The sequence below is a fragment of the Streptomyces sp. NPDC029169 genome (assembly GCF_055563935.1).
The window spans coordinates 57,672-113,564 of sequence record NZ_JBVHXA010000015.1; the positions used below are offsets into that span (position 1 = coordinate 57,672).

At 72.2% G+C, this 55,893-nt stretch carries 54 protein-coding genes (2 of these 54 running past the window's edge); 35 read left to right on the forward strand and 19 right to left on the reverse strand.

The window, feature by feature from the left end; genetic code table 11:
• Both ACZ4VI_RS25375 and paaK read right to left on the reverse strand, forming a co-directional pair.
• A protein-coding gene (locus ACZ4VI_RS25375) for a VOC family protein (protein ID WP_468002700.1) crosses the window boundary here: on the reverse strand, positions 1–279 show its 5' portion. It extends 102 nt beyond the left edge of the window; only the first 279 of its 381 coding nucleotides appear in the window; it begins with the start codon at positions 277–279; its stop codon lies off the left edge, out of view.
• 115 nt (positions 280–394) lie between these two features.
• The gene (gene paaK, locus ACZ4VI_RS25380) at positions 395–1,678 is read right to left on the reverse strand and encodes a phenylacetate--CoA ligase PaaK (RefSeq protein ID WP_468002702.1); all 1,284 of its coding nucleotides are present in this window, start codon (positions 1,676–1,678) and stop codon (positions 395–397) included.
• 140 nt (positions 1,679–1,818) lie between these two features.
• On the opposite strand from paaK, the gene ACZ4VI_RS25385 reads away from it, so the two are divergent.
• The 9 genes from ACZ4VI_RS25385 to ACZ4VI_RS25425 all read left to right on the forward strand — a co-directional run bounded on the left by ACZ4VI_RS25385 (position 1,819) and on the right by ACZ4VI_RS25425 (position 12,148).
• On the forward strand, positions 1,819–2,634 hold the full coding sequence (locus ACZ4VI_RS25385; RefSeq protein WP_468002704.1) for a bestrophin-like domain: 816 nt from the start codon (positions 1,819–1,821) through the stop codon (positions 2,632–2,634).
• A gap of 209 nt (positions 2,635–2,843) precedes the next feature.
• Positions 2,844–4,277, forward strand: a complete 1,434-nt coding sequence (locus ACZ4VI_RS25390) for a family 2B encapsulin nanocompartment shell protein (protein ID WP_468002705.1) — start codon at positions 2,844–2,846, stop codon at positions 4,275–4,277.
• 46 nt (positions 4,278–4,323) lie between these two features.
• Positions 4,324–5,547: a family 2 encapsulin nanocompartment cargo protein terpene cyclase gene (locus tag ACZ4VI_RS25395; RefSeq protein WP_468002707.1), complete on the forward strand. Its 1,224-nt coding sequence runs from the start codon at positions 4,324–4,326 to the stop codon at positions 5,545–5,547.
• Between the two features lie 66 nt (positions 5,548–5,613).
• A complete protein-coding gene (locus ACZ4VI_RS25400; RefSeq protein ID WP_468002709.1) occupies positions 5,614–6,471 on the forward strand; it encodes a geranyl diphosphate 2-C-methyltransferase in 858 nt (285 codons plus the stop codon).
• A 223-nt stretch (positions 6,472–6,694) separates the two neighbouring features.
• On the forward strand, positions 6,695–7,918 hold the full coding sequence (locus ACZ4VI_RS25405) for a cytochrome P450 (protein WP_468002711.1): 1,224 nt from the start codon (positions 6,695–6,697) through the stop codon (positions 7,916–7,918).
• 16 nt (positions 7,919–7,934) lie between these two features.
• On the forward strand, positions 7,935–8,471 hold the full coding sequence (locus ACZ4VI_RS25410) for a cupin domain-containing protein (protein WP_468002713.1): 537 nt from the start codon (positions 7,935–7,937) through the stop codon (positions 8,469–8,471).
• 79 nt (positions 8,472–8,550) lie between these two features.
• The gene (locus tag ACZ4VI_RS25415; protein ID WP_468002715.1) at positions 8,551–9,345 is read left to right on the forward strand and encodes a GNAT family N-acetyltransferase; all 795 of its coding nucleotides are present in this window, start codon (positions 8,551–8,553) and stop codon (positions 9,343–9,345) included.
• A 77-nt stretch (positions 9,346–9,422) separates the two neighbouring features.
• Entirely contained in the window at positions 9,423–10,604 is a 1,182-nt protein-coding gene (locus ACZ4VI_RS25420; RefSeq protein WP_468002718.1) for an FAD-dependent monooxygenase, read from the forward strand.
• Positions 10,604–12,148: a hypothetical protein gene (locus ACZ4VI_RS25425; RefSeq protein WP_468002721.1), complete on the forward strand. Its 1,545-nt coding sequence runs from the start codon at positions 10,604–10,606 to the stop codon at positions 12,146–12,148. The genes ACZ4VI_RS25420 and ACZ4VI_RS25425 overlap by 1 nt, the downstream gene beginning before the upstream one ends.
• Here the strand turns inward: ACZ4VI_RS25425 and ACZ4VI_RS25430 are convergent.
• The gene (locus ACZ4VI_RS25430; protein WP_468002723.1) at positions 12,145–12,957 is read right to left on the reverse strand and encodes a pentapeptide repeat-containing protein; all 813 of its coding nucleotides are present in this window, start codon (positions 12,955–12,957) and stop codon (positions 12,145–12,147) included. The two genes, ACZ4VI_RS25425 and ACZ4VI_RS25430, sit on opposite strands and share 4 nt — an antisense overlap.
• Before the next feature lie 100 nt (positions 12,958–13,057).
• Between ACZ4VI_RS25430 and ACZ4VI_RS25435 the strand changes: the two genes are divergently transcribed.
• Positions 13,058–14,578, forward strand: coding sequence for an alpha/beta fold hydrolase (locus ACZ4VI_RS25435; RefSeq protein WP_468002725.1), 1,521 nt, complete (start codon positions 13,058–13,060; stop codon positions 14,576–14,578).
• Here the strand turns inward: ACZ4VI_RS25435 and ACZ4VI_RS25440 are convergent.
• On the reverse strand, positions 14,575–16,200 hold the full coding sequence (locus ACZ4VI_RS25440; RefSeq protein ID WP_468002727.1) for an acyl-CoA synthetase: 1,626 nt from the start codon (positions 16,198–16,200) through the stop codon (positions 14,575–14,577). The two genes, ACZ4VI_RS25435 and ACZ4VI_RS25440, sit on opposite strands and share 4 nt — an antisense overlap.
• 177 nt (positions 16,201–16,377) lie before the next feature.
• On the opposite strand from ACZ4VI_RS25440, the gene ACZ4VI_RS25445 reads away from it, so the two are divergent.
• The 8 genes from ACZ4VI_RS25445 (at position 16,378) to ACZ4VI_RS25480 (ending at position 23,045) form a co-directional block, all read left to right on the forward strand.
• Positions 16,378–17,178, forward strand: a complete 801-nt coding sequence (locus ACZ4VI_RS25445) for a crotonase/enoyl-CoA hydratase family protein (RefSeq protein ID WP_468002729.1) — start codon at positions 16,378–16,380, stop codon at positions 17,176–17,178.
• A gap of 404 nt (positions 17,179–17,582) precedes the next feature.
• Entirely contained in the window at positions 17,583–18,542 is a 960-nt protein-coding gene (locus ACZ4VI_RS25450; RefSeq protein ID WP_468002731.1) for a Zn-ribbon domain-containing OB-fold protein, read from the forward strand.
• A complete protein-coding gene (locus ACZ4VI_RS25455) occupies positions 18,539–19,606 on the forward strand; it encodes a thiolase domain-containing protein (protein WP_468002733.1) in 1,068 nt (355 codons plus the stop codon). The genes ACZ4VI_RS25450 and ACZ4VI_RS25455 overlap by 4 nt, the downstream gene beginning before the upstream one ends.
• Positions 19,599–20,765 carry a thiolase domain-containing protein gene (locus ACZ4VI_RS25460; protein WP_468002735.1) on the forward strand — a complete coding sequence of 389 codons (1,167 nt, stop codon included), beginning with the start codon at positions 19,599–19,601 and terminating at the stop codon, positions 20,763–20,765. The genes ACZ4VI_RS25455 and ACZ4VI_RS25460 overlap by 8 nt, the downstream gene beginning before the upstream one ends.
• Positions 20,766–20,854: 89 nt before the next feature.
• Positions 20,855–21,097, forward strand: coding sequence for a DUF397 domain-containing protein (locus tag ACZ4VI_RS25465; protein WP_362356209.1), 243 nt, complete (start codon positions 20,855–20,857; stop codon positions 21,095–21,097).
• 28 nt (positions 21,098–21,125) lie between these two features.
• The gene (locus tag ACZ4VI_RS25470; RefSeq protein WP_468002737.1) at positions 21,126–21,536 is read left to right on the forward strand and encodes an ACT domain-containing protein; all 411 of its coding nucleotides are present in this window, start codon (positions 21,126–21,128) and stop codon (positions 21,534–21,536) included.
• A 625-nt stretch (positions 21,537–22,161) separates the two neighbouring features.
• Positions 22,162–22,662 carry a hypothetical protein gene (locus ACZ4VI_RS25475; RefSeq protein WP_362014223.1) on the forward strand — a complete coding sequence of 167 codons (501 nt, stop codon included), beginning with the start codon at positions 22,162–22,164 and terminating at the stop codon, positions 22,660–22,662.
• A gap of 17 nt (positions 22,663–22,679) precedes the next feature.
• Positions 22,680–23,045: an RNA-binding S4 domain-containing protein gene (locus tag ACZ4VI_RS25480; protein ID WP_468002739.1), complete on the forward strand. Its 366-nt coding sequence runs from the start codon at positions 22,680–22,682 to the stop codon at positions 23,043–23,045.
• 21 nt (positions 23,046–23,066) lie between these two features.
• On the opposite strand, the gene ACZ4VI_RS25485 is transcribed toward ACZ4VI_RS25480, so the two are convergent.
• The 3 genes from ACZ4VI_RS25485 to ACZ4VI_RS25495 all read right to left on the reverse strand — a co-directional run bounded on the left by ACZ4VI_RS25485 (position 23,067) and on the right by ACZ4VI_RS25495 (position 28,777).
• Positions 23,067–25,256, reverse strand: coding sequence for a terpene synthase family protein (locus tag ACZ4VI_RS25485; protein WP_468002741.1), 2,190 nt, complete (start codon positions 25,254–25,256; stop codon positions 23,067–23,069).
• A gap of 158 nt (positions 25,257–25,414) precedes the next feature.
• Positions 25,415–27,337: an N-acetylmuramoyl-L-alanine amidase gene (locus tag ACZ4VI_RS25490; protein WP_468002980.1), complete on the reverse strand. Its 1,923-nt coding sequence runs from the start codon at positions 27,335–27,337 to the stop codon at positions 25,415–25,417.
• Between the two features lie 315 nt (positions 27,338–27,652).
• Positions 27,653–28,777, reverse strand: coding sequence for an aminoglycoside phosphotransferase family protein (locus tag ACZ4VI_RS25495; RefSeq protein ID WP_468002743.1), 1,125 nt, complete (start codon positions 28,775–28,777; stop codon positions 27,653–27,655).
• Between the two features lie 233 nt (positions 28,778–29,010).
• Between ACZ4VI_RS25495 and ACZ4VI_RS25500 the strand changes: the two genes are divergently transcribed.
• Positions 29,011–30,504 carry a DNA-binding protein NsdB gene (locus ACZ4VI_RS25500; protein ID WP_468002745.1) on the forward strand — a complete coding sequence of 498 codons (1,494 nt, stop codon included), beginning with the start codon at positions 29,011–29,013 and terminating at the stop codon, positions 30,502–30,504.
• A gap of 101 nt (positions 30,505–30,605) precedes the next feature.
• On the opposite strand, the gene ACZ4VI_RS25505 is transcribed toward ACZ4VI_RS25500, so the two are convergent.
• Positions 30,606–32,075 (reverse strand): PP2C family protein-serine/threonine phosphatase, encoded by a 1,470-nt coding sequence (locus tag ACZ4VI_RS25505; protein ID WP_468002746.1) that lies wholly within the window; start codon positions 32,073–32,075, stop codon positions 30,606–30,608.
• A gap of 198 nt (positions 32,076–32,273) precedes the next feature.
• Here ACZ4VI_RS25505 and ACZ4VI_RS25510 point away from each other — a divergent pair, with 198 nt between their 5' ends.
• On the forward strand, positions 32,274–33,644 hold the full coding sequence (locus ACZ4VI_RS25510) for a hypothetical protein (RefSeq protein ID WP_468002748.1): 1,371 nt from the start codon (positions 32,274–32,276) through the stop codon (positions 33,642–33,644).
• 35 nt (positions 33,645–33,679) lie between these two features.
• On the opposite strand, the gene ACZ4VI_RS25515 is transcribed toward ACZ4VI_RS25510, so the two are convergent.
• Positions 33,680–34,330, reverse strand: coding sequence for an NADPH-dependent F420 reductase (locus tag ACZ4VI_RS25515; RefSeq protein ID WP_468002750.1), 651 nt, complete (start codon positions 34,328–34,330; stop codon positions 33,680–33,682).
• A 224-nt stretch (positions 34,331–34,554) separates the two neighbouring features.
• On the opposite strand from ACZ4VI_RS25515, the gene ACZ4VI_RS25520 reads away from it, so the two are divergent.
• Positions 34,555–35,055 carry a GNAT family N-acetyltransferase gene (locus tag ACZ4VI_RS25520; protein ID WP_468002752.1) on the forward strand — a complete coding sequence of 167 codons (501 nt, stop codon included), beginning with the start codon at positions 34,555–34,557 and terminating at the stop codon, positions 35,053–35,055.
• 18 nt (positions 35,056–35,073) lie between these two features.
• Here ACZ4VI_RS25520 and ACZ4VI_RS25525 read toward each other — a convergent pair whose 3' ends face one another.
• The 5 genes from ACZ4VI_RS25525 to ACZ4VI_RS25545 form a co-directional block, all read right to left on the reverse strand.
• Positions 35,074–35,652: a YdeI/OmpD-associated family protein gene (locus ACZ4VI_RS25525; RefSeq protein ID WP_468002753.1), complete on the reverse strand. Its 579-nt coding sequence runs from the start codon at positions 35,650–35,652 to the stop codon at positions 35,074–35,076.
• A gap of 128 nt (positions 35,653–35,780) precedes the next feature.
• Positions 35,781–37,073, reverse strand: coding sequence for an ATP-binding protein (locus ACZ4VI_RS25530; protein WP_468002755.1), 1,293 nt, complete (start codon positions 37,071–37,073; stop codon positions 35,781–35,783).
• Positions 37,074–37,263: 190 nt separating this feature from the next.
• Entirely contained in the window at positions 37,264–37,620 is a 357-nt protein-coding gene (locus ACZ4VI_RS25535) for a DUF805 domain-containing protein (RefSeq protein WP_468002757.1), read from the reverse strand.
• Positions 37,621–37,836: 216 nt separating this feature from the next.
• The gene (locus tag ACZ4VI_RS25540; protein WP_468002759.1) at positions 37,837–38,223 is read right to left on the reverse strand and encodes an SPW repeat protein; all 387 of its coding nucleotides are present in this window, start codon (positions 38,221–38,223) and stop codon (positions 37,837–37,839) included.
• A 284-nt stretch (positions 38,224–38,507) separates the two neighbouring features.
• Positions 38,508–38,891 carry a VOC family protein gene (locus ACZ4VI_RS25545; RefSeq protein ID WP_468002760.1) on the reverse strand — a complete coding sequence of 128 codons (384 nt, stop codon included), beginning with the start codon at positions 38,889–38,891 and terminating at the stop codon, positions 38,508–38,510.
• A 339-nt stretch (positions 38,892–39,230) separates the two neighbouring features.
• Between ACZ4VI_RS25545 and ACZ4VI_RS25550 the strand changes: the two genes are divergently transcribed.
• From ACZ4VI_RS25550 to ACZ4VI_RS25560, 3 genes are all read left to right on the forward strand, one after another.
• Positions 39,231–39,602 carry a cupin domain-containing protein gene (locus ACZ4VI_RS25550; protein WP_468002762.1) on the forward strand — a complete coding sequence of 124 codons (372 nt, stop codon included), beginning with the start codon at positions 39,231–39,233 and terminating at the stop codon, positions 39,600–39,602.
• A 72-nt stretch (positions 39,603–39,674) separates the two neighbouring features.
• Complete coding sequence (locus tag ACZ4VI_RS25555; protein ID WP_468002764.1) at positions 39,675–40,205, forward strand: GNAT family N-acetyltransferase; 531 nt, start codon at positions 39,675–39,677, stop codon at positions 40,203–40,205.
• Entirely contained in the window at positions 40,202–40,591 is a 390-nt protein-coding gene (locus ACZ4VI_RS25560; protein WP_468002766.1) for a nuclear transport factor 2 family protein, read from the forward strand. Before ACZ4VI_RS25555 ends, ACZ4VI_RS25560 begins: the two co-directional genes overlap by 4 nt.
• Positions 40,592–41,424: 833 nt before the next feature.
• Here the strand turns inward: ACZ4VI_RS25560 and ACZ4VI_RS25565 are convergent.
• Complete coding sequence (locus ACZ4VI_RS25565; protein ID WP_468002768.1) at positions 41,425–41,793, reverse strand: hypothetical protein; 369 nt, start codon at positions 41,791–41,793, stop codon at positions 41,425–41,427.
• A 142-nt stretch (positions 41,794–41,935) separates the two neighbouring features.
• Between ACZ4VI_RS25565 and ACZ4VI_RS25570 the strand changes: the two genes are divergently transcribed.
• Positions 41,936–43,381 carry a carboxylesterase/lipase family protein gene (locus ACZ4VI_RS25570; RefSeq protein ID WP_468002770.1) on the forward strand — a complete coding sequence of 482 codons (1,446 nt, stop codon included), beginning with the start codon at positions 41,936–41,938 and terminating at the stop codon, positions 43,379–43,381.
• A gap of 28 nt (positions 43,382–43,409) precedes the next feature.
• Here ACZ4VI_RS25570 and ACZ4VI_RS25575 read toward each other — a convergent pair whose 3' ends face one another.
• The 3 genes from ACZ4VI_RS25575 to ACZ4VI_RS25585 all read right to left on the reverse strand — a co-directional run bounded on the left by ACZ4VI_RS25575 (position 43,410) and on the right by ACZ4VI_RS25585 (position 45,422).
• Positions 43,410–43,970, reverse strand: coding sequence for a DJ-1/PfpI/YhbO family deglycase/protease (locus ACZ4VI_RS25575; protein ID WP_468002772.1), 561 nt, complete (start codon positions 43,968–43,970; stop codon positions 43,410–43,412).
• 63 nt (positions 43,971–44,033) lie between these two features.
• A complete protein-coding gene (locus ACZ4VI_RS25580; protein ID WP_468002773.1) occupies positions 44,034–44,798 on the reverse strand; it encodes a metallophosphoesterase in 765 nt (254 codons plus the stop codon).
• Positions 44,799–44,981: 183 nt separating this feature from the next.
• Positions 44,982–45,422, reverse strand: coding sequence for an OsmC family protein (locus ACZ4VI_RS25585; RefSeq protein ID WP_468002775.1), 441 nt, complete (start codon positions 45,420–45,422; stop codon positions 44,982–44,984).
• 115 nt (positions 45,423–45,537) lie between these two features.
• Between ACZ4VI_RS25585 and ACZ4VI_RS25590 the strand changes: the two genes are divergently transcribed.
• From ACZ4VI_RS25590 to ACZ4VI_RS25600, 3 genes are all read left to right on the forward strand, one after another.
• Entirely contained in the window at positions 45,538–45,828 is a 291-nt protein-coding gene (locus ACZ4VI_RS25590) for a hypothetical protein (RefSeq protein WP_468002777.1), read from the forward strand.
• Positions 45,829–46,003: 175 nt separating this feature from the next.
• Positions 46,004–46,537, forward strand: coding sequence for a DUF6232 family protein (locus ACZ4VI_RS25595; RefSeq protein WP_468002779.1), 534 nt, complete (start codon positions 46,004–46,006; stop codon positions 46,535–46,537).
• A complete protein-coding gene (locus tag ACZ4VI_RS25600) occupies positions 46,534–46,881 on the forward strand; it encodes a hypothetical protein (RefSeq protein ID WP_468002781.1) in 348 nt (115 codons plus the stop codon). Before ACZ4VI_RS25595 ends, ACZ4VI_RS25600 begins: the two co-directional genes overlap by 4 nt.
• Positions 46,882–46,951: 70 nt before the next feature.
• Here the strand turns inward: ACZ4VI_RS25600 and ACZ4VI_RS25605 are convergent, their stop codons facing one another.
• Positions 46,952–47,878, reverse strand: coding sequence for an NADPH-dependent F420 reductase (locus ACZ4VI_RS25605; protein WP_468002783.1), 927 nt, complete (start codon positions 47,876–47,878; stop codon positions 46,952–46,954).
• Between ACZ4VI_RS25605 and ACZ4VI_RS25610 the strand changes: the two genes are divergently transcribed.
• The 7 genes from ACZ4VI_RS25610 to ACZ4VI_RS25640 all read left to right on the forward strand — a co-directional run.
• Positions 47,814–50,177 carry a molybdopterin cofactor-binding domain-containing protein gene (locus ACZ4VI_RS25610; protein ID WP_468002786.1) on the forward strand — a complete coding sequence of 788 codons (2,364 nt, stop codon included), beginning with the start codon at positions 47,814–47,816 and terminating at the stop codon, positions 50,175–50,177. The two genes, ACZ4VI_RS25605 and ACZ4VI_RS25610, sit on opposite strands and share 65 nt — an antisense overlap.
• Positions 50,178–50,192: 15 nt before the next feature.
• Positions 50,193–50,672, forward strand: coding sequence for a (2Fe-2S)-binding protein (locus tag ACZ4VI_RS25615; protein ID WP_468002788.1), 480 nt, complete (start codon positions 50,193–50,195; stop codon positions 50,670–50,672).
• 44 nt (positions 50,673–50,716) lie between these two features.
• The gene (locus ACZ4VI_RS25620) at positions 50,717–51,283 is read left to right on the forward strand and encodes a dihydrofolate reductase family protein (RefSeq protein ID WP_468002789.1); all 567 of its coding nucleotides are present in this window, start codon (positions 50,717–50,719) and stop codon (positions 51,281–51,283) included.
• A gap of 114 nt (positions 51,284–51,397) precedes the next feature.
• Positions 51,398–52,675, forward strand: a complete 1,278-nt coding sequence (locus ACZ4VI_RS25625; RefSeq protein ID WP_468002791.1) for a YncE family protein — start codon at positions 51,398–51,400, stop codon at positions 52,673–52,675.
• Positions 52,676–52,847: 172 nt separating this feature from the next.
• Positions 52,848–53,801 (forward strand): alpha/beta hydrolase, encoded by a 954-nt coding sequence (locus ACZ4VI_RS25630; RefSeq protein ID WP_468002792.1) that lies wholly within the window; start codon positions 52,848–52,850, stop codon positions 53,799–53,801.
• The gene (locus ACZ4VI_RS25635; RefSeq protein ID WP_468002794.1) at positions 53,794–54,957 is read left to right on the forward strand and encodes an acyltransferase family protein; all 1,164 of its coding nucleotides are present in this window, start codon (positions 53,794–53,796) and stop codon (positions 54,955–54,957) included. Before ACZ4VI_RS25630 ends, ACZ4VI_RS25635 begins: the two co-directional genes overlap by 8 nt.
• 28 nt (positions 54,958–54,985) lie before the next feature.
• Positions 54,986–55,893, forward strand: the 5' portion of a protein-coding gene (locus tag ACZ4VI_RS25640) for a sensor histidine kinase (RefSeq protein ID WP_468002795.1). The gene runs 391 nt beyond the window's last position; the window shows 908 of its 1,299 coding nt (coding positions 1–908); the start codon lies at positions 54,986–54,988; its stop codon lies beyond the right edge, outside the window.

Genomic DNA, 55,893 nt, shown 5'->3' on the forward strand with positions numbered 1-55,893 from the left:
GAGGCCGGGCAGGTCGTAGTCCTCGAACGTCACGCCCTTGGACCGCAGCTCCTTCATCTCCGCGTCGAGGTCGGCGACCGTCCAGCACGCAATGGTGTGCGCGGCCTGGCCGCCGTAGGGCGTCTCATAGAGAGCGAAGACCTGACCACCGGATTCGAACCTGGTGTCCTCGGGCGCCTCCCTGGTCAGCGTGAGGCCGAGGGTCTCGGTGTAGAAGCGCTTTGCCCGGGCCATGTCGTTAACCGGAATGATCGCGAGTATGGGTGCGTCCGCCAGCATCGCTACCACCTCCTCCTTCCAGGCTACGCAGCCACCCGCCGGGCCACAGTCCGAGCGGGCCGGGCCCGCCCGGTGGGTGACCGGGCCGCGACCCGGGGTGACCGCGCCGAAGCGCCTAGTCCCGCAGGTCCACGATCCGCTTGATCTTGCCCACCGACCGCTCCAGCGTCTCGGGATCGACGACCTCGACACCGACCGAGACGCCGATGCCGTCCTTGCACGCCGCCGCGATCGAACGGGCCGCCTCCGCGCGCTGATCGGGGGTGGCGTCCGGGCGGGCCTCGGCGCGGATCGTCAGGGCGTCCAGGCGGCCCTCCCGGGTCAGCCTCAGCTGGAAGTGCGGGGCCACCCCCGCCGTACGGAGCACGATCTCCTCGATCTGAGTGGGGAAGAGGTTCACCCCGCGCAGGATCACCATGTCGTCACTGCGGCCCGTGACCTTCTCCATCCGCCGGAACACCCGCGCCGTTCCCAGCAGCAGTCGGGTCAGGTCCCGCGTGCGGTACCGGATGACCGGCATGGCCTCCTTCGTGAGGGAGGTGAACACCAGCTCGCCCTCCTCCCCGTCCGGCAGCACCTCGCCCGTAAACGGATCCACGATCTCGGGGTAGAAGTGGTCCTCCCAGATGTGCAGACCGTCCTTCGTCTCCACGCACTCCTGGGCGACCCCCGGGCCCATCACCTCCGAAAGCCCGTATATGTCGACGGCGTCGATGGCGAAACGCTCCTCGATCTCCCGCCGCATCGCCTCCGTCCACGGCTCGGCGCCGAAGATGCCCACCTTGAGGGAGGTCGACCGCGGATCCACGCCCTGGCGCTCGAACTCGTCGAGCAGCGTGAGCATGTAAGACGGCGTCACCATGATGATCTCGGGCCGGAAGTCCTGGATCAGCTGGACCTGACGGGCCGTCATGCCGCCCGAGGCAGGAATGACCGTACAGCCGAGCCGCTCCGCCCCGTAGTGCGCGCCGAGTCCGCCGGTGAACAGCCCGTAGCCGTACGCCACATGGACCTTGTGGCCCGGCCTGCCGCCCGCCGCCCTGATGGAGCGGGCGACCACGTCGGCCCAGGTGTCCAGATCGCGCTCGGTGTAACCCACGACGGTCGGCCGGCCCGTGGTCCCGCTGGAGGCGTGGATGCGCCGGATCTCCGACTGGTCGACCGCGAACATCCCGAAGGGATAGTGGTCCCGCAGATCGGTCTTGGCGGTGAACGGGAAGCGGGCGAGATCGGCCAGGGAACGGCAGTCGTCGGGGTGCAGCCCCGCCTTGTCGAAGGACTGCCGGTAGAAGCCCACGTTCTCGTACGCGTGACGCAGTGTGGCGCGCAGTCGCTCCAGCTGGAGGACCTCCAGCTCCTCGCGCCCGAGCCGTTCGCCGCCGTCCAGCAGATCCGTCATGCCGCGCCCACTCCCGTCCCATCGCCCTACCGATCATTCGGTAGATCCTCCGGAGTCAGTAAATCCGTCGGGGCGCGGTCCCTGGAAGGGGGTGGCATCGATTTTTCGATTCCGTAAGCAGGTGATTACCCTCGGTCACCGTGACTCTCTGGCTGCTCAACCACCTCAGCACCCTCGCCCTCGGCGTCCTGATCGTCGGCGGCACCGTCCTCGTCTCCCTGACCGGGAGCGTGCTGCTGCGCCGCAGACATCCCAAGCTCGCCGACGGCGAACACAACGACATGGTCGGGGTCGTCCTCGGGATGTTCGGCGCCATCTACGGCATCATCCTCGCCTTCGTCATCGTCACCCTGTGGACCCAGATGGAGAACACCCAGAACGTGGTCGCCGCCGAGGCCACTGGCGTCGCCCTGATCGTGCGCGACGCCCGCGCCTTCCCGCCTGAGGCGCGCGCCCGGGTGCACGCGGCGGCCTCCGGCTATGTGCACGGCGTCGTCGAGGTGCAGTGGCCGCTCATGCGCGAGGGGGCCGCGGACTACACCGTCACGGGCGCGAAGCTCGACGGCCTGTACGACGCGCTCCAGTCCTACGAGCCCACCACCGAGGCGCAGAAGGCCTTCTACGGGCAGGCCGCCGCCACCCTCGACGACGTGGCGGGAGAGCGCCGGGCCAGGCTCACCATGGCCGGTCAGCAACTGCCGCTGCTCCTCCAGCTGCTGGCCGTCGGCGGCGCCCTCGTCATCATCCCGCTGACCTTCCTGTACGGGATGCGGAGCCGGCGCATGCAACTCCTCTTCGTCGGCGCGGTCGCCGCGCTCATCGGCTTCAGCCTCCTGCTCGTCGTCGTGCTCGACCGGCCGTTCGCGGGTGAACTGAGCGTCAGCCCCACGCCGTACAAGGAGGGTGCCCTGGCCGCGTTCTGGGAGCCCGCGGCGCGGGACGTCGCGAGGCGTTGACGTCCTGCGCCGAGGCTCTCCTCGCTCTCGTGCGGCCGAGTCTCGTGCGGCGGAGTCCCGTCCGGCGGAGCGCGCGGGGGCGCGCGAAGGGCGCTCCCTGTCGGTGAGTGCTCCCGCACGGCCACGCCACACGCATGTGACGACGGCAACAATGCGTTACATCTGGACGCGGAGAGTGACGGAAGCAGAGATCCCAGGAACGGAGTCCCATGTCGGTCGACACAGAGCAGACGGCGCCCGCGGCCACCCCCAGCCCCTCCGCCGAGGTGCGTCAGATCCAGCTCAGCCTCAGCACGGCCGCGGCGCGCAACCTCGCGACCACGACCAAGTCCGAACCCCAGATGCAGGGCATCAGCTCCCGCTGGCTGATGCGCAAGCTGCCCTGGGTCCACACGCCCGGCGGCACGTACCGCGTCAACCGGCGCCTTTCGTACGTCGTCGGCGACGGCCGCGTGACCTTTGTCAAGAGCGGCTCCAAGGTGCAGGTCATCCCTGCCGAACTGGCCGAACTGCCCCTGCTGCGCGGCTTCGACGACCCGACGGCGCTCGGCGCGCTGGCCGACCGGTTCGTGCAGAAGGAGTACGAGCCCGGCCAGGTCATCGTGCACTCCGGCAAGAAGGCCGACCACGTCTATCTGATCGCCCACGGCAAGGTCGAGAAGCTCGGCACCGGCAAGTACGGCGACGAGACCCTGCTCGGCCGGCTCGGCGACGGCGACACCTTCGGCGGCCAGGTCCTCGCCGGGGACGGCAAGTGGGAGTTCACGGCCAAGGCCACGACCGCGTGCACGATCCTGGCCCTGCCTCAGACGGCGTACAAGGCCGTCGCCGACCAGTACGAGAATCTGCGCGACCATGTCCAGGGCCTCGGCACCAACGGCCACCGACGGCCCACCAACAAGGCGGGCGAGGCGGCCATCGAGCTCAGCGCCGGCCACAAGGGCGAGGCCGTGCTGCCCGCCGCCTTCGCGGACTACGAACTCAAGCCGCGCGAGTACGAGCTGAGCGTCGCCCAGACCGTCCTGAAGGTGCACAGCCGGGTCGCCGACCTCTACAACCAGCCGATGAACCAGACGCAGCAGCAGTTGCGGCTGACCATCCAGGAGCTCCGCGAGACCCAGGAGCACGAGCTGGTCAACAACCCGGAGTTCGGGCTGCTCAACAACACCGACTACGACCAGCGCATCCAGACCCACTCGGGGCCGCCCACCCCGGACGACCTCGACGACCTGATCAGCATGCGGCGCGGCACCCAGTACATCTTCGCCCACCCCCGGGCCATCGCCGCTTTCGGCAAGGAGTGCAACAAGCGCGGGCTCATGCTCGACGCGGTGGACGTCGACGGCCACCACATCCCGGCCTGGCGCGGCATCCCGATCCTCCCGTGCAGCAAGATCGGCATCAGCGAGCACCAGACCTCCTCGATCATCGCGATGCGGACCGGCGAGAACAACGAGGGCGTCATCGGCCTTCACCAGACCGGAATCCCCGACGAGATCGAACCCGGCCTCAACTGCCGCTTCATGGGAATCGACGAGAAGGCGATCATCTCCTACCTCGTCTCCACCTACTACTCGGCGGCCGTCCTCGTCCCGGACGCGATCGGCATCCTGGAGAACGTCGAGGTGCGTCCGCGTGCCTGACCGTCCCTCCGCGCGGGGCGGTCGTCGCGGGAACGGGGGCTGAGCCGTGTCCGTGCTCTCCCGCATGGCCGCCGCGGCGGGCACCCATGAGGTGGCGGAGCTGATCGACGCGGTATTCACGGATCCCGTACGGCCGGCCCGGCCGCACCTGTTCGGGGAGCCGCCCCTCGCCGCAACAGGGCCGCTCGCGCACGGGCCGACCGGGCGGGGGCCGCTCGCGCACGGGCCGACCGGGCTCGGCACCTCTGCCGCTCGCTTGCTGCTCCCGCAGCCGTCCCACCCGGTCACGGCGCCCGCCACGGGCACCCCGCCGCCCAAGGGCGTACCGGCGCTGTACTGCCCGCCCGCCGTCCGTGACGACCCGGGCCTCGGCGAGCTGGTCAACGAGCGTCTGGTGCTCTGGGCCCAGGAGGTCGGCATCTACCGCGGCCACCTGGACAAGGTCCGTTCGGCGAACTTCGGGCGGCTGATGATGCTGGCCCACCCGGAGTCCGACGACCCCGACGTGCTCCTCGCCGCGGCCAAGTGCGGACTGTCCGAATGGGCGGTCGACGACCACATCGTCGACGGCGAGGTGGAGGAGCCTCACCACGAGGTCCTGGGGCAGCGCCTCGCCCTCTGCCACTCGGTCATCGACCAGGCCCACCTTCCGCCGGCCTACGCGCCGCAACTGGAGGGTGCGGTGCGCGCCGACCCGGTGGCGCGGGCGCTCCGCTCGGCCCTGGACAACCTTCTGGCGTACGCCTCGACGACCCAGGTGCGCCGGCTCCGCCACGAGCTGGCCACCATGTTCGTCGCGTACAACCAGGAGGGTGTCTGGCACACCACCGGGCAACGGCCGCCGGTCTGGGAGTACCTGATGCACCGGCACGAGAACAGCTTCATCCCGTGCATGGTCCTCGTCGACGCCGTCGCCGGCTACGAGGTGCCGATGGCCGAGTTCTCCGACCCCCGAGTGCGCCGCGCGTTCAATCTGGCCGGCACCGCGACCGTCCTCATGAACGATCTGTACTCGATGGGCAAGGAGGATCCCACGGACTTCAGCCTGCCCGTGCTGATCGCCGCCGAGGAGCAGTGCTCCATGGAGGAGGCGGTCACGCGCTCCGTGGAGATCCACGACGAGCTGATGCACACCTTCGAGGCCGAGGCGTCCGTCCTGGCCCGCACCGGCTCGCCGCAGCTGGCCCGCTTCCTGGCCGGAACGTGGGCCTGGGTGGGCGGCAACCGCGAATGGCACGCGGGCAGCGCCCGCTACCGGACGGCGGACTGACGCACCACCCGCACGACCCTTCTCGCCCCTCTGTCCCCCCACAAGAACCAGGTAAGGAACCCACGCATGACCACATCCACGCAGTCCACCGTGCTGCGAACGCCCTATCAGGAGTCCGTGGCCCGCTACTGGAACACCCACCAGCAGGACCCGGTCAACCTGCGGCTCGGCGAGATCGACGGGCTCTACCACCACCACTACGGCATCGGCGAGTACGATCCCTCCGTCCTCGCCGGGCCGGAGGACACCCGCGACGCCCGGATCATCCAGGAGCTGCACCGTCTGGAGACGGCCCAGGCCGATCTGCTCCTCGACCACCTGGGTGCCCGCACGCCGGACGACCTCCTCCTGGACGCGGGATCCGGGCGCGGAGGCACCAGCATCATGGCCGAGCAACGGTTCGGCTGCCGGGTCGACGGCGTCTCGATCTCCGAGTACCAGGTCGACTTCGCCAACGCGCAGGCCGAGAAGCGCGGGGTCGCCGACCGGGTGAAGTTCCACTTCCGGAACATGCTGGACACCGGTTTCGCCACCGGTTCGCGCCAGGCGATCTGGACCAACGAGACCACGATGTACGTGGATCTCTTCGAGCTCTTCGACGAGTTCTCCCGGCTCCTGGAGCACGGCGGCCGCTACGTCTGCATCACCGGCTGTTCCAACGATGTGACCGGCCTCCGCTCCAAGGCGGTCAGCCGGATCGACGAGCACTACACCTGCAACATCCACCCGCGCAGCGCCTACTTCCGCGCGCTCGCGGAGAACAACCTCGTCCCCATCGACGTGGTCGACCTGACGGCGGCGACGATCCCGTACTGGGAGCTGCGCGCGAAGTGCTCGGTGGCGACGGGTATCGAGGACCCGTTCCTCACGGCGTACAAGGAGGGCAGCTTCCACTACCTGATGATCGTCGCCGATCGGATCTGACCCTTTCGGCCCAAGGTGGGGGCACCGGACGTCCATCCGGCGCCCCCACCGCGCATCCCGCTGGTCCGCGGCACGGGCGGCGTCGGCGTACGGCTCGAAGGGAACGGCAACATCGCCGGCGCGGTCGTGCTCGACGCCCTGCGCCGGTATCACCGCCGTCCGCCGCCACCCCGGCGGACCCGGTCGCCTCGCCGAACAGCCCCGTACCCGCGAAAGTCGCCTCATGACCACCACTGCCACTTCCCAGTCCGCCGACACCCCCCGCGTCCACTTCTGGGCCGTACCCGACCTCACCGGGCTCGACTTCGACCCGCTCCTCGCCAAGCTGCTCCACGAGGATCCCGTCACCCGGGTGCGGCTGCCGCACGGCGAGGGGCACGCCTGGCTGGTGACCCGCTACGAGGACGTCAAGTTCGTCTCCGTCGACCCCCGCTTCAGTCGCCAGGCCGTCTACGGCCGACAGGTCACCCGGCTGGCCCCGCACTTCATCCCGATGGACGGCGCCGTCGGCTTCGCCGACCCGCCCGACCACACCCGGATGCGGCGCGTCGTCGCCCGGGCGTTCAGCGCCCGCGCGCTGCGCTCCCTGCGCGACCACGCGCAGGCCACCATGGACCGGCTCCTCGACGCCGTGGAGGAACAGGGCGCCCCCGCCGACCTGATGGCCATGGTCAACCGGCCCTTCCCGCTCGCCATGGTCAGCGAGCTGATGGGCGTACCGGAGAGCGACCAGCCGCTGATGGCCACGTGGTCCGACACGATCATCTCCGCAGGGGCGGGCCGCGAGGCCAGCGAGCGGGCGAAGGCCGAGATGGGCCAGTACTTCACCGACCTCATCGGCCGCAACCACGGCACCGGCCGCGAGACCCTCGCCGCCGTCCTCGCCGACGCCGTCGACGACGCGACCCTGGAGGAGCACGAGGCCGTCGGCCTCGCCGTGCTCATCCAGATCGGCGGGGCGCACGCCGTCCGCAACAACAGCGCCAACATGGTCTACGCCCTCCTCACCCACCCCGACCACCTCGCCCGGCTGCGCGCCGAGCCGGAGCTGCTCCCGCAGGCCGTCGACGAGCTGCTGCGCTATATCCCGCACCGCAATGCGGTCGGCCTCTCCCGAATCGCCCTGGAGGACGTCGAGGTCGGCGGCGTCCGCATCCCTGCCGGGGACCCCGTCTACGTCTCGTACCTGACCGCCAACCGCGACCCGGAGGTCTTCCCGGACCCCGAACGCCTCGACTTCGACCGCGGCTACAACCCGCACGTCGCCTTCGGCCACGGCCCGCACTACTGCCCCGGGTCCCAACTCGCCCGCATCGAGTCCGAGATCCTCCTCGACACCCTCTGGAAGCGGTTCCCCGGACTGCGGCTCGCCGTCCCCGATGAGGAGATCCCATGGCAGCGCGGCGCGCTGATCCGCGGCCCCGAGACCCTGCCGGTCACGTGGTGAGAGGAGGTACGACACGATGACAGCGATCCAGCCGGCCGACGGACTCGTCGTGCCACCCGGACACGGCAAGACCCTCACGACCGCCGCCCAGCGAGTGACGTTCAAGGTCACCGGCGAGCACACCCCCACGGCCTCCACCTTCGAGGTCGAGGTCCCGCCCGGATTCGACGTGGGCGCCCACACCCACGGCCACAGCGAGGAACTCTTCTACCTCCTCGAAGGGGAGCTGGACGTCCTCGCCTTCGAGCCGCTCGTCCGCACCCCCGACCGGTGGCGCGACTGGGAGAGCGCGTCGGGCGAACGGGTCGTACGGGCCACCCCCGGCACCCTCATCCTCGTGCCGCCCGGCTGCCCGCACGCCTTCGCCAACCCGACGGGGGAGCCCGCCCGGATGCTCTTCCAGGCCTCCCCGCCGCCCGACCACGAGCGCTACTTCGAAGAGCTGATGGAGATCCTCGGCGCCGGCGGAGACGTCGACCACGCGGCGATCGAAGCCCTCCGCCGCCGCTACGACATCGAACAGCTCACCCCCTTGCGCCACACCCCCGGGTGACCCGGCCGGGACGGCGGACCGTCGTCGGCGCGCGAAACCCACTTGCCGCGCTCCGACGGGCGGTGCTGGAGTTGCCGCCATGGATCCCGAAGCGATACGCGCCCTGTACGACCGTCAGCTGCGCCTCGACTCCCGAGCCGACGGGCCCGGCACCCGCGTGGAGCGCGACGGCCCGGTCGTACGGCAGACCGGCCCCGCCCACGGCTGGAACGGCATCCTCTGGTCCGGACTTCAGGAGCGGGACGCCGACGCGGCCATCGCCGAACAGATCCGCCACTTCACCGCACTCGGCCTGCCCTTCGAGTGGAAGGTGTACGGCCACGACGGCCCGGCCGACCTCGCTGCCCGGCTGCTCGCCACCGGGTTCACGGCCGAGGACCAGGAGACCCTGATGGCCGCCGAAGCGGCCACGCTGCCCCTCGCCGTGGACCTTCCCGAGGGCGTCGAGCTGGTGCCCGTCACCGACGCGGCCGGGGTGAAGCGGGTGACCGAGGTCCACGACCGGGCGTTCGGCGGAGACAGCTCCCACATCGGACGTCAGCTCCTCGACCAACTGACCGCCGCGCCGGACACCGTCGCCGCCGTGCTCGCCATGGCCGGCGACGAACCCGTCAGCGCGGCGCGTCTGGAGCTCTACCCGGGCACCGACTTCGCCGGTCTGTGGGGCGGTGGCACCGTCGAGGCCTGGCGAGGCAGGGGCCTCTACCGCGCCCTGGTCGCCTTCCGCACCCGGATCGCCGTCGAGCGCGGCCACCGCTTCGTCCAGGTCGACGCGGCCGACACGAGCCGCCCGATCCTCCAGCGCCTGGGCTTCACCGCACTGACGACGACCACCCCGTACGTGTACGTCCCCGAGGGGTTCGCCGCACGTTGACAGGCGTCTGTCGAGATGTTGCTATGGGTCGCCGCTCAGCCCGACCTGCGGTATCCCGAGATCCAGAGCGAGGACCCATGCCGCAGCGCGCCGCGACCATCGTCGGCGGCGGGATCGGGGGCCTCGCGGCCGCCATCGCCCTGCACCGCCGCGGCTGGCGCGTCGAAGTCCTCGAACGCGCCCCGGAGTTCACCGAGATCGGCGCCGGGATCTCCCTCTGGCCCAATGCGCTGCGCGCGCTCGACGCCCTCGGTCTGGCCGACGGCGTGCGGGAACTCGGCGCCGTCGAAGCCTCCGGCGGCGTACGCGACCGCCGGGGCCGCTGGATGTCCCGTACGGACACCTCGGAACTCGTCCGCCGCTTCGGCCATCCCCTCGTGGTCGTGCACCGCGCGGAGCTGCTGCGGGCGCTCACCGAGGCGCTGCCGGCGGACAGCCTGCGGTCGGGCAGCGAGGTGTCCGCCGTCCGCGAGGACGACCGCGGCCCGGTCGTCGAGCACCGGGGCGGCGAGTCCCGGCCCGACCTCGTCGTCGGTGCCGACGGGCTGCACAGCGCGGTCCGTCGCGTGCTGTGGCCCGACGCGGCCGGCCCCCGCTACGCCGGCTACACCGCCTGGCGCATGGTCACCGAGCCCCTCGCCGAGCCGCCCGCCGAGGGCGCCGCGACCTGGGGCCGCGGCGAGAGGTTCGGCTACACGGCCCTGCCGGGCGGGCGCATGTACTGCTTCGCGACCGCCTCGCTGCCGCCGGACACGGCCTCCGGCACCTCCGAGTACGCCGAACTGCTGCGCCGGTTCGGGGACTGGCCGGATCCCATCCCCGCCCTGCTGGCCGCCGTCCCCCCGACCGCGGTACTCCGGCACGACCTGTACGAGCTGCCGCCGCTGCCCTCCTTCGTCCGAGGCCGGGTCGCGCTCCTCGGCGACGCGGCCCATGCCATGACGCCGAACCTGGGCCAGGGCGCGTGCCAGGCGCTGGAGGACGCGGTCACCCTCGCCGCCTGCCTCGACGGCACTCCGGACGTGGCCGCCGCGCTCCGCTCGTACGACCTGCTGCGCCGCCCGAGGACGCAGGCCATCGTGCGCCGTTCCGCCCGGCTCGGCGCGGTCGGCCAGCTGGCGTGGCCGCCCGCGGTGCTGTTGCGCGACACGGCCGCCCGGCTGACGCCGACCCGGGCGACGCTGCGTTCGATGACACCGGTGCTCGGCTGGACCGCGCCGGGTGCCCCGGAGACCGTGACGGAGAACGAGAGCCACTGATGCCGGACTGGACCTATCACCCTCTGCGGGGCGTCGCCGCCGCCGTCGTCGGCAGGCGCCGTTCCCAGCGCACCGCACTGCGGCTGCTGGCCTCGATCGGCTCCCGTCCCGCCGGCGCGCGTCTGATCGCCCGGGGGTTCGGCCACCGCCATCCGCCGGAGCGGCTCGCCGGCGAGATCGCCGGGGTGCCCGTGACCGTCCGCCTCGGCATATCCGTCCCGCCCTCGCTCGCCCGCGAGACGGTTCGCGCCATGGCCCCGCTCGGGGCCGGTGTCGTCGAGGTGGCGCCGGTCTCGGCGACCGACGTGGAGACCGTGCGCGAGGCCGGGGCCGGTCGATCGATCCCGCTGGTCGTCCGTACCGCCGACCCGGATACCGAGGCCGCCCTCGCGCCCCACGTCGACGGCTTCACGAGCGACGAGGATCCCCATGTCGTCCGCGTGTCCGACCCGACGGTCACCGCCGCGGCCGCCGCGCTCGACGACCCGAAGGCCGTCGTGCTCGCACGGCACGGGGTACTCGTCGCGGCCGGACCCGGCTGGTTCGCACGGGTCACCGAGGCGGCCACCCCCACCGCGCCCGCTCCGCTGCTACGGGACGTCGGCCGCGATCCCCGCCGCTGGCCGGCCTGGTGGTGGGCGCTGATCGTCGGACTCGGGATGACGGGCGCCGGACTTGGCGCCGCGGCGATCACGCTCGGGCCGGTGCTGCTCTGGTACGACCGCGACTACCTCGGCATGACGCTCCACGAACTGCATGCCGCCAACCACCACCTCGTGCACTTCCTCCAGCACGACCGCATCACCATGGCCGGCACGATGGTGGCGATCGGCGCGCTCTACACCGGCCTCGCCGTGGGCGGGATCAGACGCGGTTGGCCCTGGGCCCGCGAGGTGTATCTCCTCTCGGGGGCGATCGGCTTCCCCACCTTGTTCTATTTCCTTGCCACCGGCTTCGTGGAACCCCTGCACACGGCCACCACCCTCGTGCTGTTCCCCATGTTCGTCGCCGGCGTCCGCCGGACCCCGCACGTCCCGCGGTGGCGCCAGGTGCCCGAGGGGCCGGAGCCGGAGCGTCGGCGGGCCCTCGTGGGCCAACTCCTGCTGATCGTCACGGGAGCAGGTCTCTTCGTCGGCGGAGCGGTCATCTCGGTGGTCGGTCTGACCGGTGTCTTCGTGCCGAGCGATCTGGTCTTCCTGGGCGCCGACACCCAGGCGCTGGAAGCCGTGAACCCCCGGCTCGTCCCCTTCGTCGCCCACGACCGCGCGGGCTTCGGCGGCGCCCTGATGGCGGCGGCCGTGGCGATCACCCTGCTCAGCGCCTGGGGCTGGCGGCGGGGCGAGGCCTGGGTGTTCTGGACCCTGGCCGTGGCGGCGGCCGCCGGCTTCCTGCCGGCCGTCATCGTGCACGGCGCGATCCACTACACGGACTTCCTCCACCTCGCGCCGGTCTACTTCGGCATCATCACGACCGGCACCGGCCTGCTCCTCGCCCGCCCCTACCTGTGCGCCAGGACCCCGGCGAGGCAGGCGGCCGGGTCCTAGGCCCAGTGAGCGGGGCGCTCGAAGCCTTTCGGCAGGCGGGTCGTGGCGTCGCCGCGGGCCGCGTTCAGCTGGGGCTGGGTGAGGAACAGCGCACCGGTGAGGTCCGCACCGGACAGGTCGGCGTCCCGTAGGTCGGCGCCGATCAGATCGGCCAGGGACAGATCCGCGCCCGTCAGGTCGGCGGCGATCAGCAGCGCCCCGCGCAGATCCGCGCCCCGCAGCTTCGCCCCGCGCAGCCGCGCGCCGATCAGATCGGCGCCGCGCCGGCTCTTGGTCTTGCCGCCCGCCTTGCCGCCCGCCGTCGCCCGCACCAGCGCGCTGGTCTTCAGGAGTAGTGGGTTGACCTCGCCGCGAACCGCGGCGACGTCCAGCTTCTCCAGCGCGTCCGCCGACCCCTCGGTCAGGCGCTCCACCCGCCCCAGGGCCTGCCGCAGCTCCGCGTGGACCGGCCGGGCTGCGGGCAGGGCGAGGGCCTCGGTGACGTAGCGCAGGAGCTCGTGCAGCTGGCGCATCACGGGGAACACCTCGTACATCTGCCGCGAGGTCTCGGGGGCCTCGCGCCAGGAGACCCCGCCGAAGGTGACCTGGGAGACCTTCTGCCCCGCGCCGAAGCAGTCGTACACCGTGCAGCCCGAATACCCGCTCGGCCGCAGCTTGGTGTGGATGCCGCAGCGGAAGTCCTCCTGGAGGTTCCGGCACGGTTCGCCGGAGGACTTGTTCACCGCGAAGTCCGCGGACTTCGCGAAGGGGAGCGCGACGCAGCACAGCCCGAAGCAGTTCGCGCAGTCGCCGCGGAGGGTCTCGGACATGGGTGTGCTGTTCCTTCGCCAGTGGGATGAGCACCCACCGTATCGCGCTGTGGGAGAAATCGGTTGCGAAGATCATCCGGCTCGGCCGACGATCGGTGCCATGCCGAAGTTCACGACGTACGACGGGACCGAACTCGCCTATGACGTACGGGGGGAGGGCGAGCCGCTCGTCTGTCTGCCCGGCGGCCCGATGCGCGACGCCGCCTACCTCGGCGACCTCGGCGGCCTCGCCGCGTACCGCAGCCTGATCGTGCTCGATCTCCGCGGTACCGGCGCGAGCGCCGAGCCCGCGGATCCCACTTCGTACCGCTGCGACCGGCAGGTGGCCGACGTCGAGGCGCTGCGGCTCCACCTCGGCCTGGAGCGCATCGATCTGCTCGGCCACTCGGCCGCCGGGAACCTGGCCACGCTGTACGCCGCGGCACACCCCGAGCGCGTCCGCTCCCTCGTGCTCGTCACCCCCGGCACGCGGGCGGTGGGCATCGAGATCACGGACGAGGAGTGGGACAAGGCCACGGAGGTGTTCGCCGACCAGCCGTGGTACGCGGAGGCGCGGGCCGGCGTGGCGACGATCGGTCCCGACACGCCCATGGCGCGGGTCATGGAGATCGCCTCGCCCTTCGCCTACGGCAGGTGGGACGAGGCCGCGCGGACCCACGCCGCGGCGGTCGCCGACGAGGCGCACTGGGACGCCGCGGCCGCCTACTACGCACCGGGCGCCTTCGACCCCGAGGCGACCCGGGCCGCGCTTGCCGGTCTCACCGCGCCGGTCCTGATCCTGGCGGGGGAGTACGACGGCGCGCCCAGCCCGGCGCGTGCGGCCGAGCTCGCGGAGTGCTTCCCGCACACCGAACTGGTCGTCCAGCGCGGCGCCGGGCACTTCCCCTGGGTGGACGACGCGGGCGCCTTCGCCCGCCCGATCGCCGCTTTCCTCGACCCGGAGGTCCGTACGGTCACCGTCGACGGGGTCCGCCTCGCGTACCGGGTGTGGGGTGCGGAGGACGCCCCGCCCGTGGTCCTCGTCCACGGCCGCGGCGGGAACCGCACCGACTGGGCGGGGATCGCCGAGGAACTGGCCACGGACCGCCGGGTGTACGCCGTCGACCTGCGCGGGCACGGCCTGAGCGACTGGACCGGCCCGTACGGATTCGAGGTCTTCCGCGACGAGCTGCGCGGATTCCTCAAGGAGCTGGACCTCGCGGGCGCCGACGTCGTCGGCCACTCGATGGGCGGCGCCGCGGCCTGCCTCCTGGCCATGGACGAACCGGGCCTGATCGGCCGACTGGTCCTGGAGGAGGCGCCCGTCTTCTTCCCGCTCGACCCGCCACGCGGCCACGCCGCCCGTCCCGAGGGGCCCGTCGGTCTCGACTGGGACGTGGTCCTCGCGACCGACGCCCAGCTGAACGCACCGGATCCCGCCTGGCGCGAGGGCCTGGCGGCGATCACGGCCCCGACCCTGATCCTGGGCGGCGGCCGGACCAGCCCCATCGCCCAGGAGCGGCTCTCCTGGATGGCGGACCGGCTGCCCGACGCCCGCCTCGTGACGATCGACGTCGGGCACGAGATCCACGCGACCCGCCCGGCCGAGTTCCTCGCCGCGCTGCGGGCCTTCGGTATCTAGGCGCCGGTGTCCTCGGCCGCTGCCACCGACCGGGCCCAGCGGTAGTCCGCCTTGCCGCTGGGGGAGCGCTGGATCCGGTCGGTGATCACCAGCTGGCGGGGGATCTTGTAGCCCGCGAGCCGGGTCCGGCAGTGGGTCTGGACGGCCTCCAGGTCGAGGGCGGGAGAACCGGCGCGCAGTTGGACGACGGCCGCCACATGGTTGCCCCACTTCGCGTCGGGCACGCCGGCGACCAGGGCGTCGTACACGTCCGGATGGGACTTCAGCGCCTGCTCGACCTCCTCCGGATACACCTTCTCGCCGCCGGTGTTGATGCACTGCGAGCCCCGGCCGAGGACCGTGACGATGCCGTCCTCGTCGACGGTCGCCATGTCGCCGAGCAGCACCCACCGCTCGTCGCCCTTCTGGAAGAAGGTCTCGGCCGTTTTCGCCGGATCGTTGTAGTAGCCGAGCGGTACGTGGCCGCGCTGCGCGAGGCGCCCCGGCTCGCCCACCGGCACCGGCTCGTACGTCACCGGGTCCACCACCCGCGTCCGCTCGTTGACCTCCAGGCGGAAGCCCTTCTCCGGGCCCGAGTCGACCGTCGCCTTGCCGTTGGAACCGGACTCGGAGGAGCCGAAGTTGTTCAGGAGCAGTACGTGCGGCACGAGCGCCTGGAACTCGGCCCGTACCGTCTCCGACATGATCGCCCCGGACGAGGAGACGCTGAACAGCGAGGACAGGTCCGTCCCTTTGAGCGGCCCGTGGAGCGCGTCGATCAGGGGCCTCAGCATCGCGTCGCCCACCAGCGACACGCTGGAGACCCTCTCCTTCTCGATCGTGCGGAGCACCTCCTCGGGCGCGTACTTGCGGTGGATGACCACCCGCTGCCCGTAGTTGAAGGCGATGAACGACGTCAGCGTCGAGGTGCCGTGCATCAGCGGGGGAGCGGGGAAGAAGGTGAGCCCGGCGCCGCCCGCCGCGACCCGCTCGGCCAGCTCCTCGGGCCGCTTGACCGGCTCGCCCGCCGGGTCGCCGCCGAAGAGCCCGGCGAAGAAGAGGTCCTCCTGGCGCCACATGACGCCCTTCGGCATCCCCGTCGTACCGCCGGTGTAGATGATGAAGAGGTCGTCCGCCGAGCGCGGCCCGAAGCCGCGCTCCGGCGAACCGGAGGCCTCCGCCTCGGTGAACGGTACGCAGTCGAGTGCGGGAGCGTCCTCGGCCGGGGTCCCCACCCGGACGAGGTGCCGCAGCTTCTCCGTCTGCGACAGCGCCGCCGCGACCCGTTCCGTGAACTCGGCGTCGAAGACGAGCGCGGCCAGATCGGCGTCCCTGTAGAGGTAGACCAACTCCTCCTCCACGTAGCGGTAGTTCACGTTGACCGGCACGATGCGCGCCTTCAGACAGGCCAGGACGGTCTGCAGATACTCGATCCCGTTGTAGAGGTGCAGGCCCAGGTGCTCGCCCGGCCGGATGCCGGAGTCGATCAGATGGTGGGCGAGGCGGTTGGCGGCGGTGTCGAGCTCGGCGTACGTCAGCCGGCGCTCCGCTCCGGTGCCGGGGTGGTCGACGTAGACGAGCGCCTCGCGCTCCGGGACCACGTCGACGACCGACTCGAACAGGTCGGCAAGGTTGTACTCCACCGTTCCTCCTGACCCCGCTGGTCGTCCAGGCCCGAACTGACTCGGCGGTCATTAGAGCGCCGGGCGGCGGAGGTGGGAAGGGGTCGCGCAGAAGAATCTGACTGAGTGTCAGAAAACTATTGAACTGGACCCGCGCCTCCTGCAACCTGTTCTAGGTCTGGAGACGGGAGGACGTCCATGGGTGGGACCGAACACCTCACCGTGCGGCGCGAAGGTGCCACGCTCGTGCTCACACTCAACCGACCGGAGGCCAAGAACGCGCTCTCACTGCCCATGCTGGTCGGGCTCTACGACGGCTGGCTGGAAGCCGACGCCGACGACACGGTCCGCTCCGTCGTCCTCACCGGTGCCGGCGGCACCTTCTGCGCGGGGATGGACCTCAAGGCGCTGGCGGGCAAGGGGATGGAGGGCGAGCAGTACCGGGACCGGATGAAGGCCGACCCCGATCTGCACTGGAAGGCGATGCTGCGCCACCACCGGCCCCGCAAGCCCGTCATCGCCGCCGTCGAGGGCTACTGCGTCGCCGGCGGCACCGAGATCCTCCAGGGCACCGACATCCGGATCGCGGGCGCCTCCGCCACGTTCGGACTCTTCGAGGTGAAGCGCGGTCTGTTCCCGATCGGCGGCTCGACGGTCCGGCTGCCGCGGCAGATCGCCCGCACGCACGCGCTCGAAATGCTGCTGACGGGGCGGCCTTACGGTGCGGAGGAGGCGGCCCGGATCGGGCTCGTCGGCCGTGTCGTCCCTGACGGGACGGCGCTGGACGAGGCCCTCGAGATCGCCGAGCAGATCAACGCCTGCGGGCCGCTCGCGGTCGAGGCGGTGAAGGCGTCGGTGTACGAGACGGCGGAGCTGACGGAGACGGAGGGGCTTGCGGCGGAACTCGCGCGGGGCTGGCCGATCTTCGAGACGGCGGACGCGAAGGAAGGCGCCCGCGCGTTCGCGGAGAAGCGCAAGCCGGTGTACCGCCGGGAGTGACTTTTCCCCACCCCGCCCCTTCCCGAACTGGGGGCAAGCCCCCAGACCCCCGTACGGCCTTCGGCCGTGTCCTCAAGCGCCGGACGGGCTGGGTGCCGCCCGCCGGGCGCAACTCAACCCCGCCGGCTCGGCGCGTGGCGCCGTGCCCCGGACGGGCTGAAAAGCCAGCCCCGCCGGGAGAAACTCAACCCCGTCGGCTCGACGCGTGGCACCGGCCCCCGGACGGGCTGGTTTCCGCCCGCTGGCCGGAACTTCAGCCCCGCCGGCGTTTGAGGCGCGGGGTCTGGGGCGGAGCCCCAGTTCGGGAAGGGGCGGGGTGGGGAGAAGGCCCCGCGCAGCGGCCCCGCACCGCCCCCAACGCCCTGCCCGCACCCACCCCGTACCGCCCCCGACCAAGGAGCCCCATGTCATCCGCCCCCTCGCCGGACACCCTCCGTGCGCCCCTCGTCGTCGAGTTCCCCTTCACCCGGTCCCTCGGCCCCCTGCAGTCCGCCTTCCTGACCGGGCTCCGAGAGCGGACCGTCCTCGGCGTGCGGACCGGTGACGGGCGCGTGCTCGTCCCGCCCGTCGAGTACGACCCCGAGACCGCCGAAGAACTCCGAGATCTCGTCGAGCTCGGCGCCACCGGCACCGTCACCACCTGGGCCTGGAACCCCGAACCCCGCACCGGACAGCCGCTGTCCACCCCCTTCGCCTGGGTCCTCGTCCGGCTCGACGGCGCCGACACCGCCCTCCTCCACGCCCTCGACGCGCCCGGCCCCGAAGCTGTCCGTACCGGAATGCGGGTGAGGATCCGCTGGGCCGCCGAACGGACCGGCGCCATCACCGACATCGCCTGCTTCGAGCCGTACGAGAGCACCCCCGGAGACGAGCCGCGCGCCCACGACGGCACCTTCCCCGACCCCGTCACCGGCATCCTCGCCCCCGCCCGGCTCGACTACACGTACACCCCCGGCCGTGCCCAGACCGGCTACCTCCACGCCCTCGCCGACAACAGGACCGTCGGCGAACGCTGCCCGTCCTGCGCCAAGGTGTACGTCCCGCCCCGCGGCGCCTGCCCCACCTGCGGCGTGGCCACCGCCGAGCAGGTCGAGGTCGGTCCGCGCGGCACGGTCACCACCTTCTGCATCGTCAACATCAAGGCCCGTGGCCTCGACATCGAAGTCCCGTACGTCTACGCCCACATCGCCCTCGACGGCGCCGGGCTCGCGCTCCACGGCCGGATCGGCGGCATCCCGTACGACCAGGTCCGGATGGGGCTGCGCGTCGAACCCGTATGGAGCGAGAACAGCCGCTACCCCGACCACTACCGGCCCACCGGCGAACCCGACGCCGACTACGACACGTACAAGGAGCTGCTGTGACGCCGGACCGACAGGACCGCGAGGTGGCGGTCGTCGCCTTCGCCCAGACCGACCACCTGCGGCGCACGGACGAGCTCTCCGAGGTCGAGATGGTCATGCCCGTCCTCCACGAGGTGCTGCGGCAGACCGGATGCAAGACCTCCGACATCGGCTTCACCTGCTCCGGCTCCTCCGACTACCTCGCCGGGCGCGCCTTCTCCTTCACCATGGCCCTCGACGGCGTCGGCGCCTGGCCGCCGATCTCCGAGTCCCATGTCGAGATGGACGGCGCCTGGGCGCTCTACGAGGCCTGGGTGAAGCTGCTGACCGGCGAGGCCGACACCGCGCTCGTCTACGCGTACGGGAAGTCGTCCCCCGGCTCCGTACGCGATGTCCTCACCCGGCAGCTCGACCCCTACTACCTCGCCCCGCTCTGGCCCGACCCCGTCGCCCTCGCCGCCCTCCAGGCCCGCGCGCTCATCGACGCCGGCCACACCGACGAGCCGGAACTCGCCGCCATCGCCGCCCGCAGCCGCCAGGACGCCACCGCGAACCCGCACGCCCAGCTGCCCGGCGCCCGCGCGCAGGGCGAGTACGTCGTCGGTCCGCTGCGGACCGGCGACTGCCCGCCCGTCGGCGACGGCGCGGCCGCCGTGATCCTCGCCGTCGGCGACCGGGCCCGCGAACTGTGCGAACGGCCCGCCTGGATTCGCGGCATCGACCACCGGATCGAACCGCACTCCCTCGGCGTACGCGACCTCACCGACTCGCCGTCCACCCGGCTCGCCGCCGATCGCGCCGGAGCCTTCGAACGGCCCGTGGACACCGCCGAACTCCACGCGCCCTTCACCTCCCAGGAGGTCGTGCTCCGCCGAGCCCTCGACCTCGACGACAGGGTGAGGGTCAACCCGTCCGGCGGAGCGCTCGCCGCCAACCCGATGATGGCCGCCGGCCTGATCCGCCTCGGCGAGGCAGCCGCCCGCATCCACCGGGGCGCCTCCGACCGGGCCCTCGCCCACGCCACCTCCGGCCCCTGCCTGCAGCAGAACCTGGTCGCCGTCCTGGAAGGGGAGAACCGTGCCTAAGGAGCCCGTGGCCGTCGTTGGCATCGGCCAGACCAAGCACGTCGCCGCCCGCCGGGACGTGTCGATCGCCGGACTCGTCCGCGAGGCCGCCGTGCGCGCGCTGGCAGACGCCGAGCTGACATGGGCGGACATCGACGCCGTCGTCATCGGCAAGGCCCCCGACTTCTTCGAGGGCGTGATGATGCCGGAGCTGTACCTCGCCGACGCCCTCGGCGCGGTCGGCAAACCGATGCTCCGCGTGCACACGGCGGGTTCCGTCGGCGGGTCCACGGCGCTCGTCGCGGCGAACCTGGTCGCCGCACGCGTCCACCGCACCGTCCTCACCCTCGCCTTCGAGAAGCAGTCCGAATCCAACGCCATGTGGGGCCTCTCGCTGCCCGTCCCGTTCCAGCAGCCTCTGCTCGCCGGGGCCGGAGGCTTCTTCGCCCCGCACGTCCGCGCCTACATGCGCCGCACCGGTGCCCCCGACACCGTCGGCTCCCTCGTCGCGTACAAGGACCGGCGGAACGCCCTCAAGAACCCGTACGCCCACCTCCACGAGCACGACATCACCCTGGAGAAGGTCCAGGCCTCGCCGATGCTCTGGGACCCGATCCGCTACTCCGAGACCTGCCCGTCCTCCGACGGCGCCTGCGCGATGGTCCTCACCGACCGGGCGGGCGCGGAGCGTTCGCCGCGGCCGGCCGCCTGGGTGCACGGTGGCGCGATGCGCAGCGAGCCCACGCTCTTCGCGGGCAAGGACTTCGTCTCGCCGCAGGCCGGCAAGGACTGCGCCGCCGACGTCTACCGGCAGGCCGGCATCACGGACCCGCGCCGGGAGATCGACGCGGTCGAGATGTACGTCCCCTTCTCCTGGTACGAGCCGATGTGGCTGGAGAACCTGGGCTTCGCCGAGGAGGGCGAGGGCTGGAAGCTCACCGAGGCTGGGGTCACCGAACTCGACGGCGACCTGCCCGTGAACCCCTCGGGCGGTGTCCTTTCCACCAACCCCATCGGCGCGTCCGGGATGATCCGCTTCGCCGAGGCGGCGATGCAGGTACGGGGGCAGGCGGGCGAGCATCAGGTGGAGGGGGCGCGCAGGGCGCTCGGACACGCGTACGGCGGGGGCGCGCAGTTCTTCTCCATGTGGCTCGTCGGCGACCGGCCACCGGCCGGCTGACGGGTGGTGCGAGGTCTGTCGGCACCCGGTGCCGCTCGCTACCCTGAGCCCCGGACGACGACGTTGCGCTATGCGGGAGGAGCACGGACGTGGCGGAGAGCACCACCACCCAGCACGCCTTCGCGGGCTGGGACAAGCCGGAACTCGACCTGAGCGGAGCGGACTGGCGGTCGAGCAGCCAGGGGGCGGGAGACGTTCAGATCGCCTTCGTCGAGGGCTTCATCGCAATGCGGAACGGGGGGCGGCCGGAGGCGCCGTCGCTGATCTTCACCCCGGCGGAGTGGCGGGCGTTCGTGGTCAACGCGCGGGAGGGCGAGTTCGACCTGACCTGACGCGGGCCGCCGCCCTAGGGTGGTGATCATGAGTGCGGAACGTGATCTGACCCGGCTGCTCGCCGGGATGCGGCCGGAGCTGAACCCCGGCCGCTATGTCTTCACCACGGTGGACGGCCCCGCTCCGGCGGGTGTCGTCCCAGTGGTCACCGTCGCCGAGAGCGAGGGGCTCACGCTGGTCGTACGCCAGGAGGAGGCCGACGCGGCCGGTCTGGCGTACGACTACGTGGCCGGATGGATCACGCTGCGGGTCCACTCGGCGCTCGACGCCGTCGGCCTGACCGCGGCGGTCGCGCACCAGCTCGCGGGGGCAGGGCTGAGCTGCAACGTCGTGGCCGGCTTCCACCACGACCACCTCTTCGTGGAACACGCCCGCGCGGACGAGGCGTTGACCGTCCTGAAGGACCTCGCGGACCGCGCGTCCCGGTCCACCGACTGACCGTCACACGGGGCTCGGTCCGGCGTACGCCGGGGCTTGCGCGGGGGTCATCGGGCATCGGGAGCGGGAGCGCCGGTGGGGCTGCTCCTGACCCGGGAGCGTGCCGACGAGGCAGCGGCCGAGCCGGCCGTCCGCCTCGACGCGCACGGCCGCGCGGCGGGCCGAAACGGCCGTCGCCTGGGCCTGCGCGGTGGGCCGAAACGGCCGTCGCCTCGCCCTGCGCGGTGGGCCGAAACGGCCGTCGCTTCGCCCCGTGCGGCATGCCCGACCCGGCCTGCTTCCCCTGGCGGCTCCACCTCGCCCTCGCCGAGACCCGCGAGACCGACCTGGAGGCCGTCGCCCCCGCGACCGCCCGTACGGTGCGCCTCCGTGCTCAGCCACTCACTGTCCGTGGCGAGGACCCGGCCGTCGCCCTCGGCGCTGATCCTCCTGTCCGCCGCGTACCGGAAGCTCGGCACCGACCGTCGCCGCGCAGCCGCCGGCCTCGCCCGGGAGCCCCGTGAGACCGGACGGACCGGCCGGCGCGGCGCCCCGCCGCGGGACCGGTCATGGGGGTGTCGTCGGGGCGTCCGGCGGAGCCGCCCCGGCGCGTCGCGGGGGTGGGCCGGGCACGTACCATGGCCGTATGTCCTTCCTCCGCCGCCGCAGCGCCGCCACACCCGCGGGCCCGGACTTCGACGTCCTGGCCATGGACCCGGGGGACTGGCCCGGCAATCTCGGCGCCGGTCTGCTGCCCGCCCCCGACGGAAGCTGCCAGGGCGTCTTCCTGCGCTACGACCTGTTCGGCGGCCGCGGCCCCGCGATGATCATCGGCAATCTGCCGGAGGGGTCCCCGGCCCGCGAGCTCGCCGACGGCCAGATCCCCTTCGAGGTCGCCCAGCTCCTCGCGGCCCTGGAGAACGACGAGCCGGTCGAGGTCCTCGACACCGAGGACATGCCGGTGATGCAGGGCGACAACCTGCTGATCGTGCGCCGGCTCAAACTCTCCGAGAGCCGTATCGCCTGCGTGCAGTTCGACCGCAGCGACAACGTCCTGGTGACGATCGCCAGTTGGGACCGGCCCATCACCGACGACCTGTACGCGCTGCTCAAGCCGCTGCCCGCCGAGCTGTTCCAGCAGGGCTGACGAGGGAGCGGGGGCCGATGAGCGCACGCGTCGACAGCTGGATCTGGGCGGTCCGCCTCACCAAGACCCGCTCGCAGGCGGCCGCCGCCTGCCGGGCCGGACACGTCAAGGTGAACGGTGAGCGCGCCAAGCCCGCCCAGCCTGTGAAGCCCGGCGACGAGGTACGCCTCTTCCACGGCGGCCGGGAGCGGATCGTCGAGGTCAAGCAGCTCCTCACCAAGCGCGTCGGCCCGCCCGTCGCCGCAGAGGCGTACGTCGACAACAGCCCGCCGCCGCCTCCGCGCGAGCACGTGGCCCTGGCCGCCGTCCGCGACCGCGGCGCGGGCCGCCCCACCAAGCGCGAGCGCCGCGAACTCGACCAGCTGCGCGGCCGCCCCGTCTGAGAGCGGCCGCGCGCAGGCACATTACGGCGCGAACAAGGTCGCCACCCGCGCCGCCGACGTGCCGATGCCGGTCGGTCCCCGGCGGAGCAGTGCCGTACCACTGCCCGTGTGGACGTCCTCGGCACCGTAACGCCGCACCTTGCGATGCCAGTTGAGGATTCCGGCGAGCCAGTCCTCCAACTCCCGTACATACGCCGCGAAGGCGCGCCGCCCGGCCGCGCCCAGGCCGAAGTCCTCGAACAGCCTGGGCAGTTCGTGCTTCTTCACATGCTCGAACTGGCGCAGCCGACCGCGCATCAGGTCGTCGACCATCGCCACAGCCGTCGGATAGTCGCAGTCGAAGAACGTCTGCAGGACCAGGACGCCGTTGTGCACCTCGCCCTCGACCTCGATCTCCTTCTGGTACGAGAACAGGTCGTTGAGGAGGGCCGCGTAGTCCGAGGCCGAGTTCTCCAGGCTCTGGACCGTTCCCGAGCGGAAGATCTCCGGGGGCAGCCCGGCGGCGTGCCGCAGTCGGCACAGCTGCATCGTCAGATCGGAGCCGAAGGTCTTGCGGCGCATCTCGATGTAGTCCACCGGGTCGGGCACCCGGTGCTGCGCCTGGTTGTGCAGCTCCCACATCCAGCTGTCCAGCATCGCATCGAGCGCGCTACGCAGCTGTTCCCTGGCCGCCGGCCCCATCGGGGCCGTGGTGCGGGCCCACAGATCGGCGAGCGAACGCTCCATCGGACTCACCGCGCGTGTTGCTCCCGCCGCCGGATCGTCCACTGTCATACAGGACTTGAGCCGCTCGGTGCATTCCTTGGCGCCGAGCAGATCGCGCGGCCGGCCGAAGACGAGCGGATAGTAGTCGTCGCCGTACGTGCCCCAGGTCAGCCATTCGGCGCTGAGCTCCAGCTCCTCCACGGTGGCGTCCGGGTCGAGGCCCGCCGAGCAGAGCGCGAGATCGAAGCCCTCCGCCGTCGGACGGTCCCAGATGTCGTCGAGAAGCCCCATCCGTTCCGCCCAGTCGACGGAGCGCCGCTTCGCCTCCTGGTGGTGCGGGCTGAGCGACAGCGGGTACGGCAGATCGATGTCGGGCAGCAGCGAGGGCCCCACCTGCTGGTGCGGCACGTGGGTGAGCGTCCGCAGGCGCGAGGAGGCCGACCGTCCGAAGAGGCTCCGGATGTCGAGAGCCGAGGTGCCGAGCACCCCGTCGAGCCGCGAAGGCCCGGTGTCCAGGCCCTCGTTCATGTAACGGCTGGACCGCAGGTGCCACTCGTGGCCGCCCGACTGCCAGTCCTGCAGGCCCTTCGCGTACGCCGCGATCGCGGCGCACTCCTCGGGACTCAGCCCCTTCTCCAGGCAGAGGCCCGGGACTTCGGTGAGCGCCGTGTTCTCGAACTGCTGGAGCCGGGAGGTCAGCAGGTCGTTGACGGCCTCGGCCGCCTCCTGCGTCGTACAGCCGAGGAACGTCTCCAGGACGAGGACTCCGTTGCTGTTCTCGCCCTCGTCCTCGACCTCCCGCTGGTACGAGAAGAGGTCGTTGCGCAGATGCACGGCGTCGGCGAACGTATCGCGCAGCACGAGCAACGGCCGGGAGTGCGCGACCTGTTGAGGGATCTCGGCGCCCGCCGCGTACTCGACGAGCCCCGCCGACCAAGGTGCGCCACCCACCTTGCGGCGCATCTCGATGTACTCGACGGGGTTGGCGATCCGCCCCTCGTTGATGTTGTCGAGCTCCCACAGCGACTCGTACATCAGCGCCTCCGTCGCCGCGGCGAACCGTTCCCTCCAGGCGGCAGACATGGACGGCACCGTGCGCCGCCACAGGTCCGCGAGGCCGGCCTCCACCGGGTTGGTCGGCTCGGGCACGGGGGCGGACAGGTCCCTCGGCATGAACAGCGGCAGCCGGTCCAGATACGCCTTGCCGCCGGGCCGGTCACGGGTGCGCTTGAAGACCTCCACGAAGTGGTCGTCGAAGAAGAACACCCAGGTGTACCAATCGGTGACCAGCGAGAGCGCCTCGGCGTCGCAGTCGGGGTGCGTGTACGAGCAGAGCAGCGCGTAGTCGTGGGACTCGAGGTCGTGCTCCTCCCAGACACCGGAGCCCTCCAGCATCCCCATCGCCCGCGCCCACTCCCGGGTGTGCGTGCGGGCGGTCTCCACCTGGGGGTTGAGCCGCGCCGGATACGGGACATAGAAATCCGGCAGAACGAAGGGCTGAGCCATGCGTGCGGGGCCTTTCGGTGAGCGTGGGCAGTGACCGGCCGAGCCTTACCCCTCGCCCCTACGGATCACGCGACACCGGAGTTAGTCATATGAACGGCGACGGGGTGCCGTCGAGCCCCTCGCTCGGCGACACCCCTCACGCCGTGGCCGGATTCGGCTCAGGCGCCGGAAACCCGCACGTCGGCGGCCTTCACAAAGGCGACCCGATGGCCGAACTGGATCTCGTAGTGCTCCTCCTGGCCGCGCACCACCCGATGCCCCGTGGGGTCGAACACGGGCGCGAAGTAGTACTCGCCAGGGGTGCGGCCGCCCACCACGTACGACTGGCCCGCGAGCAGCTTGTACGGCAGCGGCGACACCGACTGGACCGGCACACCGGCCGGATACGCCGAGGCCTCCGGATAGGCGCGCCCGTACACCGGGACCTCCGTCAGGCCCTCCCTCGGAGTCAGCACCAGGCCCCGGGAGTTCACCGCCGTCCGCTGGTCCTTCGGGTTGTGGAACCAGGCCTTCTGCCCCAGGTACCAGATCGCCGTCCAGTCCCCCTGCCGCTCGGCCACCGCGTACTGCTGGCCCGTCGAGGCCCGCGCCCCGGTGTCGTTGACCCCGGTCGTCGAGTCCTGGCCGCCGGGCCTCAGACCGATGTCCTTGACCAGCGGGGCGTCCGCGCTCGGCGCCGTGTGCAGCCGGACGGCGCCGCTGCCGTGCGGGGCGCACGCCTCTCCCGCCTTCGTACAGCCGGTGTAGAGCGGCTGGTGCGCGCCGTACTCCGGGCGGATCGTCACCACTCCCGCGTCCGGACCCGCGCTCGGCGTGAACGGTCGGCCGAGCAGCTGGAAGTAGTGCGCCCAGTCCCAGTACGGGCCGGGGTCGGTGTGCATCCCGCGGATCGTCGAGGTGACCGGGCCTGGCACATTGTCGTGCCCGAGGATGTGCTGCCGGTCCAGCGGAATGTCGTACCGCTGCGCCAGATACCGCACCAGCCGCGCCGACGTCCGGTACATCGCCTCCGTGTACCAGGAGTCCGGAGCCGTCAGGAAGCCCTCGTGCTCCAGGCCCACCGACTTGGCGTTCACGAACCAGTTGCCCGCGTGCCAGCCGACGTCCTTGAGCGGCAGATGCTGCGCGATGTGCCCGTCGGAGGAGCGCAGCGAGTACTGCCACGACACATACGTCGGATCCTGCACGAGCTTGAGCGTGACGTCCCAGGTCGCCTCGGTGTCATGGACGATGATGTACTCGATCGACTGGGACTCCGGCCGGTTCCCCTTGTCGTGGTTGCCGTAGTCCCCGTCCCCGAACGCCTCGTACGGCGCCGGGATCCACTCGCACGCCACCGTCTGCGGGCACTCGGTCCGCGCCGCGTCCGCCGAGCGCAGCCCGAGCGACTCCACCTGCGCCGTCTCGGGCACGAGGTCCGCGTCGGCCGCGAGCGTCACCACCTGCCCGCTGTCGGTCGTACGGGACACACCCGTGCGGATCACGTCGAACACGTCGTTCGCGTACGTCGTCGCGGTCGCCGCGTCGTCGGCGCCGGAGTACCGCGCCACCGCGCCGAACCAGTCGGCCGGGTCGGCGCTCGGCGGCCGGCCCGACTCGCGCTGCGCGGCGGCAAGCAGCGCCGCCCCGCCCTCGATGTTCGCCGCCGTGCCGGTCCGCAGCCGCTCCGCCGGAATCCCGGTCAGCGCGGCGGCCCGGTCCAGCGTCCTGAGCCGGTCCGGCAGCTCGGCCGCCGTGGGCAGCGGGGTCGCGACCTCTGCCCCGTGGCGCGGCGCGCGCGAGTCGTCGCCCCGGGCGTCCTCCTCGCCGTGCGAGTGGTGCGGGGCCTCGGCCAGCGCGGTCACCGCGTCCGTGAGGTGCATCGGGCCGTAGCCCCCGGTCACACTCGGGGCCCCACCGTGCGCGTCCCACCGCGACTGGAGGTACGACACCGCGAGCAGCACGCTCTGCGGTACGCCCTGCCGCTCGGCGGCCGCCGCGAACTGCCGCTGCAGCGAACCGGCTTCCAGGGGACCGGCCGTGGCCGGCGGAGCAGCCGACAGAAGCGGGAGGAGCAGGGCGGCGGACGCCACGGCGCCCACCGTGCGGGGAACCCGTCTGCGCGACACGGAACGGTGCAAGGCAGCCTCCAGGAACCAGGGGTGATGAGGGGGCGTGCGGGGCCGACCCGTACAGGGGTATCGGCTTCCCGACGATCCGTCAATCACCCCCAGCCACATGGGATTTCCCATGTCAGGGGCTGTGTCACGGAGTTTCGCGACGGCGGCACGCGGGCCTGCGGCGCGTCAGTGGAGTGGACCAATGGCCGGGTCTGCGGCCAATGGCAGAGCGCCGCGCGCCCGGTGTGTCGGCACCGGGCACACGGCGTGTCACCCCCGTGGACGGTCGGCGCGCACTCAGCGCGTGCCGACCGCGGCGCGCACGGCCCGCCGTGCCATGGCGCAGTCGTCGTGCAGCCGCCGCAGCAGCCGCCGCTGTTCCTCACCGGGCGAGACCGCACCCGAGGGGACCGGAACCGAACCGGCGGGCGGAGCCTCCTTGATGGTGCGCTGCACCGCTGTCTCGTACGTACGGATCTCCCGCGTCAGCACGATCATCAGGTTCACCAGGAAGGCGTCCCGAGACGCCGGCCCCGCCTGCTGCGCGAGCTGACTGATCTGACGACGTGCCAGCGGTGCGTCACCGAGCACCGACCACATCGTCGCCAGGTCGTAGCCGGGCAGGTACCAGCCCGCGTGCTCCCAGTCGACCAGGACCGGACCGGTGGGGGAGAGGAGGATGTTGGAGAGCAGGGCGTCGCCGTGACAGAACTGCCCCATGCCCTGACGGCCACCGGCGTGCGCCAGACCGTGCAGCAGCTTCTGCAGGTCGTCCCTGTCCCGGTCGGTGAAGAGACCCAGCTCGTGGTAGCGGGCGATCCGCGACGCGTAGTCCAGCGGGGCGTCGAAGGTACCGGCCGGCGGACGCCAGGCGTTCAGCCGGGCGATCGCGCCGAGCGCCGCGCGCAGATCCGCGCGGGGCGGAGCCTCCACGGGGTGGCGCGTCAGCGCCGCCGCCCGGCCCGGCATGCGCTCGATCACCAGCGTGCAGTTCTCCGGGTCCGCCGCGATCAGCCGGGGCGCGCGTACCGGCGGACGGTGCCGGACGAAGGAGCGATAGGCAGCTATTTCGTGCTGGAACCGCTCGACCCACGCGGGGGAGTGATCCAGTAAACACTTGGCGACCGCCGTGGCCCGCCCGGTCGTGCCGACGATCAGTACGGAACGGCCGCTGCGCCGCAGCACCTGCACGGGGTTGAACTCCGGGCAGATCCGGTGGACGGACGCGATCGCCATCCGCACCTGGGCCCCCTGGGGGCCGGACAGGTCGATTCTTCCGCTGAGCGGCTGAGCGGCACTGCCCGCCCATCGCCTCGCCCGGCCCGCCGGAGCGACGGGTGCGAGGTACGGTCCGCTGCCGGCCGGTACGGAACGGTGCTGGGGCCGGGGCGGGGCGGACACGGAGGACGATGCTGTGTACATGGGGAGACAGATCCCTTCGTGTGCCGACGAGTTACGTGCGTCGCCCCGCCCGACCTCCGGGCCGCACCCTGGGGAATGTGGGCCGGCTGCCGGGGCGGGGTGGCGCGTTCCTACCTGACACCCGGGCGCGGGTGGCGGAACATCGGGCGCACCCTGGCGAAGCCTGGCGAATAGTCGCCAGCCCTATGACAGGGGGTTACTGTCAACTCAGCCGAGAACCTGGGGGCTTAGACGTGACCGGACAGACCAACACCCGCCTGGCAGACCTCTTCGGCCTCGCCGGCTGGTCCAAGGGAGAGCTCGCGAGGCTCGTCAACCGGCAGGCGGCGGCCATGGGCCATCCGCAACTGTCCACCGACACCTCACGGGTGAGGCGATGGATCGACATGGGGGAGACCCCGCGCGACCCCGTACCCCGGGTGCTGGCTGCACTGTTCACCGAGCGACTCGGCCGTGTCGTGACCATCGAGGACCTCGGGTTCGTACGACACGGGCGCGCCGGGAAACGGCAGAACGTCAGGAACACCGACAACCCTGACGGGCTGCCCTGGGCGCCCGAGCGTACGGCAGCGGTCCTCACCGAATTCACGGGAATGGACCTCATGCTCAACCGACGCGGCCTGGTGGGCGCGGGCGCCGTGCTCGCCGCCGGCTCCGCACTCAGCAGCGCCATGCACGACTGGCTCCACACCGACCCCGCACGCGCCGCCACCCTGCCACGCGCCACCGATCCCCTCCACGCCGACCCCGCTGGGTTCGACCGCTACGAGGCCGCCCCCATCGGGTCGGAGGAGATCGAGGCGTTGGAGCGCTCGGTGGAGGTGTTCCGCGCCTGGGACGCCTCCCGTGGCGGCGGACTCCAGCGCAAGGCGGTCGTGGGCCAGTTGAACGAGGTGGGCGGCATGCTCGCCTACCACCACCCCGACCACCTCCAGCGGCGCCTGTGGGGCGTCGCCGCCAACCTGGCCGTCCTGGCGGGCTGGATGTCCCACGACGTGGGCCTGGAACCCACCGCCCAGAAGTACTTCGTCATCGCCGCCCACGCGGCCCGCGAGGGTGGCGACAGGCCGCGCGCCGGCGAAGCCCTGTCCCGCGCCGCCCGCCAGATGGTCCACCTGGGCCGGCCCGACGACGCCCTCGACCTGATGAAGCTCGCCAAGTCGGGCTCCGGCGAGGAGGTCCTGCCCCGCACCCAGGCGATGCTGCACACCATCGAGGCCTGGGCACAGGCCTCCATGGGCAAGGGCCAGGCCATGCGCCGTACGCTCGGCGAGGCCGAGGACCTGTTCGTCTCCGACCGGTCGGACGTGCCGCCGCCGAGCTGGATGCAGAACTTCGACGACGCCGACATGCACGGCATGCAGGCCCTCGCGTACCGCACCCTCGCCGAACACGACCCCGCCGCCGCCGTCCCCGCGCAGCGCCACGCCAAGCTGGCCCTCGAACTGCGCCGCAGCGGCCACAACCGCTCGAAGCTCTTCGACTACATCTCCCTCGCCTCGGCCTGCTTCATCGCCGACGACCCGGAGCAGGCGGACCGTTACGCCCGGCTCGCGCTGGTCTCCATGGGCGAGACGTCCTCGCACCGCACCTGGGACCGACTGCGTGAGATGTACCGGCTGACCGGGCAGTACGCCGGCTACGCCAAGATCGAGGACCTGCGCGAGGAGCTCGCGCTCGCGCTGCCCAAGCCCGCGGCGAAGCGGCCCAGGACCGGCAGGATCTGAGGGCGGGTCCGGGCCTGTAGGTACTGGAAAGGGCACACCGGCGCGTGCCGGTATGCCCTTCGGATGCCGCTGAGTCCTTCGTGTCGCCTGTCGTCTATCGCCTAGTGGCCGACGCGGACCACCATCACGCAGGCGTCGTCCTCGCGCGGCGCCTCACCGAACTCCTCCACCACCGTCCGTACGCAGTCCTGCGCGTCCCGCGCCCCGGCCAGCCGCGGCGCCAGAGCGAGCAGCCGCTGCGTACCCGTATCGTCCAGGCCGCTGCGGCGGGTCAGCCCGTCCGTGTGCAGCATCAGCAGATCGCCGGGGAGCAGCCGGATCCGGGCCTCCCCGTACGCGGCCCCGGTCGTCGCTCCCAGGAGCACACCGTCCGGCCGTTTCAGGGCGCGCCCCGTCCCGTCGCGGAAGAGCAGCGGGGCGGGGTGTCCCGCCTGCGCCCAGGTGACGGTCTGGCTGACCGGCTCGTAGCGGCAGCACATCGCGCTGCCGAGCGCCGGCTGCACCGAGGTCTCGAGCAGCTGGTTGAGATGGCCCATCAGGGCCCCGGGGCGAATTCCGGCCACGGCCATCCCGCGCAGCGCGCCCAGGAGCATCGCCATGGAGGACGTCGCGGAGACCCCGTGTCCGGTGAGGTCGCCGACGGTCAGGAGCGCGTCGCCGTCGGGGAGCGCCAGCGCGTCGTACCAGTCGCCGCCGATCAGCCCGGTCGAGGCGGCGGGCAGATAGTGCCCCGCCACGTCGAGCGGGGCGCCGGGGCCGCCGTGCGCGAAGCTCAACGAGCCGCGCCACGGAGGCAGCACGGCCTCCTGGAGCTCGACGGCGACCCGGCGCTCGGTGCGCTCGATGTGGCGGCGGCGCTGGAGGCTGTCCCGGGATTCGCGGACCGCGCGCTCGCTGCGGCGCAGCTCGCTGACATCGCGCAGGACGGCCCACATGGAGGCCGTGCAGCCGTCGGAGTCGAGGACCGGCTCGCCCATCATGTGGAGCGTGCGGACGCGGCCGTCGGTGCGGACGATCCGGAACTCGCCGTCGATCGGCTTCCCGTCGATCAGACAGTCCGTCACCATCGCCTGGAGCACGGGCTGATCCTCGGCGAAGACCATCGACGGCAGCTCGTCCAGCGACATCGGGCCGCTCTCGGGACTCCGGCCGAAGATCTGGTACAGCTCCTCGGACCAGCTGACCTCGTCGGTGAGCAGATTCCACTCGGCGCTGCCGACGCGGCTGAGAAGGGATCCGGTGCGGGGGGCCGGTACGCCGTAGGCGGCACCCGGGTCGGACGCCGCTTCGACCTCGATCTCGAGGAGGTCGGCAGCGGGGGTGACCGGGAGTTCGTCCGGGACGCCAGCCTTGAGCTGGCCCAAATGCGCGCCGAGATCGTCGAGTTGATGCACGGCGAGGTCGCAGAGGGCGCGCTGCCAGCGGTTCTTCGGATCGTCCTCGTCCATGACGGCGTCCCGGCGCACGGCGTCCACGTCAACGCGCAGACGACGGGTCCGCGAGATCAGCGCGTCCACGGTGCCGGGCTCCGGCGGCTGGGCTGGACGGTCCGCGTAGAGAGGGGACGGCATGTCGTACTCCGATACAGGCGCGACGCGGGCGAGCGGTGGAACGAGGCCCGGATACGACTGTTGCACAGGCGGAGACAGCCCGTAAGGGATTTGGCAACACTCGATACGGTGGTGCTTCTGACATATGCCAAAGGCCCGCCGATTATCGGCCATCAGGGTGGTAACGGGAGGGGGCGGTGGGAACGTTACGGTGCTGGTGTGGTGAACGACAGCGTGGACACGGTGGGGACGGCGGTGCTGCTGGCGGCGGCGCCCGCGGGACGGGGCCGGGCGGTGGACGCGGCGTCCGTGCTGCCCGCGCTCGCGGCGGTGCCCCCCGGCGCGCTGACCGGCACGCCGGTGGCGACGGTCGTCGAAATGGCCGACCCCCTCGACCCGCAGGCCGTCCTGACGCGGCTGCGGGCGGCGGCGGCCACGCCGGGTCCGCTGGCGGTGTACCTCGTGGGCCAGCTCCAGGCGGACCGTCGTCAGCACCTGCCGCACCTGGCACTGGCGCGCAGCACGGCGACGACACTGCGGTACACGGGGCTGCCGTGGCACTGGCTCGCGGCCGAACTCGCGGTGCGGCGGGCGGGTTCGACGACGGTGGTGGCGGACCTGGTGGCCGAAACGGAGCTCTGGTCGCGCCTTGGCTCCACCCCGGGCCTCCTCTCGCTGGGCCCGGGCGTGCGACTGTACGGGCGTGTCGCCCCCGCCGCGCGACGTGGCGCCCCGACGAACCCGGACTACCTCCGCCACTTCGCCACGGTGTGGCGCACGGGGGCCCGCCCACCACTCACCGACCTGCACGCCGACGCGGCGTTCCGGATGGGCCCGGGCCCGGCGCTGTACCTGACCCCGGAGACGACGGCGCCGGGGCTGCAGGGCCCACCGGGCGTGGGGCCGGTGGCGCCGGTCGGCGTGGCAACCTACGCGGCTGCACCGGCTGCACCGGGTTCCGGATCGGCGTCCGTCGTGCCCGGCTCGGCCGGAGCTGCTGCGCGGCCGTTCGCTCCAGCTCCAGCTCCAGCAACGCCCGCGCCTGTGGCGGTTCCCGTGCCCCAGCCGGGACACGGTCACGGGCATGGCTTCGCCGCCGTTCCGGGCGGAGCCGGCGCTCCCGGGCATCCGGACGCCCCGGGCGCGGCGCCCGTGCCCGCGCCGCCCCCTACGGGCGGTCACGCCCCCGACCCGCACCCCGCCATCCTGGCCGCCGCGCAGGCCGGCCGGCACGGGGAGGCCGTGGCGGTCGCCGTGGCCTGGGAGCAGGAGGCGCTGCGGCGGTACGGGCCGCGGTCACCGGAGGCCGTGCACTGGATGGAGGTGCGCGCCGACCTCGCCCGGCTGGCCGGAGAGCCCGCCCGCAGCTGCGAGTTGTGGATCAGCGTGGCCCAGGCCCGGCTCGGTCTGCGCCAGGGGCCCCAGGACCCCGACGTCGAAGGCGCCGTGGACCGTGCCCATCACCAGTGGGAGCGGATCGCCGACCAGGCCCGCGCCCGCGAGCTCGGCACCGCCCTCGTCGCGCTGCGCCGCCGCGTCCCGGGCCGCAAGGCCGGCGCCCTCGCCGCGCTCCAGGCCAGGATGGGTTGATCATCGGACGGAGTTCAAGGGCCGGTCCCCACCCGTCAGGCCGCCGCGGGCGGCACCACCCGGATGCCGAAGCCGAACGACTTGGTCGCCAGGGCGATGCCGAGGAAGAGCAGGGCGAAGTGCTCCTGCCCGCGCGCGGTCTCGATGCCCCCGAGGTCGAGCAACGAGCCCTGGGGCCAGCCCAGATCGGCCAGCAGCCCGCTGACCGTCCGCTTGGCGTCGGCGTCGTCACCGGAGAGGAAGATCGTGCTCGGTCCCTCCAGCGACTCCGGAGCGACCATCACCCCCCGGTCGATGGTGCAGAGCGTCTTGACGACGGGTGTCCGCGGGAACGCCCGCTGGATCTCCTCCCCGAGGCTCACCACGGGGTGCGAGAGCGTCTCGTCCTCCAGGAAGCCGACGGCGACGTCCAGCAGGACCTTCCCCGCCAGAGCCGGCGCACCGATCGACTCGAGGTGCGCCACCGACGCTGTCCCCGGCGTCGCGTTCACGACGACCTCCGCGTGTGCGGCGGCCGCGGCCGGATCGACGACCCGCACCCCCGCGTCCAGCAGCTCCTTGAGTTCCGTGAGGAGTTCCGTGTCCTCGGGCCGCCGCGACCCGAGGACGATGTCATGGCCCGCGCGGGCCCAGCCCGCCGCGAGCGCCCGTCCGACATTTCCCGTACCGAGAATTCCGATTCGCATGGCCACGACGCTAGGCGCGCCCCGCCGGGTGCCGCATCGGACCATGGTCGGGGAGGTCCCGCGCGAGGGTGTAGGCCCGCTGGCCTAGGGCGACCGGACCAACGCCCCGGTCAGAAGGGCGCGTTCGCGTCGTGGCGGCGATTGCGCGGCCCCCCGGGAGACCGTTACGGCCGCCGGCCCCGCCCCGAGCGCCAGAACAGGGGCGGGCTGACATGATCGTACGTATGCGCGCCTCATCCTCCGCCGCGTCGGCCGGCGCCCTCACCACCGAGCGGCTGCTGCTGCGCCCCGTGCGGGCCGCCGACGTGCCGGCCGTCACCCGGCTGTGGACCGACCCGGAGGTGCGGCGCCACCTGGGTGGGCCGGTCACCGATCAGGTGGTACGGATCCGGCAGCGGAGGGTCGTCGGGGCGCCCGGCGTGCACGCTGTGGTGCGGGCGGCCGACGGGGCGCTGCTCGGGCTCGTGACGGTGGAGCCCGGGGCGCGGGACGGGGAGACGGAGGTCTCGTACCAGTTCCTGCCCGAGCACTGGGGGCACGGCTACGCGCGCGAGGCCGTCGCCGCCGTCCTGGACGCCACGCTCCGCCGCACACCCAGCGTGGTCGCGCTCACCCAGGAGGCGAACCGCCGGTCCCGGCGCCTCCTCGAATCCGTCGGCATGACCCACGTCGCCTCCATCGTCGAGTACGACGCCCACCAGGTCCTCTACCGGCGCCGCCGCTGACGCCGACCGCAGGCCCTGTCACCGGACCTTCTCGCCCGCCGCCAGCTTCGCCACCGTGCGCGCCAGCCGCTCCGCCCGGCCCTTCGGCGTACGGGCCTGCCACAGCCGCATGATCACCAGATACTGATCGGTCTTCCCGAGCCCCTCGTAGAAGACCCGCGCCCGCTCGTCGGCCGCGAGCGCCGCCGCGAGGTCGTCCGGTACGGTCGCCTCCGCCTGCGACGGGTACGCGGCCTCCCACCGGCCGTCCGCCTGCGCGGCCCGCACCTCGGCGAGCCCCGCCTCGCGCATCCGCCCCGCCGCCGTGAGCGCCTCGACCTTGCGGACGTTCACCTGCGACCAGAGGCTGCGCGACCGCCGCGGCGTGTACTTCTGGAAGTAGTACGCCCCGTCCCCGCCCTTGCGCTGCCCGTCGATCCAGCCGAAGCAGAGCATGCAGTCGAGGATCTCGGGAATCGTCAGCGACGCGCCGCCCTTGCCCTTCTTCGCGATCTTCAGCCAGACCCCGGGCGTGTCGGCGTGGTGCGTTTCCAGCCATGCCTCCAGCTCCGCGGTCTCGGTGACCGTCATGAGCTCCAGCCCCTCGTACCGCTCCATCGAAGGTCCCCCTGCCGTCGGCCGATGTCGTGGCTGCCCGAACGTCGTCCGGAGCATCCACGACCACGATAGGCATCACCACTGACAGAGCGTCCCGACCACCGCGCGGGCGCGGCGGAGGCGCCCCGTCAGAACCGGGCGTGCGTCGTGATGTCCGACTCGAACTGCGTGATCATCTCCGGCGTCACGGTCGGCCTGCACTGGCCGATCGCCTCCAGATAGTCGGCCGTGGTCGCGCCCGGCAGCCGCTCGTCGGGCGCCGTCCGGCCGCCGACGGCGACCAGATCGCGCTCGAAGGAGTTCTGGGCGGCGATCCGCGCGGCGTGCTCGATGTCGGCGGGCGTGAACAGGTCGCTCGCCGCCACCAGTTCGTCGATGTCCACGTCGGGCCGGCCTTCGGTGTAGCGCGCCCAGATCGCTGCGCGCGCCGCCTTGTCCGGCGTACCGATCGGGATCAGGTAGTCGAAGCGTCCCGGGCGCAGGAACGCCGGGTCGAGGGAGCGGATCGAGTTCGTCGCGCAGACGAGCAGTCGCTCGTCCCGCTCGCGGAAACCCGGGATGAGCTTGAGGAGTTCGTTGGTGACCCCGTGCATCCCGCCGGGCTGCGCGGGCTCCTGGCGGACCGGGGCGATCTCCTCGACCTCGTCGATGAAGACGAGGACCCGCTCCAGCTCCGCGATCCGGGCGAACGCGGAGCGCAGCGCCGCCGCCAGGTTGCCCTCGTCGGCGAGCCGGGACGGCAGGATCTCCACGAACGGCCAGCCGAGCCGGGACGCGATGCCGCGTGCGAACGTCGTCTTGCCGGTGCCCGGGGGACCGAACAGGCCCACCGCGCGCGGTGGCCGCACACCGTGCCGGGCCGCGCGCTCCGGCTCGGCGAGCGGAAGGACGACCCGCCGTTCGATCAGGTCCTTCTCGCGCTCCATGCCGGCGACCTTGGCCCACAGATCGCCCGGCAGCAGCCGTCCGCCGAGGTCGTCGAGGAGATTGGCGGCGGGGCCGTGCAGCGGCTCGACCTTCTCGAAGTAGGCGACGGCGGGCTGACGGGTGTACCCGGCGTTGAGCAGCCCCTCGCCGAGCAGGTCCTCCTCGGGCAGGACGTACGCGATCCGCCCGACCCGCGCCGCGACCAGACGCCGCTCCAACTCGACCAGGAGCGCGCTCGCGAGCCCCCGGCCACGCCAGGCCGAGGAGATCGCGATCCGCATCACCCAGGCCCGTTCGCCCGAGACACAGGCGAGCGCGGCCCCGATGGGGACGCCCTGGTGGACGGCGACGACGGCCGGCTGGCGGGAGGTCAGGGCGCTGATGCACTCGGCCAGTGAGAACACGGACTCCTGTCCGAGCTCGGCCGTGGTGTCGATCAGGTGGACCACTGCGGCGAGATCGCTCTCGCGGTAGTCGTGGATGAGCCAGTTCACCGGTACCGCCCCTCGTACGTTCGTTCTTCGCGCCGTTGCGGCGAGGCTAGGGGCGGGGGAGGAGGCGGGTCGTGCGCCATCGTGCACAAGGCGGGACCGTCGAATGCTACGAACCGTCACTGGGCGTACGGCGTCCGACATGCGCGAAGCCCCCGGAAGGAACCTTCCGGGGGCTTCGTCGGCGTGGAGCTCAGTACGCGGGCGCGAGCTTAGGATTCGGGCCGTACGCGTTGTCGGTCTGGCTGCCCTCGGTGGCGAGGAACACGATCAGGATGATGCCGCCGACGAGCGGAACCAGGTCGATCAGGATCCACCAGCCGGAGCGGCCCGTGTCGTGCAGACGGCGGACGGTCACACCGAGGCTCGGCAGGAACACGGCGAGCGCGTAGACGGCGATGAGCAGCGGGTACGTGCTGATGGCGAAGTCGATGACCACCAGGACGACGGACGCGATGATGTTGAACAGCACGAACATCCAGTATTCCTGGCGGCGCGCACGGCCGGTGAATACCGCGTACTTCTTGAGAACGTCGAGGTACCAGTTCACTTAGTCCCCCCAAGGACTGGGAAATGCGAGCGGGAGCCTGTCCCTGTGGAGCAAGCTTACGCAGAACTTATGTGGCCGAAACGCCGAGGGTCAATTCGTTACCTGGCGCGGGACGTTGGGGGCTGGTGTGTCTGGATTTGCGTACGCGGCACGACGGCAACGGCGCCGTATCCCGGCCCGGGGATACGACGCCGTTTCTGGGAGAGGATCAGAGCTTTATCCCGTTCTCCTCGACTTGCTCATGAGGAGTCCGCCTGCCGTGAGGGCGAAGAGGCAGACGCATGCGCCGGTGATGACGTTGCTGACGATCGCTCCGGTGTCTGCGCTCGTGGCGACAACCCACGGGGAGATGATCAGCCACACGCCACCCGCCAGGGCGACGAAGTTCAGATCCTGCGTCCGTTCCGGGGCCATCGACATACAGACTCCGAGAGCGGCGAGACCGATGCCGACGATCAGGTTGCTGAGGGTGAGGTCCGGGTGGACGGCCGCGAAGTGAACCGTGTAGGCGGAGATGGCGGCCCAGACGCCGGCCAGGATGACCAGTTCCTCGACCGCGGCGACGCCACGGGTCTGGAGGATTTGGGAGTAACGTTCCCGCATTTCCGTCGCGTCGGGGTGTCCCCGGATATCACCAGGACGGTGAGAGACGTCAGACATACGACTCGCCTCCTTCTGGCGTCTTGCACGTCTGTCGCGTTGCGGCGTGATGCCGCGGTTTCATTGTGCGCTTATCTGGCCTTTATGTGTAGGTCTGTCCGGTAAGGGATCCGCACAGAAATGGGGCGGGTGGGTTGAACAGAACCACCAAAGAAGTGATCACTGAATGAACATTCTCTGAAAAGTCACGCGATCCGCTGTATCCATATGCGCGCCGCCGCCCCTGGTCAGCCGCGACTGTACGGGCGGGTGATGATCTCCATATTGTGGCCGTCGGGGTCGTCGAAGTAGGCGCCGCGGCCGCCGAACAGATGGTTGACCTGTCCCGGCTCGGTGTGGTGCGGGTCCGCGTAGTACGTGACCCGCATGCGCTCCAGCCGCGCGATCATCGTGTCGAACTCCTCGTCGGGGACGAGGAACGCGTAGTGCTGAGGGGTGAACGGCTCGTCGGCCGACTCGTAGAAGTCGAGGGTGACGCCGTTGCCGGTCTCCACCGGCAGGAACGGGCCGAACGGCGCGCCGACCTCCAGGCCGAGCACCTCGGCGAGGAACTCCGCGGAGCTCCGCTTGTCGCGGGCGTAGACGATGGTGTGATTGAGTTCGATGGCCACGTGGGGTCCTCTCGAAGGCTGCGTGGGTGTCTTCCTGCTTCCTCTTTCGAGCGCGTACGGCGCGAATTCGCGTGCGCACGCGCGGAAGACGACCAAGGCGGGCCTCGCGGCCGCCCGACGGCGGTCACGCCAGGGCCGGGTGTCTCACTCGCTCACGGCCCACGGCCCACGGCTCGCGGCCCCTGACCGACCCGGCAGTCATGAGGCCACGCTAACCGCTGGTCATCGGGGCGGGCAACGCGATGGTGCCGGGGCCCGGGCGGCCCCTCCGGCGCAACCTGCGTAACCTGGAGGAGGACTCGGGGGTTCGATCGTCCCACCGCCTGGAGGCGGACGACCATGACCGGAATTGTGTCCCGGAGCTTCGACTCCGCAGATGAGACCCGCCCCTTCGAGGACGGCAAGGGCAGGCTGGACGTCATCAACGCGGACCGCGGCGCGGTCGGCCGCGCTGTGTTCGAGCCGGGCTGGCAGTGGTCCAAGCACATCAAGCCCATCGCCGGGACGGAGAGCTGTGAGGCCGCCCATGTCGGGTACGTCGTCAGCGGCCGGATGAAGGTCGTCATGAACGACGGGGAGTCGGCCGAGTTCGGCCCCGGCGACTTCATGTCCGTCAGTCCGGGGCACGACGCCTGGGTCCTCGGCGACGAACCCTGCGTGATCGTGGACTGGCAGGGTTTCGGCGACTACGCCGTACCCACGGAGCGCTGACGGCGGCGGGGGCATCACCGGGCGCCGAAAGGCCCGGATCACCAGGGGCGTTGGCCTGTTATCGTCGCGCGCATGCCCGAACTGATCGCCCCCACAGCCCGACTTCATCGCTCCTGGCTCGACGCGCACGCCGAGTGGAGCCCCGGCGCCCACCAGTCCGGTGCGGGGATGAGGCTGGCGGAGGAGGAGGCCCTCGCGATTCCCGAGGTCTTCGCCGCTTGGGTCGGGCGTCTGCGGGAACAGGCCGACCGGACAAGGCCGTTGGCGGAGGGCCGGGTGCACGCCACGCACTGGTGGATCGTCGAGGACGGGGTGTACGTCGGCGCGATCGATCTGCGCCATGAGCTCAACGACATCCTGCTGCGCGCCGGCGGGCACATCGGCTACAGCATCCGGCCCTCCGCCCGCCGCCGCGGCCTCGCCACCTGGGCGCTGGGCGCGGTCCTCCCCGAGGCCCGCGCCCTCGGCCTGGACCGGGTCCTGGTGACCTGCGACGAGGACAACGTCGCCTCCGCCCGCACGATCGAGCGCAACGGCGGGATCCTGGAGGACACGCGCGACACGGAAATCGGCCGCAAGCGCCGCTACTGGATCGCGCTGTGAACGGGAAGACGGATCAGGGTGACGTCGCCCAGGCGATCGCGGCGGAACTCCGCCTGATGGAGCCCTCGGTGCGCTCCTCCCGTACGCTCTCCCGTCAACTCCTCGACCCCGAGTTCGTGGAGGTCGGGGCGTCGGGGCGCCGCTGGACGTACGAGGAGATGCTCGCCGCGCTGCCCGCGCTGTCGGGCGGCTCGGAGGACGGCCCGCGCTACGAACCCTCGGCGATGACCGGCACGGTCCTGGCCCCGGGGCTTGTCCACCTGACGTACGAGACCCACATCGACGGCCGCCACGCCCGACGCAGCTCCCTCTGGCGGCACCACACCGACGGCACCTGGCGCCTGTACTACCACCAGGCGACCCCCGTCCCGGAGCAGCGCCGGTAACCCTGGCCTGCGGTAGGGCAGTCGCTGCTACGCCCCCCGGGCCACGGCGCTCCGCGCAGGGGCGGCGCCGCCGAAGCCGGTCAGCGAGCCGAGCCGAGCCGAGTCAGCCGGCCGCCGCCGCGCCCCCACCCGGCCGCCGCGCTCCGCGCCCGCGCCGCCGTGCTCCGCGCCCGCGCCGGCCAAGGCCGCGCACGCTGGGGCCGGTCCGCTGGGGCCGGCCCGCCGAGGCGGGGCAGGCGGTCGACCGCCGCGCCCCACCCGGCCGCCGTGCTCCGCGTCCGCGCCGCCGGGGCCGGTCCGCCGAGGTCAACCGCGGCTGACCGGCCTGTGGTGGGGGCTGTCGCTGTCACGCCGCAGGGGCCGCCTGACGGCCGCGCCCCCGAAGCCTGCCAGCCGGAGGCGAGTCAGGCGGTCGCCGCCACGGCCCCCACCGGCCGCGGTGCTCCGCGCCCGCCGGGGCCGTGCCCCCGGCCCGGTCCGCCGAGGCCCTTCAGCCGCGGCTGACCGGCCGCCGCCGCCTCCACCGGCCGCCGTGCTCCCCGCCGCCAAGCCGGTCAGCCGGAGCGGGTGGGCCGCCGCCGGACATCCGAAGCCGGTCAGTCGTACGCGTCCGTCACGCAGTCCCGGCGCACGCGCCGCGTTCGTACTCGTGGCGCAGGGCGGCCGCCGGGGACCCGCGCCGCCGGGGCCAATCAGCCGCAGCTGACCCGCCTGTGGTGGGGCTGTCGCCGGCGCGCCCCAGCGGCCGCCGTGCTCCGTGCCGGCCGAGGCCGTGCCCGCCGGGGCCGCGCCGCCGGGGCCGGTCCGTCGGGGACCCGCGACGCCGGAGCCCGTCAGCCGTACGCGTCCGTCACGCAGTCCCGGGCGCACGCGCCGCGTTCGTACTCGTGGCGTAGGGCGGCCGCCGCCAGGTGGGGGGCCACGTTCGGCAGGGCGAAGTGTTCGTCGGCCAGGCGCAGAACGTCCTCGACCGTGACGATCGCCGGTTCTCCCGCGCCGGCCGCGTACCGCGCGGACGCGATCGCCAGGCCCGCGGCACGCCGCAGCACCCGCCACTCGTCCCGCCGGCCGGCGGCCCACGCCCGCGCGGGCGCCAGTGGCCGCACCGCGCGCCCCTTGCGGGCAGCGCCCACCGCCATGAGACCCGCCCCGGCGGCCACGACCACGAGCCCCACCACCGTCTCCGCGTGCAGCCCCGCCACCCGCACTCCTCCCCGTCGGGAGAACCCGTACCCCACTCGACCCGACTCCAGGCACGCCCCTTCACTGACACGCGTAAGTGACACGTGTCACCTTTCGGTTCCAGGCGTTGACGCGGCTGATCTTCGGTCGGACGCTGCTCCTATGACCGTCACCACCGTCACCACCACCCGCGGCCCCGTCCGCGGCGAGCGCCGGTCCGACGGGAGCCTGCGCTTCCTCGGCATCCCCTACGCGCAGCCGCCCGTCGGCGACCTCCGTTTCGCGGCGCCCGTACCACCGGAGCCGTGGAACGAGCCCCTGGACGCCACCGCGTACGGGCCGACCGCCCAGCGCCGTCCCTTCGCCGAGGTGACCACGATCCCCGAGCCCTCCGTCCCGGGCGCCGGGGTCCTCAACCTCAACGTCTTCACACCCGCCACCGACCCCGAGGCCGGCCTCCCGGTCCTCGTCTGGATCCACGGCGGCGGTTACGTGGCGGGGTCGGCGGCCAGCCCGTGGTACGACGGATCTGCCTTCAATCGGGACGGTGTCGTCCTGGTCTCCCTCGGTTACCGGCTCGGCATCGAGGGCTTCCTGCATCTCGACGACGCCCCCGACAACCGGGGCGTCCGCGACTGGATCGCCGCCCTCGAGTGGGTCCGCGACAACATCGCCCGCTTCGGCGGCGACCCGGCCAAGGTCACCGTCGCCGGTCAGTCGGCGGGCGGCGGCGCCGTGCAGACCCTCCTCGCCGTCCCGGCCGCCCGAGGACTGTTCCGCGGCGCGCTCTCCGTCTCCGGCGCCGTCATGCGCCCCGACGGCCCCGAGGTCGCCCGCACCGCCTCCCGGCTGTTCACGGCCCGTACCGGCGTCCCCGCCACCGCCGCCGCTCTCCGAGACCTGGCCGACGACGAACTCCTCGACCTCCAGGAACGACTGGGCGCGGCGGGCCCGGACCGCGAGGGCCTGCCGCCGCTGCTCACCCTGGGCCCCTTCGCCGACGGCGAACTGATCCCCGAGCCGGTCCTCGACGCGCTGACGACCGGCGACGCGGGCGCCGACATCCCGCTCATGCTGGGCTTCACCGCCCACGAGTTCAACGCCGCCCCCGCCCCGGGCCCCGACGCCCCGCCCATGCCGTTCCTCCTCGGCGCGCTGGGCCTTGCCGAGGACCGGATGGACGCCTTCACCACGGCGTACGCGCCGGCCGGCCCGGACGCCCTGTTCGGCCAGGCCCTGACCGACGTCACCTTCCGCGCACCGAACCTGGCGGTCGCCGACGCCCGCGCCGCGCGTGAACGACCCACCTGGCTCTACGAGTTCGTGTGGGAGTCACCCGTCAACAAACTGGCCTTCCACTGCCTGGACCTGCCGTACGGCTTCGACCTCCTGGACGCCGAAGCCGTCACCGCGTCGACCGGAGAGACCCCGCCCCGCGCCCTGGCCGACGCGATGCACCGGGCCTGGGTCGCCTTCGTACGAGACCAGGACCCGGGCGAGTCCTGGCCGCGCTACACGGCCGGCGAGCGCGCCACGATGATCTGGGACGCCGAGCCGCGCGTGGAGCGGGACCCGCTGCGCCAGGTCCGTGAGATCTGGCTCGACTGAGCGGCCCGCGGCGGGTCCCCGGCCGCTCTCACGCCGGGCCCCCACCCAGCGCCTCGGCGATCGCGTCCGCGAACGGCAATACGTCGGCCGGTCTGCGCGAGGTGATCAGGAGGAATCCGCCGGAGCCGTCGACCACGACGGCGCGGTCCAGCCACGTCCCACCCGCGTTCACGAGATCGGTCCTGATGGACGGGTAGGAGGTGACCTCCTTGCCCGCGACCAGCCCGCTCTCGACGAGCAGCCACGGCCCGTGGCAGATCGCGGCCACGATCTTCCCGGCCTTCGCGAACGCCATCAGCAGCCGCTGGGCCGTCGGATCCGTGCGCAGGCGGTCGACGTTGACGGTCCCGCCCGGTACGACCACCGCGTCGTACCGGTCCGCCGACACCTCGCCGTACGTCGTGTCGGGCCGCACGACGTCACCTGGCCGGCGGTCCGACACGACCGTCACGACGGGTTCCGCCTTCCGCGCGGCCAGGGTGACCCGGGCGCCGGCCTCCCGCAGCGCCGCGACCGGTTTCTTCAGCTCGTCCTGTTCCGTGCCGTAGTTCGTCGTGAGGACGAGGACACGCTTTCCGTCGAGCGACACGACCCTCTCCTCCCACCTGGTGGCGTGACCGCCACACCTGGCGACTCACCGAGCGGCGCGATCCTAAACGGGGATGCTGCGGAAGTGCGTGGTGATCCGGCCCTCCTCGTCCAGGACGTGGAAGGCGAGCGACGGCGCCATCTCGTCCCGGTACACGTGGTCGTTCGGGTGGTCGTACGGCTCCCAGGGCAGCTTCGAGGTCGAGATCACGCCGGGGGCCACAAGGAGCGGGCGCCCTGCGAAGGTGGTGGCCGCCGCGGTGTGCGCGTGCCCGCAGAGGAACGCGACGATGCCGGGTCGGCGCCCGGCCAGCTCGGCGAGCCGGTGCTCCCCGAACTGACGGATGCCGTCGACGAACGGCATCCCCAGCATGGTCGGCGGGTGGTGGAAGCCGACCAGGACGGGCACGTCCTCGGGCGTCTCGTCCAGCACACCCTCCAGCCAGGCGAGGGTCTCGTCCTCCAGATACCCCTCGTCCTTGCCCGGCACCGACGAGTCGGCGAGGGCCAGCGTGAACCCGTCGCCGCGCAGCACCTGGTTCACGGGAGCGCCGGGACGGGGCGTCGTCATGCCCAGGAGCACCTCGCGGAAGACGTCACGCCGGTCGTGGTTGCCCGGGCAGACCAGCAGCGGATGCCGGGTCCGCAGCAACTCCCGTACCCGCGTGTACTCCGACTCCAGACCGTGGTCGGCGATGTCCCCGGTCACCACGACCGCGTCGAGGTCGACGTCGAGCGACTCGAGGTACGCCATCACGGCCATGGTCCGCTCGGCGCTGCGCGGAGAACTGTCGACGTGGATGTCACTCACATGCGCGATCACGATCACTGCGGTGAACTCCTCTCCGGCGCGCTGCCGCGCGCCCGCGGGCCGGCCGCTCCGTCCCGCCCCGGTGAACGTACTGTGCGCGTCCGGGGCGACGCACGGGCCACTGCCGCACGGGTGGCCCGGACGCCTTCATCGAACTGCCGTGCGCGGCAGGCCCGTTCCCGCCAAGTGGGATCCCGCCGGTCAGCCCGCTCGAAAGCCGATCGTCCCGTCGGGCAGGACGGCCTCCACCGTCGCGCCGTGCTCGACCGTACGGCTCACCGTGCAGAACTTCTCGTGCGTGAGCCGCACTCCGCGTGCGAAGACCTCGGCGGCCTTCGGGTTGCTGTCGGGGAGCTCGAACTCGTAGCTGACCCTGATCCGGCCCACCCGGCCGTCGTCCTCCGGCCCGGAGACCGACTCCACGACGATCCGCAGATCCTCGTGGTCCACGGCGCGCGCCGTCCGGTCCACGACCATGCCGCCGCAGCCGCCCATGGCCGCGAGCAGCAGCTCCACCGGGGTGAACGAGGGCTGCGCGTCCGCGTCGTCCGCCGCTCCCATGCGCACCTCCGCACCCCGGTCGTTGCGGGCGGTCCACTGCCGGTAGCCGGTGCGGAGGGTCTCGATGCGGTAGTCGGCCATGGGGTCGTGGGCTCCTCGGTGTGCGTCCGGCCGTTCCGGCCTGAGTATGTGCGGACGGTCAGGGTGAGTATGTCGTCCCATACCCGGGCCGGGTCCGCGCTGGTCGAATACGGTCATGACCTCGGACACCCCGCGCACCAGCCGCATACAGCACGTCACGACGACGGCCACCGCCACCGGCTCGGCGCTTGCCGTGGTGCTGCTCCCGCTCGCCGTCGGCATGCTGCTCGCGAGGAGCGTGGGCGCGGACCCGATGACTCCGGTGAACGCCCTGATCACCAGCGGCGGCCAGCGTGCCCGTCTGACCCACTGTCAGCTCCGCGCCGTACGGCCCCGGCCGTCAGATGAGGGCCGGGGCGCGGTGCTCGGCCGGAAGCTCGCCCTGCCCGCCCTGCGAGGCCGGTGAAGCTTGAGCCAACTCACGGCCAACTCTCCGTATGCGGACCCGCAGGGCCCGCCGCCGGCCGCGTACGCCGACTGACCCCGGTCCGCCGACCGAACGCCAATTCCCCTTGCTGACCGGCGAGTTTACGAGCATCCTGTGCGCTACGCACGGCCGCGGCGGGGCAAGGGGGAGTCGTATGGCCAGACGCAAGGTGATCAAGGTCGAGGTCAGCAAGCGGGTGCTCTGGATCGGGGGAGAGGCGTATCCCCTGCAGAACATCGCCCGGGCGACGACGATCCGGATCAAGCCCCCGCGCGCGCGGGCGGTGGGGAACTTCGTGAAGTACCTGCTGATCACGGGCCTCCTGGTGGCCGCCGCGATCGCCGCCGTCCAGGCCGGCGAGGTGTCGGGCACCGACCGGGAGCGGATCACGCAGGTGGTGACCGTCGCCGCGGCGGTACTCGTGGCGATCTTCCTCCTCCAGTTGATCGCCGTACTGGTCACGAAGACGTACTACGCGCTCGTCATCGAGACCTCGGGAAACCCGCGCGCGCTGCTGGCCAGCGTGGACCGGCAGGAGGTGCACCAGCTCGTGCGCGACATCATGCGGGCCATCGAGGACCCCGCATTTCCGGGCTTCGTCCGGCAGATGGTCACCTACAACATCGCCAGCATGCGTGACTTCTACAACGCGTCCGGTGCGGGCAGCGTGGGGAGGACGGGACAGTGACCGGCAACGGTGAATTCCACATCGGCAGCATGCGTGACTTCTACAACGCGTCCGGGGACGGGGCCGTCGGCCGGATCGAGAACAACCATCAGGGCGCGCAGGACCCGCAGGCCGTCTTCGAGGCCCTGATCCGCGCGATCGAGGTCCTGCGGGGCCAGGTGTCCGTCGAGGACCGCGCGGTCCTCGACGATTCCCTGGAGACCATCCGCCAGGGTGACGGCGCGCCGCCCGGAGCCTTCCGCCGGGCGCTCGGCGCCGTCACCGGGGTCGCCGCGCTCGTCGGCGAGGTCGGCGTCCCGGTGGCCGAGGCGGTCCGCCGGCTGCTGGCGCTGCTGGCGGGCTAGCGATCCGGTTCCCGTCCCGCTCAAGGCCGTCGGCATCGACCTCGGTCCGGCGGTCCGAGTGCCGCAGCCGTCAGCCCCGGAACGCCGCGGGCCGCTCGGGGGACGCCTCGGCGAGGGCCTGCAGGACCGCCTCGGCTCCGGCCCGCAGGCCGTAGACCGGGGTGTCGGGCTGCTGGCGCCAGGAGTCGTCGATGCCGCCCGCGTCGACCGTGTCGAAGCCCAGCTGGTCGATGAGGGCGCGGACCGTCTTCTTCGCGACCTCGTCGTCGCCCGCGACCGGCAGCGCCATGCGCTCCGGGTCGCCGGCCGGGAGGGGCCGGTCCAGGATGTCCTCGGCATAGGTGCCGTTGAAGGCCTTGATCACCGGGTGGCCGAGGTGCCGCTCGGTCCAGCGGCTCTCGGTCAGGCCGTCGTCCTCGATGGCGGCGATCCGGCCGTCGCGCTGCTGTGGATAGTAGTTGTTGGTGTCGATGACGGCGAAGCCCTCCGCGGCCCCGTCGAAGAGACCCGAGGGCAGGTCGGGTACCGCCTTCAGCGGTACGGTCACGACCACGATCTCGGCGCCGCGCGCCGCCTCGCCTACGGTGACGGGCGTCGCGCCCGTCTCCTCGGCGAGAGCCGTAAGGGTCTGGGGACCACGGGAGTTCGCGACGGACACGTCGTGGCCGAGAGCCGTCAGCCGACGGGTGAGGTTGCCGCCGATGTTGCCTGCGCCGATGATGCCGATCTTCATGGAACGTCCTTCCGAGCGGGTGGGCCAGGTGCCACGCCTGCCCAGAACCGAAGGCCAGGGCGCTCCTATTCCCCCGTTCCGCTCTCCGTGTCGTGAGGGCCTCGCGCGCTCCGCGTGAATCCTGTGCCGTTCCGCGAACCGAGGAGTGCCAAGTGCGCGATGATCCAACCGACTTCGTGGTTCGTCGAGAGGGCAGCCGATGACAGCGCGCGACGATGCGCAGCAGTACCCGCAGGAGGAGTCCGTCCCGAGCGGCGGCGGCATGGACCGGCGCCGGTTCCTCGGCTATGTCCTCGCGGCGCCGACCCTCACCGTCGCCGCGCAGCTCGGCGAGGCGGTCCTGGCACCCGCCCCCGCCGCCGCGGCCACGCCCGCCCTGATCCCCTCACTGCCCGGGCCGGCGGAGATCTACGACCTCAACGACATGCTCACGCACGCCACCCTGCCCACCGCGAACCTGATCACCATCCGGATCGAATCCGACGGCACCGCCTCCTTCGCCCTGCCCCGGGCCGAGGTCGGCCAGGGCATCACCACCTCCAGCGCGATGCTGATCGCCGAGGAGCTCGACCTGCCGCTGGAGAAGGTGCGCGTCACCCTCGCCGACGCCCGCCCGGAGCTGCTGTTCAACCAGCTCACCGGCGGATCCAACACCACCATCTCCACCTTCACGCCCATCCGTATCGCCGCCGCCGTCGCGCGGGGCCGGCTGCTCAAGGCCGCCGCGCTGGAGCTGGGGGAGCTGGTGGGCTCACTCACCGCGAAGGCCGGCGCGATCGTCTCCTCGACGACCGGCCGGAGCCTCGGCTACGGCGAACTCGCCGCGAAGGCCGCCGCGGTCACCGACACCGCGGTCGGCGTGGCCCTCAAGCAGCCCTCCGAGTTCACGGTCATCGGCACCGCTCAACGGCGGATCGACGCCCTGGAGGCCGTGACGGGACGCAAGACGTTCGCCATGGACGTCCAGGTGCCCGGCGCGCTGCCGACCATGGTCTGCCGGCCGCCCACGATCAACGGCACCGTCCGCTCCGTCGACAACGCGGACGAGGTCCGGGCCATGCCCGGCATCACCGACGTCGTACGGATCTCCACCGGCGTCGCCGTTCGCGGCCGTACCTTCGGCCAGTGCATCGACGCCGTCCGCGCCCTGAAGGTCACCTGGGGACCGGGCACCACCGAGGGCGAGTCCGACGCCACCGTCCTGCGGAAGCTGCGCGCCGCCGAACTCCCCCTCGCCGTCCCGCCGTTGCCCCTGCTGACCAAGGCCGTCGACGCCCGCTTCACCTTCCACTTCTCCAGCAACAGCGCCCTGGAGACGAACTGCGCGATCGCGGACGTGCGGGCGGACTCGGCCGAGATCTGGGCGGGCGTGAAGTCGCCGATCGTCGCCCAGGAGCAGATCGCCCTCGAACTCGGCCTCCCGCCCACCGCCGTGAAGGTCCATGTCACCGAGGGCGGGGGCTCGTTCGGCCGCAAGCTCTTCCACGACGCCGCCCGCGAGGCCGCCGAGATCTCCCGGGTCATGGGCAAGCCGGTGAAGCTGATGTGGCACCGGACCGACGACTTCCGCCAGGGCCGTACGCATCCCATGTCGACGTCCCGGGTCCGGGCCACGTACACGCTCGGCGAGGTGCTGACGTACGAGCAGCGCCACACCTCCGTTGCCACCGACTTCGGCCACGGCCTCGGCGAGATCATCACCTCGTCGGCCGCCCAACTGCCCATCGGGGACCTCACCTTCTCCGAGACGATCTTCGCGCTCACGCAGCAGAGCCCGTACCACTTCGGCGTCACCACCCAGCTGCTCAGCGAGACCGACAAGGGCTTCAACACCGGCTCGATGCGCGGCATCTACTCGCCCAACGTCCGCTGCGCGCAGGAACTCGTCGTCGACGAACTGGCGAAGCGCATGGGCCAGGACGCCTACGCCTTCCGCCGCCGGCACCTCAAGGACGAGCGCGCCCGCGCCGTCCTGGACAAGGTCGCCGAGGCCGGCGACTGGGGGCGGTCCCTGCCCGCCGGCATGGCCCAGGGGATCGCCCTCCACCCCGAGTACCACGCCGTCGTCGCCGTCCTCGCCGAGATCGACTGCCGGCCCGAGACGACCGGCAGGAAGATCCGCGACGCGTACACCGGCCCCCGCGTCACCAAGGTCGTCTGCGCCGTCGACGTCGGCCTCGCCGTCAACCCGCGCGGCCTGGAGGCCCAGATGATGGGCGGCATCGTGGACGGCATCGCCCTCGCCCTCACCTCCGGACTGCACCTCCAGGGCGGCCACTTCCAGGAGGGGAGCTGGGACAACTACTTCTACACCCGGCAGTGGAACACCCCGCCCGAGCTGAAGATCGTCGTCATGCCCCCGACCTCGGACCGGCCCGGCGGCGCGGGCGAGCTGGCCGTCGCGGGCGCGATGGCCGCCGTCGCCTGCGCGTACGGCAGGGCCACCGGCACCATGCCGACGGCCTTCCCCGTCAACCACACCGAGCCGCTCGGATTCGAGCCGCTGCCCACCACCCCGCCGATCCCCGCCTCGCCGGTCGACGGCCTCGACCGCGCCTTCTAGGACCCAGGAGCCACCGTGCCGCAACACACCTTCATCCTCAACGGCAAGGCCGTCACGGCCGAGGTCGAGGACGACGTCCGGCTGCTGTGGGTGCTCCGGGACGTCCTGGGCGTCACCGGCCCCAAGTACGGCTGCGGGCTCGGCGTCTGCCAGGCATGCACCAGCCACATCAACGGCAAGGCGTTCAACCCCTGCTCCGTCCCGGTCAAGGACATCGCCCCCACCGACGAGATCACCACCATCGAGGGCCTGCCCGCGACCGTCGGCAAGGAGCTCCACCCCATGCAGGAGGCCTGGCTGGCACTCGACGTGGCCCAGTGCGGCTACTGCCAGCCCGGCCAGATCATGACCGCCGTCGCCAAGGTCCGCAGGGCGCGGGAGGCAGGGCGGGAGATCGACGAGGCCGACCTCGACGAAATCCGCAACATCTGCCGCTGCGGGACCTATAACCGGATCCGTGAGGCCATCGTGGCGGGAGCCCGCCGCATGCCCTGACCGGAACAGCGACCCCGCACGCGCAGCACGAGGGAGACCGGACCATGACTCGGAAGATCGTCCTGATGATGTCGGTCTCCCTCGACGGCTATATCGAGGGCCCGGACCGCGACATCGACTGGCACATGGTCGACGAGGAACTCCACCAGTACTTCAACGATCAGCTCGCCGCGATGGGCGGCTTCCTCAGCGGCCGGGTCACCCACGAGCTGATGGCCGGCTTCTGGCCGACCGCCGACGCCGACCCGAACAGCACGCCGGAGATGGTGGAGTTCGCGGGGATCTGGCGCGACATGCCCAAGACGGTCTACTCCACGACACTGGAGCACGCCGACTGGAACACGACGATCGTCCGCCGGGTCGACCCGGACGAGGTCCGCGCCCTCAAGGAGCAGCCCGGGGGAGACCTGGCCCTGGGCGGCGCCGACCTGGCCGCGTCGTTCATGGAGCACGACCTGATCGACACGTACCACATCTGTGTCCACCCCGTCCTCATCGGCCGGGGCAAGCCCCTCTTCCGCCCCACGGACGCCGCGACCCCGCTGACCCTCGCCGGCACCCGCGTCTTCGGCAACGGAGTGGTGCTCCTGCGCTACGACCGGGACCGCTGACCCGAGCCGACGCGTTGCGACCCTTGTGGGCGGCGCGGCAACTCCTTACCGTCGGGTAAGTTGCTCTGGCCGACAGGGCAGTTGATGCCGCACGCCCTCCTGGAAGGAACATCGATGTCTGCTGCCCGGACGCGAGGCGCGCGTCGCCTCCTGCTCGGTTCCCTCGCCGCCGCCCTCGCGCTCACCGTCGGTGGCGGCGGCACCGTCGCCGCCGCCCCGCCCGCCGGACCGGCGGGGCCCACGGGCCTGCGGGAGGTGATGCTCGTGGGGAACAACTGGGACGGGACCGCCGACGTCATCGCGTCCACGGGCGACTTCGCGCGCATCGGCCGGATCGACGTCATACCGGACCGCGAGGCCCGGATGTGGGAGATCGGGCTCAACCCGATCAAGCTCGCCTACTTCCTCGGCATCCGGCAGGGCCCCGGCGAGGGCCACGACCAGTTCGTCGACGACATGTACGCCACGCCGGACGGCTCGGCGATGGTGGTCTCCCGGCCGAGCTTCGCCGACGTCGTCTCCATCGACCTCCGTACCGGCGCGATCAACTGGCGCTTCCCCGTGTCCGGTTTCCGCTCCGACCACATGGCAGTCTCGCCCGACGGCACCCGGGTCGCCGTCTCGGCCTCCACCTCCAACCGGGTGCACGTCCTCGACATCAGCACGGGCCGGGAGCTCGGCTCCTTCGCCACCGGCGACAAGCCGCACGAGAACGTCTTCACCGCCGACGGCCGGTACCTCTGGAACATGGCCATCGGCGAGGTCACCACCGCGCTCGACGGCCCCGGCTGGGACTGGACCAAGGGCGACCGCAGGATCACCGTCGTCGACGCCCGTACCTTCGAGCAGGTCCGGGTCGTCGACATGCGCGCTCGGCTCGACGCCTTCGGCCGCAAGGACCTCTCCGACGCCGTCCGCCCGGTCGCCTTCACGCCGGACGAGTCCACGCTCTACTTCCAGGTCTCGTTCTTCAACGGGTTCCTCGAGTACGACGTCGCCGGCGACCGCATCACCCGCGTCAAGACGCTCCCCGAGAACCCGGCGACCGACCCGGACCGCACCACCTGGGTCAACGACTCGCGCCACCACGGCATGTCCATGAGCCCCGACGGCAAGCGGCTCTGCGTCGCCGCCACGATGGACGACTACGCCACCGTCGTGGACCGTACGACCCTGCGGGAGGGCCCGCTGGTACCGGCCGCCAAACCGTACTGGGCAACCGTCAGCGGTGACGGGCGCTCCTGCGTCATCTCGGAGAGCGGCGCGGACAAGGTGACGGCGATCGACTTCGCCACCGGCCGCGCCGTCGCCTCCGTCGCCGTCGGCGACCACCCCCAGCGCGTCCGGCTGGCCAAGGTCCCGGCCGGCTGGACCGGCCCGGCGGCGCGCTGACCCAGAAAGGACCCAGAGGGACCCAGAGGGACCCAGAGGGGCGCTCCACCCCTACCCGTAGTACTTCGGAGCTACCCGCCGACCGCCCTCTCCGGCGGGACGCCGACCACAGCGCGTGATCCATACGTTCGGCACCGGAACGACGAACCACTCCGGTACGGAAGGACACGCCATGGCGTCCCGCCCGCGCAACCCCCGGCTGCGCCGCACGCTGCTCACCGCGCTCGTCATCGCCTCGGTGGCGGTGCCGACCGCGGGAGCCGCCCGCCCCGCCGCCGTCCCGGCGCCCGCGCCGCCCGAGTTGGGCCCGCTGGCCCCGGCCACGACGGCCACCCTCGACGCCCGGTACGCGGCCAACCGGGACGCCGTGCTCGCCGCCGAACGGACCGCGGCCGACTACGGCGACCGGAAGCGGGCCGCCGCCCTGCACACCATGGCCGGCCGGGACCGGACCTTCCTCACCTTCGACGGCCGCGACGGCGGCCGCAGCGTGGAGGTCGTCGGCGACCTCGCGCGCGCCGAACGGATCGCCGTCCTCGTCCCCGGCGCCGACACCGCGCTCGGCAGCCGGCGCTTCCGGGCCGGCGCCGTCGCCCTCCAGCGGGAGCTCGGCGAGCGGGCCGCCGTCCTCGCCTGGCTCGGCTACCGCACCCCGGCCACCGCGAGCGCCGCCGCCCTCACGCCCGGCCGGGCCACCGAGGCCGCCCCCGAACTGGGCGCGTTCATACGGGAGATGCGTACCGCCAAGCCCGCCGCCCGGCTCACGCTCCTGTGCCACTCCTACGGCTCCGTCGTCTGCGCCAAGGCCGCCCCTGGGCTCCCCGCCGACGGCATCGTGCTCTACGGCAGCCCGGGCACCGGCGCCGGCAGCGCCGCCGAGCTGCGCACCGGGGCCGCCGTCTGGGCCGGCCGCGGCGACTGCGACTGGATCGCGCACGTGCCGCACGTCCGGGTGCCGCTGCCCTTCGGCGAACTTGGCTTCGGCACTGACCCCGTCGCGCCGGAGTTCGGCGCCCGTGTCTTCGACGCCGGGCCCGGCGGCCACAGCGACTACCTGGTGCCCGGCTCGGTACCGCTGGCGAACCTGGCCCGGATCGTCGAAGGACGGGAGCCCGCTGATGCGTGACCTCGTCCGCCGTATCGAGGCCGTCACCCCACCGGGCCGCGACCGCGCCCTGGACGCCCTGCGCGCGTTCGCCATCCTCGGCGTCGTCCTCGGCCACTGGCTCGTCACCGCCCTGATCGCCGACAGCGGCACGGTGCGCGGCGCCAGCCCTCTGATCCATCTGCCCGAATTCACCCCTGTCTCCTGGGTGTTCCAGACCCTGGCCGTCTTCTTCCTGGTCGGCGGGGCGGTGGCGGCCCGGGGCCACGCCGCCGCCCGCGACCGCCGGGAGAGCTACCGCCACTGGCTGGGGACCCGCCTGGGCCGGCTCTTCCGACCCGTCGCCGCCGTGCTCGCGGTGTGGAGCGTGGTGACACTCGCGATGCTCGCCGCCGGGGTGCCCTGGCAGACCGTGCACACGCTCGGCAAGCTCGTGCTCTCCCCGCTCTGGTTCCTCCTCGTCTTCGCCGCGCTCACGGCCGCGACCCCGCTCGTCGCCCGCGTCCACCCACTGTGGCCGCTCGCCGTCGTCCTGCACGTCGACCTGATCCGTTTCGGCCTCGACGGGCCCGCCTGGCTCGGGTGGATCAACGTGGCCGCCGGCTGGCTCGTCCCGTACTGCCTCGGGGCGGCCTGGGCCAGGAACGGGCTGAAGGACCGCAGTACCGGCTGGGCCCTGCTGCTCGGCGGCGCCGCGGCCACCACGCTCCTCGTGCTCTTCGCGGGCTACCCCGCCGCCATGGTCGGCGTGCCCGGAGCCCCGGTGTCCAACCTCAACCCGCCCACGCTCGCCGCCGTCACTTTCGGACTCGCCCAGTGCGGCGCGGCTCTGCTGCTCCTCGGCCCGCTGCGCCGGGCCCTGCGCCGGCCGACGGCCTGGGCGGCGGTGGCGCTGGTCAACCTCAGCTCGATGACCGTCTTCCTCTGGCACCAGACCGCGATGATCGCCGTCACTGCCACGGGACTCCTCGTCGGCGAACTCCTCGGCCACGGACCGCTCCTGGGCCTCCACTCCGACCCCGACGGTTACGCCTGGGTGCTGGCCCGCATCGCCTGGCTCCCGCTCTTCGCGCTCGCGCTGCTGGTCTGCTGCGCCGCGTTCCGTACGTACGAACAGGGCACCCGGCAGGTCCGCGTGAAGCGCCCCACCGCGACGAAGGAGCCACGACGTGCCTAGGGTGGGAGTGTTGGACGAGGGGGGACAGGTGAGGGAGCGCTACAGGGCGCGGGTCTGGACCGCGCTGCGGGAGACGCCGCGTGTGCTGCGCGGTGAGTTGTGGAAGTGGGGCCGCGACCCGCTGCCGCGCCATCGATGGTTCGGCTGGCTGCCGCACGCCCATGTCGTGCTGTTCGCGGCGGTCGTCAGCATCGGCAACCTCAACGAGTACGCGCAGGTACTGGGGCCGAGCCCCGGGCAGGTCGGTGCACTCCTCGTCTTCCTGGCGGGCGGGCTCGTCCTCGCCCTCTCCCGGCCCGTGGCGGGTTGGTGGGTCTCCACCACCGCGCTCTTCCTCATCGCGCTGAGCGCGCAGCACAGCGTCGACGAGCTCATGCTGTGGCCGTGGAGCGGTTACGGGATCGCCCTGCACACCCTGGTCCTGTTCCTGCTGTCCCTGCGGGTCCCCGCCCGGGCCGCCGTCGCCGCCCTGGTCGTCACCACCCTGTCGGGCGCACTGAACGCGCTCTTCACGTCGGCGCCGCACAACGACTCCCTGACGCGCGGGTTCATCGCCTTCGCCACCGCGGTGGTCGTCGGCGTCGCGCTGCGCAGCAGCAGGATCGCCCGGACCCGGCTCACTGCCCAGGAGGTCCTCACTGCCGAAGAACGCGCCCGGCGCACCCTCCTGGAGGAACGCGGCCGGATCGCCCGCGAGTTGCACGACGTCGTCGCCCACCACATGTCCGTCATCTCCATCCAGGCCCAGGTCGCCCCCCACCTCGTCGAGAACCCCTCCGACGAACTGCGCGAGAACCTCGCCGGCATCCGCCAGAACGCGGTCGAGGCGCTCACCGAACTACGCCGGGTCCTCGGCGTCCTGAGGGACGGGGGCCCCGCCGCCGACCGCGCGGGGCACGCGCCGCAGCCCACCCTGGACCGGCTCGGCGACCTCCT

Excerpts from the sequence above, each read along its gene's own strand:
- ACZ4VI_RS25415 (WP_468002715.1), top strand. The coding sequence starts at position 8,551 with ATGGATCCCGAAGCGATACGCGCCCTGTACGACCGTCAGCTGCGCCTC.
- ACZ4VI_RS25390 (WP_468002705.1), top strand. The coding sequence starts at position 2,844 with ATGTCGGTCGACACAGAGCAGACGGCGCCCGCGGCCACCCCCAGCCCC.
- ACZ4VI_RS25550 (WP_468002762.1), top strand. The coding sequence starts at position 39,231 with ATGACCGGAATTGTGTCCCGGAGCTTCGACTCCGCAGATGAGACCCGC.
- ACZ4VI_RS25485 (WP_468002741.1), bottom strand. The coding sequence starts at position 25,256 with ATGGCTCAGCCCTTCGTTCTGCCGGATTTCTATGTCCCGTATCCGGCG.
- paaK (WP_468002702.1), bottom strand. The coding sequence starts at position 1,678 with ATGACGGATCTGCTGGACGGCGGCGAACGGCTCGGGCGCGAGGAGCTG.
- ACZ4VI_RS25625 (WP_468002791.1), top strand. The coding sequence starts at position 51,398 with ATGTCTGCTGCCCGGACGCGAGGCGCGCGTCGCCTCCTGCTCGGTTCC.
- ACZ4VI_RS25450 (WP_468002731.1), top strand. The coding sequence starts at position 17,583 with ATGTCATCCGCCCCCTCGCCGGACACCCTCCGTGCGCCCCTCGTCGTC.
- ACZ4VI_RS25470 (WP_468002737.1), top strand. The coding sequence starts at position 21,126 with ATGAGTGCGGAACGTGATCTGACCCGGCTGCTCGCCGGGATGCGGCCG.
- ACZ4VI_RS25435 (WP_468002725.1), top strand. The coding sequence starts at position 13,058 with ATGCCGAAGTTCACGACGTACGACGGGACCGAACTCGCCTATGACGTA.
- ACZ4VI_RS25605 (WP_468002783.1), bottom strand. The coding sequence starts at position 47,878 with ATGCCGCCGCCGCTCGGGACGGACTCCTCCTGCGGGTACTGCTGCGCA.
- ACZ4VI_RS25635 (WP_468002794.1), top strand. The coding sequence starts at position 53,794 with ATGCGTGACCTCGTCCGCCGTATCGAGGCCGTCACCCCACCGGGCCGC.
- ACZ4VI_RS25400 (WP_468002709.1), top strand. The coding sequence starts at position 5,614 with ATGACCACATCCACGCAGTCCACCGTGCTGCGAACGCCCTATCAGGAG.
- ACZ4VI_RS25610 (WP_468002786.1), top strand. The coding sequence starts at position 47,814 with ATGACAGCGCGCGACGATGCGCAGCAGTACCCGCAGGAGGAGTCCGTC.
- ACZ4VI_RS25520 (WP_468002752.1), top strand. The coding sequence starts at position 34,555 with ATGCGCGCCTCATCCTCCGCCGCGTCGGCCGGCGCCCTCACCACCGAG.
- ACZ4VI_RS25595 (WP_468002779.1), top strand. The coding sequence starts at position 46,004 with ATGGCCAGACGCAAGGTGATCAAGGTCGAGGTCAGCAAGCGGGTGCTC.
- ACZ4VI_RS25630 (WP_468002792.1), top strand. The coding sequence starts at position 52,848 with ATGGCGTCCCGCCCGCGCAACCCCCGGCTGCGCCGCACGCTGCTCACC.
- ACZ4VI_RS25430 (WP_468002723.1), bottom strand. The coding sequence starts at position 12,957 with ATGTCCGAGACCCTCCGCGGCGACTGCGCGAACTGCTTCGGGCTGTGC.
- ACZ4VI_RS25405 (WP_468002711.1), top strand. The coding sequence starts at position 6,695 with ATGACCACCACTGCCACTTCCCAGTCCGCCGACACCCCCCGCGTCCAC.
- ACZ4VI_RS25445 (WP_468002729.1), top strand. The coding sequence starts at position 16,378 with ATGGGTGGGACCGAACACCTCACCGTGCGGCGCGAAGGTGCCACGCTC.
- ACZ4VI_RS25475 (WP_362014223.1), top strand. The coding sequence starts at position 22,162 with ATGTCCTTCCTCCGCCGCCGCAGCGCCGCCACACCCGCGGGCCCGGAC.
- ACZ4VI_RS25420 (WP_468002718.1), top strand. The coding sequence starts at position 9,423 with ATGCCGCAGCGCGCCGCGACCATCGTCGGCGGCGGGATCGGGGGCCTC.
- ACZ4VI_RS25515 (WP_468002750.1), bottom strand. The coding sequence starts at position 34,330 with ATGCGAATCGGAATTCTCGGTACGGGAAATGTCGGACGGGCGCTCGCG.
- ACZ4VI_RS25410 (WP_468002713.1), top strand. The coding sequence starts at position 7,935 with ATGACAGCGATCCAGCCGGCCGACGGACTCGTCGTGCCACCCGGACAC.
- ACZ4VI_RS25480 (WP_468002739.1), top strand. The coding sequence starts at position 22,680 with ATGAGCGCACGCGTCGACAGCTGGATCTGGGCGGTCCGCCTCACCAAG.
- ACZ4VI_RS25620 (WP_468002789.1), top strand. The coding sequence starts at position 50,717 with ATGACTCGGAAGATCGTCCTGATGATGTCGGTCTCCCTCGACGGCTAT.
- ACZ4VI_RS25540 (WP_468002759.1), bottom strand. The coding sequence starts at position 38,223 with ATGCGGGAACGTTACTCCCAAATCCTCCAGACCCGTGGCGTCGCCGCG.
- ACZ4VI_RS25495 (WP_468002743.1), bottom strand. The coding sequence starts at position 28,777 with ATGTACACAGCATCGTCCTCCGTGTCCGCCCCGCCCCGGCCCCAGCAC.
- ACZ4VI_RS25555 (WP_468002764.1), top strand. The coding sequence starts at position 39,675 with ATGCCCGAACTGATCGCCCCCACAGCCCGACTTCATCGCTCCTGGCTC.
- ACZ4VI_RS25590 (WP_468002777.1), top strand. The coding sequence starts at position 45,538 with ATGACCTCGGACACCCCGCGCACCAGCCGCATACAGCACGTCACGACG.
- ACZ4VI_RS25525 (WP_468002753.1), bottom strand. The coding sequence starts at position 35,652 with ATGGAGCGGTACGAGGGGCTGGAGCTCATGACGGTCACCGAGACCGCG.
- ACZ4VI_RS25425 (WP_468002721.1), top strand. The coding sequence starts at position 10,604 with ATGCCGGACTGGACCTATCACCCTCTGCGGGGCGTCGCCGCCGCCGTC.
- ACZ4VI_RS25585 (WP_468002775.1), bottom strand. The coding sequence starts at position 45,422 with ATGGCCGACTACCGCATCGAGACCCTCCGCACCGGCTACCGGCAGTGG.
- ACZ4VI_RS25505 (WP_468002746.1), bottom strand. The coding sequence starts at position 32,075 with ATGCCGTCCCCTCTCTACGCGGACCGTCCAGCCCAGCCGCCGGAGCCC.
- ACZ4VI_RS25570 (WP_468002770.1), top strand. The coding sequence starts at position 41,936 with ATGACCGTCACCACCGTCACCACCACCCGCGGCCCCGTCCGCGGCGAG.